Raw genomic sequence first — 56,432 nt, 5'->3', positions numbered from 1 at the left:
CGCGCTACCTGGTGGAGAAGGGGTCGATCACCGTGGACGGAGTGAGCCTCACCGTCGTCGAGGCCGCCCTCGACTCGTTCACCGTCTCGCTGATCCCCGCCACCCTCGAACTGACCACGCTCGGCGCCAAGCAGGTCGGCGAGCCGGTCAACCTCGAGGTGGACGTGCTCGCCAAGTACGTGGAGCGGCTGCTCGACACCCGCGCCCTGCCCGACACCCTGGGGGGAAACAAGTGAGCTCCTTCGGAGAACTGACGTTCCAGGCCTTCGGCGAGACCGTCAAGGTCGCCGACATGACCGGCAACCTGATCGGCCTGACCGCGCTCGCCCTCGGCTGGCGCCGCTCGGTCCTCACCTGGCCCGCCCAGCTGCTGGCCGGCGCCGTCCTGATCACCGCCTTCCTCGGCGGCCACGTACCCGGCCTGATCGGCAAGCAGGTCGTCGTGGTGGTCACCGCCCTCTGGGGCTGGGCGCAGTGGAGCCGCGGCCGCCGCGACACCGGCGGCGTCGAGGTCCGCTTCGCCACCGCCCGCGAGCGGGCGGTGCTGATCGGCGCCACCGCGGCCGGCACCGCCGCCGTCGCCGCCCTGTTCAACGCCTTCCCGAACCTCTCCTGGGCCCCGCTGTTCGACGCCTACATCTTCGTCGGCACGCTCGCCGCGATGTACGCGCAGGCCCGCGGCTGGGTCGAGTTCTGGTTCGCCTGGCTGGCCGTCGACCTGGTCGGCGTCCCCTACGCCTACCAGCACGGCTACACCTTCACCGCGCTCACCTTCACCGTCTACTTCTTCCTCGTGCTGGCCGGCCTGGCCAGCTGGTGGACGAAGGCCCGCACCGTCCGCACCGGAACACTCGCCAAGGGAGTCGCAGCATGAGCAGCATCACGGTCGAACCGCTCGCCCTCGACCCGGTCGAGCGGGCCGTCGCGGACATCGCCCTCGGCCGCGCCGTCATCGTGGTCGACGACGAGGACCGGGAGAACGAGGGCGACATCGTCTTCGCCGCCTCCGCCGCCACCCCCGAGCTGATGGCCTTCACCGTCCGGTACTCCTCCGGCGTGATCTGCGCCCCGATGACCGGCGAGGAACTCGACCGGCTCCAGCTCCCCCCGATGACCCGGGTCAACGAGGACCGCAAGGGCACCGCCTACGCCGTCTCCGTCGACGCCCGCGACGGCGTCTCCACCGGCATCTCGGCCGCCGACCGGGCCCGCACCGTCCGGCTGCTCGCCTCGGCCGGCACCGCGCCCGCCGACCTGACCCGCCCCGGCCACGTCTTCCCGCTGCGCGCCGTCGACGGCGGCGTGCTGGTCCGCCCCGGCCACACCGAGGCCGCCGTCGACCTGGCCCGCCTCGCCGGCCTGCCGTCGGCCGGCGCGATCGCCGAGGTGGTCAACGACGACGGCACCATGGCCCGGCTGCCCGAACTGCACGCCTTCGCCCGCGAACACGGCCTGGCGATCATCTCGATCGAGGACCTGATCGCCTACCGGCGCCGCACCGAACTGCACGTCGACCGCGCCGCCGTCACGCGACTGCCCACCGAGCACGGCGAGTTCACCGCCGTCGGCTACCGCGGCACGATCGACGGCACCGAGCACCTGGCCCTGGTGGCCGGCGGCCTGGACGCCGACGGCCGGCTCCCCGACGGCGAGGACGTCCTGGTCCGGCTGCACTCCGAGTGCCTGACCGGCGACGTGTTCGGCTCGCTGCGCTGCGACTGCGGCCCGCAGCTGCAGGCCTCGCTGGCCGCCGTCGCCGAGGCCGGCCGCGGCGTGGTGCTGTACCTGCGCGGCCACGAGGGCCGCGGCATCGGCCTGGCCCACAAGCTGCGCGCCTACCAGCTCCAGGAGCAGGGCCGCGACACCGTCGACGCCAACCTCGACCAGGGCCTGCCCGCCGACGCCCGCGACTACTCCATCGGCGCGCAGATGCTCACCGACCTCGGCGTCCGCTCGCTCACCCTGCTCAGCAACAACCCGGCCAAGCAGACCGCGCTCACCGAGCACGGCCTCAAGGTCGCCGCCCGCCGCCCGCTGCCCACCGCCGCCGGCGAGCACAACCTGCACTACCTGCGCACCAAGCGCGACCGGATGGGCCACGACCTGCCGTGGCTCGACGGCGAGAACGACTGACCGTCCCGCACCGCGCCCCGAAGCACCCCGAAGCACCCCGACGCACCCCGAAGCACCCCGACGCAGCCCGAGCAGCACCACCGGAAAGAGGAAGCAGCCATGGCCGGCCACGGAGCCCCCGTCCTGTCCCCGCAGAACTGCGCCGACCTGAAGGTCGCGGTGATCGCCGCGCAGTGGCACCAGCAGGTGATGGACGGCCTGCTGGACGGCGCGCACCGCGCCCTGAAGGAGCTCGGCATCGACGGGGCGACCGTGGTCCGCGTCCCCGGCACCTTCGAACTCCCGGTCGCCGCCAAGCGGTTGGCCGCGCAGGGCTACGACGCCGTGGTCGCCCTCGGCGTGGTGGTCCGCGGCGGCACCCCGCACTTCGACTACGTCTGCCAGGGCGCCACCCTCGGCCTGACCCAGGTGTCGGTGGACACCGGCGTCCCGGTCGGCTTCGGCGTGCTGACCTGCGACACCGAGCAGCAGGCGCTGGACCGGGCCGGTCTGCCGGACTCCGCCGAGGACAAGGGCCACGAGGCGGTCACCGCCGCCGTCGCCACCGCCGCCGCGCTGCGCGAGGCCGCCGCCCCGCAGGGCTGACCGCACCGCCGGGCCGACCGGTCCGGGCCGGGTTCGCACCGTGGCTGTCCACCGGACCGTCCACGGTGCGAAACCGTTTACCGTCCGTCAGCCCGCACCCCGTAAGGTGAGCACCATCATGGCTTCCAAGACATTCGAGGAGCTCTTCGCCGAGCTCCAGCAGAAGGCCGCCACCGGCGACCCCGCGACCTCCCGCACCGCCCAGCTGGTCGAGCAGGGCGTCCACGCGATCGGCAAGAAGGTCGTCGAGGAGGCCGCCGAGGTCTGGATGGCCGCCGAGTACCAGTCCCCGGCCGAGGCCGCCGAGGAGATCTCCCAGCTCCTGTACCACGTCCAGGTGATGATGATCGCCCGCGGGCTGACGCTCGAAGACGTCTACAAGTACCTCTAGTCCCACCTCCATTGATCGCCAACGCGAAGGGTCCGCCTCTCATGCTCCGCATCGCCGTCCCCAACAAGGGTTCGCTCTCGGGTCCCGCGGCGGAGATGCTCCATGAGGCCGGCTACCGGCAGCGCAAGGAGGCCAAGGAACTCGTCCTGGTCGACCCCGACAACCAGGTCGAGTTCTTCTTCCTGCGCCCGCGCGACATCGCCGTCTACGTCGGCTCCGGCCGGCTCGACGTCGGCATCACCGGCCGCGACCTGCTGCTGGACTCCGCCTCGGAGGCCGAGGAGGTGCTCGCGCTCGGCTTCGCCGGCTCGACCTTCCGGTTCGCCAAGCCGGTCGGCGTGCAGCTCACCGACGTCCGCGACCTGGAGGGCCTGCGGATCGCCACCTCCTACACCGGGCTGGTCGAGCAGCACCTCGCCGAGCACGGCGTGAAGGCCACCGTCACCAAGCTCGACGGCGCCGTCGAGACCGCCGTCCACCTCGGCGTCGCCGACGCGATCGCCGACGTGGTGGAGACCGGCACCAGCCTGCGCAACGCGGGCCTGGAGGTGTTCGGCGACCCGATCATGGTCTCGGACGCCGTGGTGATCCGCCCCAAGGGCGCCGGCGAGGACGCCGCCGTCGACCAGTTCATGCGCCGCCTGCAGGGCGTCCTGGTGGCCCGCCGCTACGTGCTGATGGACTACGACATCCGGGCCGAGAAGGTCTCCGACGCCGTCGCCCTCACCCCCGGACTGGAGTCCCCGACCGTCTCCCCGCTGCACACCGAGGGCTGGGTCGCGGTCCGCTCGATGGTGCTCCGCAAGGAGGCGCAGCGGATCATGGACGACCTGTGGGCGATCGGCGCCCGGGCCATCCTGGTCACCAACATCCACGCCTGCCGCCTCTGACCGGTTTCCGATCAGCCCTGATCGACCCCTGATCGACCCCCGGGCGGGGGCCGCGCGGCCCCCGCCCCGTTCTGGAGCCACCCGTGTCCGTGCCCGCACCCGCCGCCGCACTCCCCGTCACCTGGGCGCCGCGCCGCAACCGCGCCGTCCTGTACGCGCTGTGCGCCGTGCTGCTGGTGCTGTTCACCGGGCTCGCCGTCGCGCTGCCGGAGAACTGGCAGTTCAACGACCGGGTGATGATGGTCTGCTCCGGCGTGCTGTTCGCCGCGGTCGGCGCGATGCTGGCCCGCCCCAAGGTGGTCGCCGACGACGCGGGCCTGACCGTGGTCAACTTCGTCCGCAGCCGCCGGCTGTCCTGGGCCGAGGTGGTCCGGGTCAACTTCAAGGCCGGCGACCCCTGGGTGATGCTCGACCTCGCCGACGGGACGGCGCTCGCCGCCGTCGGCATCCAGCCCGGCGGCGGCCGCGAACAGGCCGTCCGGGCCGCCCGCACCCTGCGCGACCTGGTCGAGGAGCGCGGCGGCACCGCCCGCGACTGACCCCCGCGCACCGGACACGCCACCGAACGGGCGGGTCGAACAAGATCCGGGAACCGTTCGGGTATCGTCTACGCTGGTAAAACCGCGGCAAAGCCCACTCGTCTGTCCGGCCCGCCGCGTCCACCCGCGACCAGAGGAGTGACACCTCCCCTCGATGGACGATCCGTCCGGTAGTACCCGCGCCGCCACGCACGTTTCCAGCCGGGGAAGGCGGGCGGCCCGATGACCACCGCCTGGCTCCTGCTGCTCGCGGCCCTCCTGCTCATCCTCGCCAACGGCCTGTTCGTGGCCGCCGAGTTCGCCTTCGTGACCGCCGACCGCGGCACCGTCGAACGCGCCGCGGCCGACGGCGACCGCCGCGCCAAGGGCCTCTCCAAGGCCCTGCACCAGCTGTCCTTCCAGCTCTCCGGCGCCCAACTCGGCATCACCATCACCTCGCTGGTGGTCGGCATGCTCGCCGAACCGGCGCTCTCCACCCTGCTCGGCCCGCTCTTCACCGGCCTCGGCCTGCCCGAGTCCGCCGCCCGCGGCACCGCGGTCGCCGTCGGCCTGGTGCTGGCCACCGTCGTCCAGATGGTGATCGGCGAACTCGTCCCGAAGAACTGGGCGATCTCCCGCCCGGTCCAGGTCGCCTACGCCGTGGTCGGCCCGCAGCGCGCGTTCTCCGCCGTCTGCCGGCCGCTGATCTCCTTCCTCAACGGCTCCGCCGACCGGATCGTCCGGGCCTTCGGCGTCGAACCGCAGGAGGAGCTCGACCACGCCCGCACCGCCGACGAACTCCTCGCCCTGGCCCGGCACTCCTACCGGGCCGGCGCCATGGACGAGCAGTCCGCGACGCTGTTCGTCCGCACCCTCGGCCTCGGCGAACTCACCGCGGAGTCCGTGATGACCCCGCGGATCGACGTCGCCGCGCTCCAGGAGGACGCCACCGCCGCCGACGTGGTCAACCTGACCCGGGCCACCGGCTTCAGCCGCTTCCCGGTGTACGCCGACAACCTCGACGAGGTCACCGGCACCGTCACCCTCAAGGACGCCCTCGCCGTCCCCGCCGAGCGCCGCGACCACACCAAGGTCCGGCACCTCGCCGCCCCGCCGCTGCTGGTCCCCGAGACCATGCCCGCCGAACGCCTCCTCGACCTGCTGCGCGGCCGCGAACCGATGGCCGTCGTCGTCGACGAGTACGGCGGCACCGCCGGCGTCGCCACCATCGAGGACATCGTCGAGGAGGTCGTCGGCGAGGTCCAGGACGAGCACGACCCCGCCGACACCCCCGACCTGCGCCCGCTCGCCCCCCGCGACGGCCTGCCGGTCTGGGACGCCGAGGGCCGGGCCCGGCTCGACCAGCTCGCCAAGATCGGCCTGCACGCCCCCGACGGCCCCTACGAGACCCTCGGCGGCCTGCTCGCCGACCTGCTCGGCAAGCTCCCCGCCGTCGGCGAGCAGGCCCACCTGCCCGGCTGGGAGCTGACCGTCACCGCCGTCGACCGGCACCGCACCAGCCGGGTCGAGGTCCGCCGGGTGCCCGAGGACGAGTACGAGAACGAGGACCGGGACACCCACCGATGAGCGCCCTGAACCTTGGCTTCTCCCTGCTCCTGCTGCTCGGCAACGCCTTCTTCGTCGGCGCCGAGTTCGCCGTCATCTCGGTCCGCCGCAGCCAGATCGAACCGCTCGCCGAGGCCGGCGACAAGCGCGCCCGCACCGTGCTGCACGCGCTGTCCAACGTCTCCGCGATGCTGGCCGCCGCCCAACTCGGCATCACCGTCTGCTCGCTGCTGCTCGGCGCGCTCGCCGAACCCACCATCGCGCACCTGCTGGAACCCGCCTTCCACGCGATCGGCGTCCCCGACTCGGCGATGCACCCGCTCAGCTACGCCATCGCGCTCGCCATCGTGGTGTTCCTGCACATGGTGATCGGCGAGATGGTGCCGAAGAACCTGGCCCTGGCCGGACCGGAGAAGGCCGCGCTCTGGCTCGGCCCGCCGCTGGACCGCCTCGCCCGCTGGCTCGCCCCGTTCATCTCCTTCCTGAACGCCTTCGCCAACGGCGTGCTGCGCCTGTTCGGCGTCGAACCGAAGGACGAGGTCGACTCGGTCGCCACCAGCGAGCAGCTGCTGCTGATGCTCTCCGACTCCGGCGAGGCCGGCCTGCTCGACGACAGCCGCCGCGAACGCCTGGAGGACGCCCTGGAGATGGGCAGCCGCCCCGTCACCGAGGTGCTGCTCGACCCCGAGCAACTCGTCACCGTGGGCCGCGAGGTCACCGGCGAGGAGATCCAGCGCCTCGCGGTCCGCACCGGCTTCTCGCGCTTCCCGATCGCCGACGAGCACGGCGCCGTCCTCGGCTACCTGCACGTCAAGGACTCGCTGGAGGCCGACGACCTCGCCGCGCCGGTCCCGGCCCGGCTGTGGCGGCCGATCACCGTGCTGCGGGCCGGACTGCCGCTGGACGACGCGCTCGCCGCGATGCGCCGCGCCGCCGCCCACCTGGCCGCCGTCGTCGACGCCGACGGCCGCCAGCTCGGCCTGGTCGCCCTGGAGGACGTCCTGGAGGAACTGGTCGGCGAGGTCCACGACCCCGACCACCGACCGCCCGCGGCCGCCGCGCGCTGATCCCCGCCACCCGGTGGGGGTGTGGCCTGCCACACCCCCACCGGGTGGCGCACCGCAGTGACCGGCCGCCCGGCGCGCGGCATCGTCGTCCGCATGACGACCACCGCCCGCCCGACCCGGCTCCCCGCCGCGCTCGCGGCCCTGTTCCTGACCGCCTTCGTCCTGCTGCCCGGGGCGTTCACCGACCCCGCCGGCCTGCGCCGCGCGCTGCCCGCCGCCTTCGTCGGCTTCTGGCGGGCCGGGCGGCCCGACCTCCCGCCCGCCCTGCGCGAGCTGGTCGACGCCTGGGCCCGCTACCACCTGGTGAAGGCCGCCTGCGCGGCCGGGCTGCTCGCCGCGCTCACCGTCCTCGCCGCCCGGCTCCGCACCGCCTACCTGGCGTCCGGCCGCCGCCGCACCGCCGCCGCCGGACTGCTCGCCGCCGCCCCGGCGCTGGGCGCGCTGGCCGCGCTGCTGGCCAACGTGCAGGGCGCGATCGCCCCGCTTTCCTCGCTGCTGTCCGCGCTGCCCGCCGACCGGAGCGGCGAACTCGCCACCGCCGTCGGCCAGTTGGAGCAGGAACTGGCCGACGGCCGGGGGCCGGCCGCCGGGGCGCTGACCGCCGACTTCGCCCGCTACCACCTGGTGATCGCCCTCGCCGCGGCCCTGCTGACCCTGCTCCTCCTGCTCGCGGGCGCCCGCACCTGGCGCTCCCGCCGCACCGCCCCCGACCGCCGGGCCCGCCGCCTCGCCACCGCCACGACCGCGGCCTGCGCCCTGCTCGCCGCCGCCTGCGCGGTCCTCGCCGCCGCCAACACCGGCGTCGCCGCCGACCCGGCCCCCGCCCTGCTGGCCTTCTTCCGGGGCGGCTGGTGACGGGCCGTCACAGCCCCAGGTGGGCCAGGACGGCGCGGACCCGGCGGTGCTGGGAGTCGTCCGGGGGGAGGCCGAGCTTGGCGAAGACGTTGCCGACGTGCTTCTCGACGGCGCTGGCGGACAGCACCAGGCGGCGGGCGATCTCCGCGTTGGAGTGGCCCTCGGCCATCAGGCCGAGCAGTTCGCGCTCCCGGGGCGTCAGCGCGGCCAGCGGGTCGGCGCGCCGGCCGGTCAGCAGCCCCGCCACCACCTGGGGGTCGAAGGCCGTGCCGCCCGCGGCGACCCGGGCCAGCGCGTCCAGGAACTCGCCGACCCGGGCGACCCGGTCCTTCAGCAGGTAGCCGACCGCGCCCGCGCCGTCCGCGAGCAGCTCCGCCGCGTACGCGGGCTCGACGTACTGACTGAGCACCAGGACGGGCGTGCCGGGCCGCTCCCGGCGCAGCGCGACCGCCGCCCGCAGGCCCTCGTCGCGGTGGGTGGGCGGCATCCGGACGTCGACCACCGACACGTCGGGCCGGTGCTCCCGCACCGCCGCGACCAGCGCCGGCCCGTCGCCGACGGCCGCCACCACCCGGTGGCCGTCCTCGACGAGCAGCCGCACCAGGCCCTCGCGGAGCAGCACCGCGTCGTCGGCGACGACCACCCGCAGGCCGGCGGGGGCGGGGGAACCGGGGTCGGGCACGGGGGCCTCCGGGGTCAGGGGCACGGGAGTTCGGCGGTCAGCACGGTCGGGCCGCCGGGCGGGCTGTCGACGTCCAGCCGGCCGCCGGCGGAGCGGACCCGGTCGGCCAGGCCGCGCAGGCCGTGCCCCTTGGCGAGGGCCGCGCCGCCGACACCGTCGTCGCTGACCCGGACCAGCAGCACGCCGCCCCGGCGGCGCAGCACGACCGCGCACCGCCGGGCGCCGCTGTGCTTGGCCGTGTTGGTCAGCGCCTCGGCGACCACGAAGTAGGCGGCGACCTCCACCGCGTCGCCGAGCGGCCGCGGGCCGGGCGGGTCGGCGTCCAGGACGGTGGGGACGGCGTTGCGGGCGGCGAGCGCGGCCAGCGCGGGGACCAGCCCCCGGTCGGCCAGGATCGGCGGCGCGATGCCCCGGGACAGCGCGCGCAGCTCCTCCAGGGTCTCGCCGACCCGCACCGCCGCGTCGGCGAGCGCGGCCCGGACCAGCTCGGGCCGCCGGTCGAAGTGGTGCTGGGCCCGGCCGAGTTCGAGGGCGAGCCGGACCAGCTGCTGCTGCGGGCCGTCGTGCAGGTCGCGTTCCAGCCGGCGCAGCGCGCTGGTCCGCGTACCCTCGGGGTCGGTGCGTTCGCCGGGTCCGGCGGGGTCGCCGTGTCGGGCGGGTCCGGCGAGCAGGGCCCGGCCGAGGCCGGCCCGTGCGGCGGCGCACCAGCGGGTGAGCAGCGGCAGGGTGGCGAAGGCGGTGACGGCGAGCGCGGCGGCGACGGCGAGCCGGGCGCCGGGGGTGGTGGCGCCGAGGCTGAGCGCGACGTGCGAGCGCTCGTCGCCCGCGTACAGCGTCATCGGGCGCAGTTCCCCCGCCGTCCCCGGCGCGCGCAGCGGGTAGCTGGCGGTGGCGAGGCCGACGAACCACCACAGCGCGGTCAGCCCGGCCGAGACGAGCGCGAGCGGAAGGACCGTCAGGGCGTGCGCGGCGTCCCGCCACAGGGCGCCCGCGGCCCGGTCGGGGACGGTGCGGCCGGGCAGGGCGCGCAGCCGCCGCCACTCCAGGTCGCCGGGCCGACGGGCGGCGGCCCGGGCGCGGGCCCGCAGCGCCGGGGCGCGGGAGCCGGCCGCCGCGGCGAGCAGCAGCGCACCGGCCAGCAGCACGGGGGAGAGGACGGCCAGCGGCGGCGCCGTCAGCAGGTACCAGGACTCGGCGAGCGTCCGCCGCGCCGTCCGGGCCGTCCGGACCGGGAGGCCGCGGCCCGCCCGGAGCCGGCCCGGGACCGGGGCGGACGACGGCGGGACCATGGGCCCAGCATACTGTCGTCCGCCCCGGCCGGAGGCGCCGCTCAGGCCACGCCGACGGTGACCGAGGTGAAGCCGAGCGAGCCGAGCAGGCCGGTCAGCATCGCCTTGGTGTTGTTCTCCGCGGTCACCGTCAACTCGGTGTCCTTGGCGGCCTTCTGGATCTTGTCGACGGCGAGCAGTTCGACCTTGTGCTGGTCGTCGGCGTTGCCGTCGGAGAAGAAGTCCCCGAACCGGTCGAACAGGCCGCGCTCCTGCGAGTACATGTAGGACTTCTTGACGTCCAGCGCGGCGTCGGCGAGCTGGGCGTGCGGGATGACGATGGTCGCGGTCCGCCGGTCCTCGGAGACCTTGACCGAGTCCGGGCCGAGCTTGCCGAGGTCCACGTACGCGCCGACGGTGCCCGCGCCGACGTACAGGCTGCGGGTGCCGAGCAGGGCGGACGGCAGGAACTTGGCCTCGTCGGCGAGGTCGACGATGACCTGGAAGTTGCCGGTGGCCGCGGTGTAACGGCTCATGTTCTGCACCGACTTGAGGACCACCGGCTGGCTCCGGTCGACGGTCTTCTCCTCGAACGGGCTGGGGAGGCCCGGCAGCCAACCGAGGTTCGCGGCGCCGAGGAACAGCGCCGCGATCACCGCCAGGGTGATCGGCAGGGATATGTACCAGGGCACACGACGACGCACGGTCGCTCCTTCTCGCGGGGCCGGGTCCTGCGCCCGACCCTCGTGCGGAACGCTATCGTCCGTCACTGACGGCCGTCGATCAGTTCGCCGTACGCCTGGAGGAGATCCGGCAGCCGCAGGGTGGCCAGGTCCTCCCGGGAGGGCACGCCGCGCTGCCCGGAGAGCCGCAAGTCCCGGTAGGCGCACGACTTCTCGTACAGGGTGCGGACGAAGCGGCCGTTGCCGAGGCGGTCGATCCAGCCCTCGGCGACCACGTGCCCGCAGATCGAGGACAGCTCCTCGGCCGCGTCCACGTCCCACTCGTCGCCGTCGACCCGCGCCAACTTCAGGCCGATCTCCGCGAGTTCGGCCGGCCGGTAGGAGGGGAAGTCGACCCGGGTGGTGAAACGGGAGTTCAGGCCCGGGTTCGTTGCCAGTAGTCGGTTCATGCCCTCCGGGTACCCCGCGAGGATGACGACAAGCCGGTCCCGGTTGTCCTCGGCCCGCTTCAGCAGCACCTGCAGCGCCTCGTCGCCGTACGCGTCGCCCTTGCTGTAGCCGGAGTTGGCCAGCGAGTACGCCTCGTCTATGAACAGCACGCCGTCCAGCGCCGAGTCGATCAGCTCGTTCGCCTTCACCGCCGTCTGGCCCAGGAACTCGCCCACCAGGTCCGCCCGTTGGGCCTCCACCAGGTGGTCGCCGGAGAGCAGGCCGAGCGCGTGGAACACCCGGCCCAGGATGCGTGCCACCGTGGTCTTGCCGGTGCCGGACGGGCCGGAGAACACGAAGTGCCGCTTCGGCGGCTGCACCGGCAGCCCGCGGTCCGCGCGCAGCCGGGCCATCCGCAACTGCGCGGACAGCGCCCGCACCTGGCGCTTCACCGGGTCCAGGCCGACCATCGCCTCCAGCTCCGCCAGCGCCTGGTCCAGCTCCAGCCGGGCGGCCGGCGCCGGGTTCGGCCCCGCCGCCGGGATCGCCGCCGCCCCCGGCCAGTTGCCCAGCCGCAGCGGCAACGGCGAAGCGCCCGGGGCCCGTTCGGGCCGGCCGCCGCGCGGCTCCGCGCCGAACGGCTCGCCCCCGTACGCCTCGCCGGCCTCCTGCACCCGCTCCGGTTCCGGGCCGGTCCCGCCCGGCTCCGGCTCCAGGTCGAACGGCGCGCCCTCGAACGGCACGCCCTCGAACGCGACGCCCTCGAACGGCGTCCCGTCGAGCGGCAGTTCCTCGAACGGTGCCCCGGCGTCCGGCCCGGTGCCCCGGTACTCGCCGTACGCCGCGCCGTCCAGCAGCCCGTCCTCGGAGATCGCCGCCAGCCGCTGCGCGGTGTCCATGAACGCCGGATCGGCCCGGTGCACCGCCCGGTACAGCGGCAGCGCCGCCGCGCTGCGGCCCGCGCCCTCGTACGCCCGGCCCAGCCAGTACCGCAGCTCCTTGCGCTGCGGCTGCTCGGAGCGGCAGCGCGCCAGCGAGGCGGCCAGCGGGCGCTGCGCCTGCGCGCACATGTCGAGCCGGACCCGGGCCATCCCGGCGAACAGGCCGGCCTCGATGCCGAGCACCGGGTCGTCCAGCAGGCGGTCGGTGTCCCGGATCAGCTGCTCCCAGTCCTTCATCAGGTAGGACCGGCAGGCGTGCAGGAAACGCACCGCGGGCTCCCGCTCCGGCGGCGGACACTCCGTCAGGGCCTGCTCCAGCTCGGCCAGGTGACGGCCGTCCAGCCAGTGCGAGGCGTGCGCGAGCGCGAGGTCCTGCGGGGTCTCCAGCACCGGCTGCACCCACCAGCCCAGCCAGTACCAGGAACTGAGCGGCCGCCGGTGCCGCTCGCGCTGCTCGCCGAACCTGGCCCGGTGCCGCTGCATCGCCAGCAGCGCGCCCGCGGTGTCGCTGCGCAGCGCGTGCAGGCCCAGCCAGGCGTCCGCCATGCCCGGGTCGGTGAAGACCGCGGCCCGGAACTCCTCCTCCGCCCGCGCGTACGAGCCGGCCGTGTACGCGTCCATGGCGCGCGTCCAGGCCCGGTCGGCCTCCGGATGCGGACCCGCGGCGGCGGACCCCTTGCCGCCGCCGGAACTCTCCACCGTCACTGACGCCCCCCGCCAGAACCTCGCGGACGCACATGCGCGCCTGCGTGGCATGGTACCGGCGCGGGGCTGATCCGTAAGGGTGCCGCGCCGCCCAAATGGCGCGAGACGGTCGGGTGTTGGCGCGCGCGGCGGCGCGATCCGGACCGTCGGGGAAAGGAGAACGGCGCCTCCGGCTCACGGGGGAACAAACCGGAGACGCCGTGTCTGTGGTTGCGGATTCAACTGATTTCCGCGACACGCAGAACTTAGATCCTGGCGACGTCGCAGGTCAAGACCACCTGAAACGGTTCACTGAGGGTGCTCCCGGCGATCCGCCCGGTGATCCCGTCGACCCGCGCCCCGGCGTACGGACGGCTCGGATCGGCCGCGAAGTGCGCCTGCTCGGCGCGCGCCCAACCCGCCCAGAAGTCGGCCAGTTCCGGACCGTCCCGCTCCTCCCCGCGGGCCCGCGCGGCCGCCGGGTCCAGCTCCATCCACAGCAGCGCGGCGAGCACCGGGCGCACCGCGCGCCGGCCCGCGCCCACCCCCTCCAGCAGCACCACCGGCGCGGGCGGCAGCTCGGCGCGGGCCCCGAACGCGCCCGCGACCCAGTCGTACACCTCGTAGCGGGCCCGCTCGCCGCGGGCCAGCGGCGCCAGCACCTGCGCGCGCAGCCGCTCCACCCAGCCGAACGGCTCCCGGTGGGTCGCCAGGTCGTCCAGGTGCAGCACGGGCGCGCCGCCGAGCGCCGCGGCCAGCCGGCCCGCGAACGTGGTCTTGCCCGACCCGGCGTGGCCGTCCACGGCGACCAGCCGCACCGGGCCCAGCGAGGGCGGCAGCGCGCGCAGCGCCGCGGCGAGCGCGGCCAGGTCGGCCAGGTCGGGGGAGGGGTCGGTCATCCGGCCAGCGTACGCGGGCCGGGCCGGGGGCCCGGGCGTCGTCCTCCAGGCGTGCTTCAGGTGTGCTTCAGGCGTGGTCCGTCGGGCGCGGTCCTCCGGCGGGGGTCAGGCCGCGCGGCGGTCGCGCTGGGCCGGCACCAGGACGCGCACCGCGCGGTGGGCGCCGGCGTGCGAGAACGGCTGGGTGCGCCAGTCCAGCTTGCCGGGCAGCGCCACCAGGTTGTCCGGGCCGTCCTGCTCCGCGTGCTCCTCGCACTCCGGCAGCTCGGCCGTGGGGGCGCCGGTGCCCGGGCAGATGGCGGGCTGGAAGGGGTTCCACGCGGAGGTCAGCACCGCGTGCTGGGGCAGTCGCTCCTCGTCCCCGATCAGGGCGATCGGGCGGTCGCACGCCGGGCAGTGCACCCGGACGCTCTCCCAGCTGTCGGCCGCGCCCGGGTCCGCCCCGAAGGACAGCTCGGACGCGCCGGGTTCCTCGACGTCGGAACGCTGGTCGGTGGAAGGCATTGATCCCCCTCGGATCGGGCCGGAGTCTCTCGTTGTCCGGGCCACCAGCAGCACTTCCCCCTGACGGGGCCTCATAACCCTGCGCTCCGGCGCACGGTGATGCACGACCTGTGTTCCTCGCCACATTCCGTTGGCATGTGCCCCCCGGATGCGCCCCCACGGGCCGCCTGCGCGGCCCCGCCGCGATCGAGTAGGTTGACGCCTTGTGGAGGAACTCGACCAGCGCATCGTCCAGCTGCTGCTCCAGGACGGACGGATGAGCTACACCGACCTGGGCAAGGCCACCGGCCTGTCCACCTCGGCCGTGCACCAGCGGGTGCGCCGCCTCGAACAGCGCGGCGTCGTCCGCGGCTACACCGCCATCGTCGACCCCGAGGCCGTCAACCTCGCGCTGACGGCGTTCATCTCCGTCAAGCCCTTCGACCCCAGCGCGCCCGACGACACCCCCGAGCGGCTGGAGGGCCTCCCCGAGATCGAGGCCTGCCACAGCGTCGCCGGCGACGAGAACTACATCCTCAAGGTCCGGGTCCCCGGCCCCGGCGACCTGGAGGACCTGCTGGCCCGCATCCGCACCGCCGCCGGCGTCTCCACCCGCACCACCGTGGTCCTCTCCACCCCCTACGAGGCCCGCCCCCCGAAGCTCTGAGGCCGCCGTCCGGAGTGCGAGACTGGACGCCATGACCGAACGCACCTCCCGGACCGTCCTGCTGCGCGGCGGCAACGTCTACAGCCCCGCCGACCCCTTCGCCACCGCCATGCTGGTCGAGGGCGGGCACGTCGCCTGGGTCGGCAGCGACGGGGCCGCCGGGGCGTACGCCGACGCCGCCGACGAGATCGTCGAACTGGACGGCGCCCTGGTCACCCCCGCGTTCGTCGACGCCCACGTGCACGCCACCGCCACCGGGCTCTCCCTCACCGGCCTCGACCTCACCGACTGCGCCTCGCTCCCCGAGGCCCTGGCCCGGATCGCCGCGTTCTGCGCCGAGACCGGTGAAGGCGGCGGAGTGCTGATCGGCCACGGCTGGGACGAGACCAACTGGCCCGAGGGCCGCGCCCCCTCGCTCGCCGAACTCGACGCCGCCGCCGGCGGCGCCCCGCTCTACCTGTCCCGCACCGACGTCCACTCCGGCCTCGCCACCGGCGCGCTGCGCGCCCTCGTCCCCGGCCTCGCCGACACCGCCGGACACCACCCCGAGCAGCCGCTCACCCAGGACGCCCACCACGCCGTCCGGGCCGCCGCCCTCGCCCACCTCACCCCCGGCCGGCGCCGCGCCGCCCAGCTCGCCACCCTGCGCCGCGCCGCCGAACTCGGCATCGGCACGCTGCACGAGTGCGCCGGACCGCAGATCTCCTCCGCCGAGGACCTCGCCGCACTGCTCGCCCTCGCCGCCGAGACCCCCGGCCCCGAGGTGCACGGCTACTGGGGCGAACTCGGCCCCGAAGGCGTCCGGACGGCGAAGACGCTCGGCGCGGTCGGCGCCGGCGGCGACCTGTTCGCCGACGGCGCCCTCGGCTCCCGCACCGCCTGCCTGCACGACCCCTACGCCGACGCCCCGCACACCGGCATCGCCTACCTGACGGCCGACCAGGTCGCCGAGCACGTCACCGCCTGCACCGAGGCCGACCTGCAGGCCGGGTTCCACGCCATCGGCGACGCCGCCATCACCGCCGTCGTCGACGGCGTCCGGGCCGCCGCCGACAAGCTCGGCACCGACCGGGTCCGGGCCCTGCGCCACCGCGTCGAACACGCCGAGGCCCTCACCCCCGAGACCCTGGCCGCCTTCGCCGAACTCGGCCTCACCGCCTCCGTCCAGCCCGCCTTCGACGCCGCCTGGGGCGGCCCCGACGGCATGTACGCGGCCCGGCTCGGCGCCGAACGCGCCGCCGCCCTCAACCCGTTCGCCGCGATGCTGCGCACCGGCGTCCCGCTCGCCTTCGGCTCCGACGCCCCCGTCACCCCGCTCGACCCGTGGGGCACCGTGCGGGCCGCCGCCTTCCACCGCACCCCCGAGCACCGGATCTCGGTCCGGGCCGCGTTCACCGCCCACACCCGCGGCGGCCACCGCGCCCTCGGCCACGACCAGGACGGCGTCCTCGTCCCCGGCGCGACCGCCTCCTACGCGATCTGGGCCACCACCGACCTGGTCGTCCAGGCCCCCGACTCCCGGGTCGCCGGCTGGTCCACCGACCCCCGCTCCGGCACCCCCGGCCTCCCCGACCTCACCCCCGGCACCCCGCTCCCCACCTGCCTGCGCACCGTCGTCCGCGGCCGCACCGTGTACGAGCGGTAGCGCCCGGCGGCCCGGGAACACCAGCTCGGGAGTGCTGTACCTTTCGGAGGACGTCGAACGAGTCCGATCCCCGCCCGCGCGGGGATGATCCCCAGAGAGGTGGTGCGCAGGTGGCACTGCCCGTTTCGCAGGAGCAGCCGGTGGCGGAGGAGAAGTCCGAGCCGCCGGCGCGGGCACGGGGCGGCCGCCGGGCCTGGTGGGGCCGGACCGGGCTGGCCGCGCTCGGCGGAACGGCCCTGGCCCTCGCGTTCCCCCCGTTCGACGTCTGGCCGCTGTCGGTCCTCGCGGTGACCGCGCTGACCCTGCTCACCCGCGGCCGCACCCCCCGGCACGGCGCCTGGCTCGGCTTCGCCTTCGGCGTCCCGTTCTTCGTGGTGCTGCTGGCCTGGCTGCGCCCGGTCGGCTGGGACGCCACCGTCGGCCTGTCGCTGATCGAGGCGCTGTTCCTCGCCGCGATGGGCGCCTGCCTCGCGCCGACCTCCCGGCTGCGCGGCTGGCCGCTGTGGGCGGCGATGCTCTGGGTCACCCAGGAGTGGGCCCGCGACCGGCTGCCGTTCGGCGGCTTCCCGTGGGGCCGGCTGGCGTTCGCCAACGCCGCCAGCCCCTACACGCCGCTCGCGGCGCTCGGCGGCGCCCCGTTGGTGACCTTCGCGGTGGCCGCCAGCGGCACCCTGCTCGCCTGGGCCGTGCTGGCCCTGCTGCGGGCCCGGAAGGCCGAGACCGACCTGCCCTGGCGCGCGCCCGTCGGCGCGGTCGGCGCGGTCGCGCTCGCCCTGGTCGGCTACGCCGTGCCGGTCCGCACCGGCGCCGCCGACACCGTGAAGGTCGCCCTGGTCCAGGGCAACGTGGACCGCCCCGGCATGGACTTCCTGGGCCGGCCCATGGAGGTGCTGAACAACCACGCCGGCGCCACCGAGCAGCTCGCCGCCGACGTCGCCGCCGGGAAGACCGCCAAGCCGGACGTGGTGATCTGGCCGGAGAACGCCTCCGACCTGGACCCGTTCAGCGACCCGGCGGCGTACGCCCGGATCGACCAGGCCGTCAAGGCCGTCGGCGTCCCCACCCTGGTCGGCGCGCTGGTCGACGGCCCCGACACCCAGCACGTCCGCAACGAGGGCATCGTCTGGGACCCGTCGTCCGGCCCCGGCGAGTCCTACACCAAGCAGCACCCGGTGCCGTTCGGCGAGTACGTGCCGTTCCGCGACGAGCTGTCCAAGGTGATCAGCCGCCTGCAGCGGGTCGCCCGGGACTTCTACCCCGGCACCGGCAGCGGTGTGATGCAGCTCGGCCCGGCCCGGATCGGCGACGTCATCTGCTTCGAGGTCGCCTACGACGAGATCGTCCGCGACACCGTCAACCAGGGCGGCCGGGTGCTGGTCGTGCAGACCAACAACGCCACCTACAACCGGACCGGGCAGACCGAGCAGCAGCTCGCGATGTCCCGGCTGCGGGCCGTCGAGCACGGCCGCGCGGTGCTGATCGCGGCGACCAGCGGCGTCTCCGCGGTGATCGCCCCCGACGGCACGGTCGAGCAGCGCACCGGGGAGATGACCCAGCAGGTGCTGAACGCCGTGGTGCCGCTGCGCGACAGCCAGACCGTCGCCGACAAGGTCGGCGCCGGCCCCGAGTGGGCGCTCGCCCTGGGCGGCCTGCTGGCCTGCGCGTTCGCGGCGACCGGCGCGGTGCGCCGCCGCCGGGCCGACCGGGCGGCCTGAGCCCCCCGGGGAGTTCCGGGGGAGCGCGCGGGGAACGGCGGGGGTGGTGGCGGGGTCGCGGAACACGGCGGCCCCGCGGCCCGTTGTGCCAGGTGGTGCCGTGGAACGCGGCCGGAGTCGCCGGCCGCCGCGGAGAGCACCACGACGGAGTGGATCCCTACCGTGTCCCAGCAAGAAACCCCGGCCCGTCCGGCCCGCCGCGGGCGGCTCGCCCGCAGTGTCCCGCTGCTGATCGCCGCCTGGCTGGTGCTGGAGATCTGGCTGCTCACGGTGGTGGCCGGCTGGATCGGCTGGTTCCTCACCCTGCTCCTGCTGGTCGCGGGCGCCGTCCTCGGCGGCACCGTGATCAAGCGCGCCGGGGCCCGGGCGTTCCAGGCCGCCGTCCAGCTGTCGAAGGACCCGCAGTCCGCGCAGCCGCAGACCGGCACCTCGATGACCGTGCTGGCCGGCGTGCTGCTGATCATCCCCGGCTTCCTGTCCGACCTGCTCGCGGTGACGTTCCTGCTGCCGCCGAGCCGCGCCCTGTGGCGGGCCCTCGGCCGCCGGATCACCGGCTCGGTGCTGCGCTCCACCGCCCCGGTCGGCGCGGACCGGTTCGCCGACGCGATGCGCCTGCAGGAGCAGCTGCGCATCCACCGCCCCGACGGCAAGGTCGTCCAGGGCGAGGTCGTCGACCCGCCAGCGGGCCCGCAGGGGCCGGACACCGGGTACCGGCCGCCGCTCACCCCCTGACCGCACCTCCTGACCGCACCCCTCCCGGGGTGATCATCCGACGATCCGTCAGGTATGGATCGTGCGGGTGCGCACGGTCGACGGCCGAGCGAATGAAATACCAGCGCTTTACCTGATCGAACCGGGATTTCCGCCCGATGGACAGGTGGGCGGCGCCGCAGGGCGCCGCCGCCGACCCCTCATCGAAAGGCGGAGACCTCCACCATGGGTGCTCCTTCCAGCGGCGCGGCGCGCGGTGCGCCGCCGCCACCCCCGCGCAGCCGGCTCGCCGCGGGCGCGACCGTCCTGGCCCTGTGCGCCGGCTACCTGGGCGCGCTGACCCCGTCCGCCGACGCGCAGGCCGGCGACGGCGCGGTGACGGTCCGGGTGGTGCGCAAAGTCACCGCCGACGGCGTCTGGCAAGGGTCCGCGCTGGAACCCGGCATGGGCGGGGTCACCGTCACCCTCACCGACGACGCCGGGACCAGCATCAACGGCACCACCGCCGCCGACGGCACCGTCACCCTGAACGCCGGCACCAGCGGCCTGACCGGCGGCAAGTACCGCGTCCAGGTGCTCAACCCGAAACCCGGCGTGCTGTTCTCCGCCTTCGCCGACCGGCAGGGCCTCGACGGCGCGCCCAACCGGCTGAGCAGCACCGAGGAGTTCGTCGACCTCTCCGGCGGCAAGAAGGTCTCCTACACCACCGGCCTGTGGAACCCCGGCGACTACTGCCAGAAGAACGCCCCGCTGGTCACCGCCTGCATCCGCTCCGAGGTCCCCCCGGCCGACCCGGCCACCCGCACCCTGGTGACCTTCCCCTACGACGCGCGCGGCGACAACAACCGGACCACCGACCTGGCGACCAAGACCCAGACCGGCGCCGTCTACGGCATCGGCTGGAACAAGCAGCAGAAGCGGATCTTCAGCGGCGCGCACGCCCACCGCGGCTCCGCGTACGGCCCCGGCGGCTCCGGCGGCATCTACCTCACCGACCGCGCCACCGGCGCCACCACCCTGTACACCACCGTCCCCGGCACCGGCAGCACCGCGCACGCCTACACCACCGACATGGACCTGGCGTTCACGCCCGCCGTCGGCAAGGAGGCGCTCGGCGACGTCGAGGTCTCCGAGGACGGCAAGGACCTGTACGTCGTCAACCTGAAGGACCGTCAGCTCTACCGCTACGACGCGACGGTCACCACCGCCACCGCCCCCAAGGCCGTCTACCCGATCCCCGGACCGAGCACCCCCTGCCCGGCCGACGGCGACTGGCGGCCCTACGGCCTCGGCGTCCAGGACGGCGTCGTGTACGTCGGCGGCGTCTGCTCCGGCGAATCCACCAAGAAGACCGCCGACCTGCGGGCCGTGGTCCGCACCTTCGACCCGGCCGCCGGCACGTTCGGCCCGGTGATCCTCGACCAGAAGCTCGACTACCCGCGCCCCGTGACGTACAGCGTCGCCCCGTGCGCCGGCGCCGGCTGGTTCCCCTGGTCGGACACCATCCCGACCACCCAGAACGGCACCGCCTGCGGCACCGGCTACTACGCCAACCCGGAGCCGATGCTCGCCGACATCGTCGTCGACACCGACGGCGCGCTGATCCTGAGCTTCCGCGACCGCCTCGCCGACCAGCTCGGCCACCTCCAGCCGATCACCCCCGGCGGGCCCGCCACCGTGGTCCCGTCCGCGGGCGGCGCGCTCAGCCGGGCCTGCGCCGCGGGCGACGGCACCTTCGTGATGGCGGAGAACCTCGGCTGCGGGAAGACCGGCGCCCGCGGCCAGGGCTACTACGGCCAACAGCGCACCCCCTACCACCAGAACGCGCTGTTCTCCGGCATCGCGCTGTCCAAGGTCGAGACCACCATCGCCTCCTCCGCCCTGGACCCCGACGACGTCACCACCTACACCGGCGGCACCGCGTTCACCAACCGCGACGGCACCCGCCCCGCCGCCGGACAGATGGGCAACCGCCTGACCAGCACCTTCGGCAAGGGCGGCTCGATGGCCGACCTCGAAGTGCTGTGCGACGAAGCCCCGCTGCAGATCGGCAACCGGGTCTGGTACGACGTGAACCGCAACGGCGTCCAGGACCCCGGCGAGAAGCCCGTGCCCGGTGCGACCGTCCGGCTCTACGACGCCAGCGGCGCCGTGGTCGGGACGACGAGGACCACCGCCCGCGGCGAGTACTACTTCGACGACACCAACGTGACGGGCGGCCTCAAGCCGCGCACCGCCTACACCGTGAAGGTCGACCTGCCCGCCGACTACGCCCCCGGCGGCCCGCTCTACCAGTGGACCGTCACCAAGGCCGACGCGGGGAGCAACGACTTCGTTGACAACGACGGCAAGGTTCCGCCCGGCGGCACCTACCCGGAGATCTCCCTGGTCACCGGCGGCCCCGGCGAGAACAACCACACCTACGACTTCGGCTACGTGCAGCCCGAGGGCGCGGTGACGGTCACCAAGACCGACCCGCAGGGCAACCCGCTGGCCGGGGCGAAGTTCCAGCTCTGGAAGGACACCGACGGCACCGCGGGCATCAACACCGGCACCGACACCAGAGTCGGCGCCGAGTGCACCACCGGCGCCGACGGCAAGTGCACCGCCACCGTCCCGCTCGGTACCTACTACTGGCAGGAGACCGCCGCCCCCGACGGCTACCTGATGCCCGATCAGGTGTTCTTCGGCCCGCTCGTCCTCACCATGGACACCTACCGGGCCGGCGTCACCACCACCGCCGTCGACCGGCCGATGACCGGCCGGGTGTCGGTGCTGAAGACCGACCCCGACGGGAAAGCGCTTCCCGGCGCGGTCTTCCAGCTCTGGAAGGAGAGCAACGGCACCCCCGGCCTCCAGTCGACCGGCGCCACCCCCGACACCATGGTCAACCCGGCCTGCACCACCGGCGCGGACGGTCTCTGCGCCGCCACAGTGGGGCTGGGCACCTACTACTGGCAGGAGGTGTCGGCCCCGGCCGGGTACCTGCTGCCCGACCCCGCCGTCTTCGGCCCGCTGACCCTGACCGCCGCCAACTTCCGCGCGGGCGTCTCCGTCACCGTCACCGACCGGCCGATGACCGGCCGGGTGCAGGTACTGAAGACCGACCCCGACGGGAAAGCGCTTCCCGGCGCGAAGTTCCAGCTCTGGAAGGACACTGACGGTGTGTCCGGTCTGCAGCCCGCGACCGACACCAAGGTGAGCGCGGAGTGCACCACCGGCGCGGACGGCACCTGTGCCGCCACGGTGGGGCTGGGCACCTACTACTGGCAGGAGACGGCGGCCCCCGAGGGCTTCCTGCTCCCCGAACAGGACGTGTTCGGGCCGCTGGTGCTCACCGCCGACAACTTCCGCGCGGGCGTCTCCACCACCGCCGTCGACCGGCCGATGACCGGCCGGGTGCAGGTGCTGAAGACCGACCCCGACGGGAAGGCGCTTTCCGGCGCGAAGTTCCAGCTGTGGAAGGACACTGACGGTGTGTCCGGTCTGCAGCCCGCGACCGACACCAAGGTGGGTGCGGAGTGCACCACGGGCGCGGACGGTCTCTGCGCCGCCACAGTGGGGCTGGGCACCTACTACTGGCAGGAGACGGCCACCCCGGCCGGGTACCTGCTGCCCGACCCGGCGGTCTTCGGCCCGCTGACCCTCGCGGCGGCCAACGCCACCGAGGGCGTCACCGCGACGGCGGTCAACCGCCCCGCGCCCGGCAGCGTCACCGTCCACAAGACCGACCCCGAGGGCCAGTCCCTGGCGGGCGCGAAGTTCCAGCTCTGGCGGGACTCCGACGGTACGGCGGGCCTCCAGCCCGCGACCGACACCAAGGTGGGTGCCGAGTGCACCACGGGCGCGGACGGCCTCTGCACCGCCACCGTCGACCCCGGCACCTACTACTGGCAGGAGACCGCCGCCCCCGACGGCTTCCTGCTCCCCGACAACCCGGTCTTCGGCCCGCTGGTCCTGACCGTCGACAACTCCCGGCAGGGCGTCACCACCACCGCCGTCGACCGGCCGATGACCGGCCGGGTCTCGGTGCTGAAGACGGACCCCGACGGGAAGGCGCTTTCCGGCGCGGTCTTCCAGCTGTGGAAGGACTCCGACGGTACGGCGGGTCTCCAGCCCGCGACCGACACCAAGGTGGGTGCGGAGTGCACCACGGGTGCGGACGGCATCTGCACCGCCACCGTCGGCTTGGGCACGTACTACTGGCAGGAGGTGTCGGCCCCGGCCGGGTACCTGCTGCCCGACCCGGCGGTCTTCGGGCCGCTGACCCTGACCTCCGCCAACTTCCGCGCGGGCGTCACTACCACCGTGGTGGACCGTCCGATGACCGGCGCGGTCTCCGTCACCAAGGTCGACCCGCAGGGCAAGCCGCTGGCGGGTGCCAAGTTCCAGCTCTGGCGGGACTCCGACGGTACGGCGGGCCTCCAGCCCGCGACCGACAGCAAGGTGGGTACGGAGTGCACCACGGGCGCGGACGGCGGCTGTGCGGCCACCGTCGGCCTGGGCACCTACTACTGGCAGGAGACCGCCGCCCCCAGCGGCTACCTGCTGCCCGACCCGGCGGTCTTCGGCCCGCTGACCCTGACCGCCGACAACTTCCGCCAGGGCGTCACCGCCACCGTCACCGACCAGCCGATCACCGGCCGGGTGTCGGTGCGGAAGACCGATCCGGACGGGAAGGCGCTTTCCGGCGCGAAGTTCCAGCTCTGGCAGGACGCTGACGGCGTGTCTGGCCTCCAGCCCGCGACCGACGCCAAGGTGGGTGCGGAGTGCACCACGGGTGCGGACGGCGGCTGTGCGGCCACCGTGGGGCTGGGCACGTACTACTGGCAGGAGACGGCGGCCCCCGACGGCTACCTGCTGCCCGACCCGGCCGTGTTCGGGCCGCTCACGCTGACGGCCGAGAACGCGGAGGCCGGAGTCTCCACCACCGTGGTCGACCGGCCCGCGCCGGGCGAGGTCTCGGTGCTGAAGACCGACCCGCAGGGCAAGCCCCTGGACGGCGCGGTGTTCCAGCTGTGGCGCAAGACCGGCCCCGGCGAGGGCCTGCAGAAGGGCACCGACGCCAAGTCCGGCGCCCCCTGCACCGCCGCCGGCGGCGGCCGCTGCGCCGCCACCGTCGAACTCGGCAGCTACTACTGGGAGGAGGTCCAGGCCCCGGCCGGGTACCGCCTGCCGGACAACCCGGTCTTCGGCCCGCTGGTGCTCACCCTCGCCAACGCGCGGCAGGGCGTCACCGTCACCGTGGTGGACCAGCCGATCACCGGCCGGGTGTCGGTGCGGAAGACCGATCCGGACGGGAAGGCGCTTTCCGGCGCGAAGTTCCAGCTCTGGAAGGACACTGACGGCGTGTCTGGCCTGCAGCCGGCCACCGACGCCAAGGTGGGTGCGGAGTGCACCACGGGTGCGGACGGCGGCTGTGCGGCCACCGTGGGGCTGGGCAGCTACTACTGGCAGGAGACGGCGGCCCCCGACGGCTACCTGCTGCCCGACCCGGCCGTGTTCGGGCCGCTCGCCCTGACGGCCGAGAACGCGGAGGCCGGAGTCTCCGCCACCGTGGTCGACCGGCCCGCGCCGGGCGAGGTCTCGGTGCTGAAGACCGACCCCGACGGGAAGGCGCTTTCCGGCGCGGTCTTCCAGCTGTGGCGGGACTCCGACGGTACGGCGGGCCTCCAGCCCGCGACCGACACCAAGGTGGGTGCGGAGTGCCGGACGCCCGCGGACGGGCGCTGCACCGCGGGGGTCGAACTCGGCAGCTACTACTGGCAGGAGGTGTCGGCCCCGGTCGGCTACCTGCTGCCGGACCCGGCGGTGTTCGGGCCGTTGACGCTCACCGTGGAGAACGCCCGCGCCGAGCACGCCGTCACCGTGGTCGACCGGCCGCTGCCCGGATACCTGCACCTGCTCAAGCGCGACGCAGACACCCGCGCGGCGCTGGCCGGCGCCGAGTTCCGGCTCTGGCGGGAGAGCAACGGCACGGACGGCCTCCAGTCGGACGGCGACACCGAGGTGGGTGCGCCCTGCACCACCGACCAGGACGGCGGCTGCCACGCCGGGCCGCTGCCCGCGGGCCGGTACTACTGGCAGGAGACCAAGGCCCCGGCCGGGTACCTGCTGCCGGAGCAGGCCGTCACCCCGGTCACCCTGGCCGAGGGCGTCGCCGACCCGGTGGCCTCCGTCACCGTCGACAACCGGCGCGGGCCCACCCCGCCCCCGCCGGTCCCGCCGACGCCCCCCGTCCCGCCGCGGCCGCCGGTTCCGCCGCTGCCGGACACCGGCACCTCCGCCGAGCTGGTCGGCGGGCTGAGCGCGCTGCTGCTGGCCACGGGCGGGGCGCTGCTCGGAGTGCGCAGCCGCCGCCGACGGGGCGGGAAGTGACCGCCCGGCGGCAGTGACCGGTCGACGGTCGAGGCCATCGGCCCGGAGGGGCGGCACCGGACTCCCGGTGCCGCCCCTCCGGCGTCCGTGCGGTGGCGGTGGCGGCGGGGGAGAAGGGGCGGGGGAGGCGGGTACGCCGAAGGGCCCCGGATTCCGGGGCCCTTCGGCAGTGGTGCGGAGCGCTCGCCGCTAGGCGGACTTGCGGGAGTCGCGCGGGTGCACCGCAAGGTTCATGCCGCCGGAGCGCAGGACGGCCAGGCGCTCGGCCAGGACCTCCTCCAACTCCTCGCGCGTCCGACGCTCCATCAGCATGTCCCAGTGGGTGCGGGTGGGCTTGGTCTTCTTCTCCTCGGGCTCCTCGCCGTCGAGGAGCGCTGCCTCCTGGCCGCAGAAACGGCATTCCCACACCACGGGAATCTCCGCCTCGACCGAGAACGGCACCTCGAAGCGGTGTCCGTTCTGGCATGCGTACTCGACGGTCTGGCGCGGGGCCAGGTCAATGCCGCGGTCGGTCTCGTAGCTGGTCGCCCCGAGTCGCGTGCCGCGGAGAGCTCGCTCGCTCATGAATCGTGCCTCCCGGGCTTCTTGCCCACAGGACTAGTGGTCGCTGTCTTCGTCGCTGGGTCCAACGCTCGGCCTTCGACGAAGATTCCCGTCCCGGGGACATACGTCGCCTGTCGTGCCGCCCCTGTTTGTACCCATGGTCGCCCGTTTTGTCACATCTGAACGGTGTTATCACCCGGCGTGTCACATTTTGTGCACTTATGGTCCGCAGAAATGTGCCCGGTCGGCCGGGCACCGTCCTACCAGATCGGCTGCGACCGGGTCGGCGCGGGGTCCTTCACCAGATCGGCGACCGGCGCCGCCCCCGCCGCCGCCTCCACCCCGACGGTCGGCGGCTCGGCCGGCACCGCGGGCACCACCGCCACCGCCGGCGCGGCCGCCTCGGTGCGGGTGTCGCGGTGCGGCAGCAGGGAGATCACCGCGTCCCGCAGCGCGGCCGGGGCCTCGTCGTCCAGCGGGTCGACCGTCACGGGCACCTGGAGCCGGACCGGGGCCGCGGTGCCGATCCGGGCGTAGCCGCGGCCGGGCGGGGTGTGCGCGGCGGGCGCGATGTCCAGCGGGACGCCGAGCGCGGCGCCGCCCGAGTCGGGGGTGACGGGGCCGAGCACCACCCGGGCGCGGGTGCAGGTGCGGACCGTCGCGGAGATCCGGTCGCGCGCCTCCAGGTCGTCGACGAACACCACCGTCACGCGCGCCGCCCGGCCGTGCCGCAGCGGCACCTCCAGCAGGTCCTGCGGGTCGGTGCGGCCCTCGGCGTGGGCCAGCTCGGACAGCTCGGTCAGGTGGTCGAGCAGCAGCCACAGCGGCCGGGTGGCGTCGGCGGGCGCGGCCAGGCCGTGCTGCCGGGCGGCGTTCAGAGCGACCAGGCGGCGCTCGGTCTCCTGCGCGACCCACTCCAGCGCGGCGAGCGCCCCGTGCAGGCTGGTCTCCACGGTGTGCACGCCCGGACGGTTCACCAGGCAGGCGTGCTCGCCGGTGCCCGCGCCGTCGACCACCACCAGGTCGCCGTGCGGCAGCGCCTGCAGCGCGACCGAGCGCAGCAGCGTCGAGGTGCCGAACCCGGCGGTGCCCAGCGCCAGCAGGTGCGGCTCGGCCGAGCGCGCCCCGACCCGCCACACCACGGGCGGCTGCTGCGCCTCCACGCCGCCCTGGTGCACCGGGATGGTGCGCCGGCTGCCCGCGCCGTCGGTGAAGCCGAGCACGATCTCGCCCGGCGCGGTGACGAAGCGCTGCGCGACCACGTCGGCGGGCAGCGGGGCCAGCGCGGTCACCCGCAGCCGGTTGGACTCCTCGTCCCAGTCGAAGCGGTACTCGCGGGTGCGGCCCGCCTTGCCCTGCACCACCTGCTCGATCCGGGCCCGGGCGGCGGGCTCGGTGTCGGTGAAGTACGCCGGGTAGGCGATCTCCAGCGCGGCCAGCCGGCCCTCCGGGTCGAACTCCCAGCCGCCGAACGCCGACTTCCACTCGCCGTCCGGCCGGTACAGCGCGCCCGGGTCGTCCAGGCCGCCCAGGTAGGGGGTGAGCGCCGCGTACAGGGCGGTCAGCTTGACGTCGGCGACGTCCGGTTCCGGGGCGGCGACCGCCTTGGGGCCGCGGCCGACCCAGGCGGCGGAGGCCACCAGCGCGACGATCGCCAGCAGCGGGCCGTGCGGCAGCAGGAAGACGCCGAGCACCGCGGCCGCGACGACCAGCAGCGTCGGGCCGCGCCGCTCCTTCGGGGTGGCCGCCCAGCGGCCCTTGGCCCAGTCGGCGTGCCGCCGCAGGCCGCGGCCGATCAGGGTCAGCGGCGAGAACACGTCGGCGGCGTGGTCGCCGGCGGTCCGGGCGAAACCGCCGGCGCTGCGGGCGAAGCCGCTCGCGTTGCGGGCGAGGTCGCGGCCCCGGGTGAGGTGGCGGGTGAAGGACATGCGGGCTCCGGAGGCGGGGAAGGGACGGGAGCTGACGGGGGGCTGACGGTTGGCTGACGGGGACTGACGGGAAATCAGCCGGGGGTGCAGCAGGGGGGCACGGGCGGTGCGGTGCGGTGCGGTGCGGTTGGCAGAAGGCCCGGGGCGGTGGGGAGCCGCGCCCGGGCCGGTGAAGCGGTATGGAGCGGGGACCGCTCAGAACTTCAGGCCGCCGATCAGGCTGGCCAGGCTCGCGCCGCCCGCCGTGATGCTCGGGGCGATCGAAGAACCCGCGACGTAGAACCCGAACAGTGCGCACACCAGGGCATGCGAGATCTTCAGCCCGTCCCGGCGGAAGAAGAGAAAGGCGATGACGCCGAACAGGACGATGCCGGAGATGGAGAGAATCACGGGATGCTCCTCACGAGGGGCGGGGACAGTGTTACAGAAAGTGCCTCAATGGTGACAAAAAGTAATAGATGATGTGGCGTGGCAAACGGGTGGATCTCACCCGGTCGACCGGATCGGCGGTATACGTCCGGGGGCACGGCCGGTCGCCGACCGCGTCGGCACCGGCGGGTCGCACCGGCGCTCTCAGGCGTCCCCGCGCGGGGCGCGCCCGCGCTCCGCGCACCCGGAATTCGCCCGAACGGCGGCCCCGTACCGCACCCGGGTGGCGTCCGCTAGCGTTCGCGGTGGCAGCAGCAGGACGTCCCGCGGCCCGACCCGGCCGCGCACCGGAAGGCGGAACCACTCCATGACCGACTCCACCGCGCAGCCCGGCACCGGCGTCGAGGACGGCACCGGCGCCGGGGGCGGGCCGGACGCCGAGGCCCTCACCCTGACGGACCGGCTCTTCGACGCCGCGCGCACCGGCGACGCCGGACTGCTGGCCGCCCACGTCGATGCCGGCACCCCCGCGAACCTCACCAACGACCGCGGCGACAGCCTGCTGATGCTCGCCGCGTACCACGGCCACGTCGCCGCCGTCACCGCCCTGCTGGAGCGCGGCGCCGCGCCCGACGGCGCCAACGACCGCGGCCAGACCCCGCTGGCGGGCGCGGTCTTCAAGGGCGCCACCGAGGTCGTCGACGTCCTGCTCGCCCACGGCGCCGACCCGCGGGCCGGGATGCCCTCCGCCCTCGACGCCGCCCGGATGTTCGGCAAGGACGACCTGGTCGGCCGCCTCACCGCGCGCTGACCCCGGGGCACGGCGCCCCCGCCCGGGCACCGTGCCGCCCCGCCCCGGACCGCCGTCGGTCCGGGGCGGGCCCGTACCCTTGGGCGCCATGGAGATCCGCACCACCGGCTTCGGGCACCCCGACGCCCAGTCGCTCGCCGAAGAGGTCCAGCAGGAGTACGTCCGCCGCTACGGCGACGGCGACCAGACCGCCATCCACCCCGACCACTTCGACCCGCCCGCCGGGCTGTTCGTGATCGGCTACCAGGACGGCCGCCCGGTGGCCTGTGGCGGATGGCGCGCCAAGGAGCGCGACGCGGACGGCCTGCGCGACCAGGACGCCGAACTCAAGCGGATGTTCGTCGTCCCCACCGCCCGCGGCAAGGGCTACGCCCGGACCCTGCTGCGCCACCTCGAAGCGACCGCGATCGCCGCCGGGCGCACCCGACTGGTGCTGGAGACCGGCACCCTGCAGCCCGAGGCGATCGCGCTCTACGCCTCCGAGGGGTACGCCGAGATCCGGAAGTTCGGCTACTACAAGGACCACGAGCTGAGCGTCTGCATGGGCAAGGAACTCGTCGCGGAGACCGCTGACGTGCTGTAACTTTCTTCCCCCACCGGCCTGTCGGAGCGGCCGCGGACCCGTTCGACCGGGCCCGCGGCCGCTCCGCCGTTTTCCGGCCCCGCCGCAGGTCGGGGCGCGCCGGGTCGAATCACGGTCGAACTCCCGTCGAAACATTCGGAGTCGGGCGGGCGGGGAACGGTTCCGGGCGGTCCGTTGCCCGGCCCGCCCGGACCGCCGTACGGTCCGGGCACCCCACCCCGCCCCCGGAAGGACCAGCCATGGCCGCACAGTTGCGCGCAGCCCGCCGCAGGGCCAGGACCCTCGCGGCGCTCGCCCTCGCCGCCACCGGCGGACTGCTCGCCGCCGCCACCGTCGGCAGCGGCCCCGCCGGAGCCGCCGGCCCCGCCCTGCGCGACCTCGCCGAGGCCAAGGGCAGTTACTTCGGCACCGCCCTGACCCAGTCCGACCTCAACAACTCCACCCTCACCGCCGTCGCCGGCGCCCAGTTCGACGTGGTCACCCCCGGCAACGAGATGAAGTGGGACACCACCGAACCCTCCGCCGGGAACTTCAACTTCGGCCCCGGCGACCGGATCGTCTCCTTCGCCAAGGCCCACAGCATGCGGGTGCGCGGCCACACCCTGGTCTGGCACAGCCAACTCCCGTCCTGGGTGAGCAGCCTGCCCACCGCGCAGGTCAAGGCGGCGATGGAGAACCACATCACCACCGAGGCCACCCACTACAAGGGCCAGCTCTACTCCTGGGACGTCGTCAACGAGCCCTTCAACGAGGACGGCACGCTGCGCGCCGACGCCTTCTCCAACGCGATGGGCTCCGGCTACATCGCCGACGCGCTGCGCACCGCCCGGGCCGCCGACCCGGCCGCCAAGCTCTACCTGAACGACTACAACATCGAGGGCCTCGGCGCGAAGAGCGACGCCATGTACCAACTGGTCTCCTCGCTCAAGTCGCAGGGCGTGCCGATCGACGGCGTCGGCTTCGAGAGCCACTTCATCGTCGGCCAGGTGCCCGGCAGCCTGAAGGCCAACATCCAGCGCTTCACCGCGCTCGGGGTGAACGTCGCGATCACCGAACTGGACGACCGGATGCCGGTGCCGGCCAGTGCCGCGAACCTCGCCCAGCAGGCCACCGACTACGCGAACGTGGTCAACTCCTGCCTGGCGATCACGGGTTGCGTCGGTGTCTCGCAGTGGGGCGTCGGCGACCCGGACTCGTGGATCCCGGGCGCGTTCTCCGGCTACGGCGCGGCCACCATGTACGACGACAACTACCAGCCCAAGTCGGCCTACCACGCGGCGGTGACCGCCCTCGGCGGCAACTCCTCGCCGTCCCCCTCCCCGTCGCCGACCGGCTCCTCCTCGCCCTCGCCGTCGCCCTCACCGTCCCCGTCGGGCTCCTCCGGTGCCGCGGCGTGCCGGGTGAGCACCCAGGTCAGCGCCTGGAACACCGGGCTGACCGAGAACGTGACCGTCACCAACACCGGTGCGGCGGCGGTGAACGGCTGGAAGCTGACCTTCACGCTCCCCGCCGGGCAGACCGTCTCCAACGCCTGGAACGCCACCGTCGGCCCGGCGAGCGGCACCGTCGGCGCGACCAACCTGGCCTACAACGCGAACATCCCGGCGGGCGGCTCCACCAGCTTCGGCTTCCAGGCCACCCACACCGGCAACGCGGCCGCCGCGACCGGTTTCGCCCTCAACGGCACCGCCTGCAGCGTCTCCTGACGCTGCGTCAATTCCTTGCCCCATCCCACCCCGGACAGGCCCGGGGCGGTCCCCCTCCCCACGGGCGGGACCGCCCCGGCGCCACACCCCGGACGCCGTGCGGGCGGCGTCCGGCCGGCGCGGCAGAGCCTGAGCGGAGCCTCTGCCGCGCCACCCCGCGTCCGCCCGCCGCGTCCGCCGTCGTCCACCGCCGTCCGCCGAGTGGTCGAAATTGCCTTGCGGGCGGGGCCCCGGCGGGGCACTGTGGCGGCGATGAACGAGACGAGCGGACGCGGTGCCGACCCCGGTGAGCTGGGTGAAGGCGAGCTGGAACGGATCGCGGGGCGGCTGGCCGAGGTGCCCGGCGTCCTCGGCGTCTGCCTCGGCGGGAGCCGGGCCCGGGGCGCCCACGCGGCCGGTTCCGACTACGACCTCGGCCTGTACTACCGTCCCGGGCGGCTCGACACCGCCGCGCTGCGCCGACTCGCCGCCGACCTCTGCGGCCGCCCCGTCGAGGTCGCCGAACCCGGCGACTGGGGCCCCTGGGTGGACGGCGGCGCCTGGCTCGACCTCGACGGCGCCCCGGTCGACTGGCTGTACCGGGACGTCGAACGCGTCCGCCGGTACGCCGCCGAGGCCCGCGCGGGCCGCTACGAGACCGGCCGCCAGGCGGGCCACCCGTACGGCGTGCCGTCCTACGCCTACCTCGGGGAACTCGCGGTCGGCCGCGTACTCGCCGACCCGGCCGGCGAGTTGACCGCCCTGCAGGGCGAAGTCGCGTCCTTCCCCGCCGCGTTGGCGCGGACGGTGACGGCGGACGCCGCCTGGGAGGCGCCGTTCCTGCTGGCCGCCGCCCGCAAGGGCGCGAAGCGCGGCGACGCCGGGTACGTGGCGGGCTGCCTGTTCCGGGCCGTCGGACTGCTGGCGCACGCGCTGCACGCCCGGGCCGGGCAGTGGCTGACCAACGAGAAGGGCGCGATCGCCTCCGCCGCCCGGCTCCCTTGCGCCCCGGCGGAGTTCGAGCGACGGGCGCAGGCCCTGTTCGCCCCTGCCGGAACCGGCCCGGCGCAGCTCGCGGCCGTCCTGGACGCGGCGGACGCCCTGGCCGCCGAAGCGCTGGCCGCCTGCCGGCCGGAAGGGGAGTAGCCGCGATGGGTGTCGAGATCCTGCTGTACACCGAGCGGCCGAACCGCCGCTCCCGGCCGCTGCGCGGCTCCTACGGGCACGGCGCCGGACTGGCCGCCGTCCTGTCGAAACTCCCTTGCGGCCAGGGGAGGCTGGGGCGGATCGACCTCTACCGGGACACCGCCTTCAACGAGCAGGACGCGGACGCGGCCCGGGCCGAAGTGCCCGCCCTGGCGGTGCTCGCCACCACCCGCGGCGAGCAGGACGCCGTCCGGGACCTCGACCTGATGCTCGCCGACTGCGCCGCCACGGCGGGCAGTTGGCTGCTGTTCGTCGGCGACTGACAGCCCGTCACCTCCTTCGCCACCCTCGTAGAACGGAGCCGCACTCTCATGAGCGAGCACGAACTCTCCACCCCCCGGCTGCTGTTGCGCCAGTGGCGGGACGCCGACCTGGACCGCTGGGCCGAGCTGAACGCGGACCCGGAGGTGCGCCGCCACTTCGGCAGTGTGCTGGACCGGGAGCAGGCGGCCGGTTCGCTGGCGGCCTTCCGGGAGGAGCTGGCGGAGCGCGGCTGGGGCTGGTGGGCGGTCGAACTCCGCTCCGACGGAAGGTTCCTGGGCTTCGCCGGGCTCGACCCGGTGGACGAGGAGATGCCGTTCGGCGGAGTCGAGGCGGGCTGGCGGCTGCACCGCGACGCCTGGGGCCACGGCTACGCCACCGAGGCGGGCGAGGCCGTCCTCCGGTACGGCTTCGAGGAGTTGGGCCTGCCCGAGATCCTCGCGGTGATCGCCGCCGCCAACACCCCCTCCCGGGCGGTCGCGTCCCGCCTGGGCATGGCCCACGACCCGGCGATGGACTTCCTCGACCCGAGCGTCCCGCCCGGCCCCTCGCAGGCGGCCGTGGTCTACCGGATCGCCCGGAACGGTGCTCCCGCGCAGGGATAGCCGGGCCCTCGGAGCCGTCCGGCCACCCCTGCGCGGGAGCGATGAGTTCCGGCCCGCCGACCCGTCCGTACCGGTATGAGACGAAATCTCGAAGCGGGAGCGGCCGAGTACGGGCCGGTCCCCGACCGTGAAGGGGTGGTCCGGTGAGCACCGGTGGAGTCGTCGAGGTCAACGGGGTCGCGCTCGGCGTGGAGTCGTTCGGGCCGGAGGACAGGCCGCCGGTGCTGCTCGCGGGCGGGCCGACGATGCTGTCCTGGCCCGACGAACTGTGCGAGCGCCTGGCCGCCGAGGGGCGGCGGGTGGTGCGCTACGACCTGCGGGACAGCGGGCGGTCGACGACCGCCGACCCGCAGGCCCCCGGCTACACCCTGCGGGACCTGGCCGCGGACGCGGCGGCGCTGGCCGGGGCCCTCGGCGGCCCCGTGCACCTGGCGGGGATCGGCGTCGGCGGAATGGTTGCCCAGGTCGCGGCGCTCGACCGTCCCGACGCGTTCTCGGCGCTCACCCTGGTCGGCACCCGGCCGGTCGCGCCCGGGCCGGCCGACCCCGACCTCCCCGACCACGACCCGGCGGTGATGGGCCGGCTCTTCGGCCGCCCGCTGCCGGACTGGTCCGACCGCGCCGCGGTCGTGGAGTCCGCCGCCGTCGGCGCGGAGATCCTCGGCGACGACCCGGCCGTCGCCCGCGCCCTCGCCGGCCGGATCTGGGACCGCACCCCCGGCGCCGCACCCCCGGTCCGCGCGGCCAACCACCTGGGCACGGTCTTCGCCCGCCTCGACTGCGCCCCCCGCTGGCGCGAACGCCTCCCGGACCTCGCCACCCCCACTCTCGTCGTGCACGGCGCCCGCAACCGCTTCTTCCCCGTCGGCAACGCCGAGGCCCTGGCCCGCGAAATCCCGGACGCCCGCCTCCTCGTCCTCCCCGACGCCGCCACCACCCTCCTGCCCACCTCCGCCGACCTGGTCGCCGCCGCCATGCTCACCCGCTGACACCCGGAAGGGCTCCACCCCGGCGTCCGGTGGTCGGCGCCGGGGGGAGCCCTCGGGGTGGTGGGGCGGGGTCAGAGGAGGGTCGACCAGTAGTACCAGAAGCGGTTGAGGATGAGGAGGGCGATGACCAGGTAGGCGGCGGTGGGGACGAGCCACTGGTGGGGGAGGGCGGCGAGGCGGCGGAGGGGGGCGGGGGCGGGGAGGGCTCCGGTGCGGAGGTTGTGGACGGTGGTGGACCAGAAGGCGGTGAGGACCACGGCCCAGACGACCATGCAGTACGGGCAGAGGGCGCCGATCTCGTACAGGGCCTGGTCGATCAGCCAGGCGACGAAGCCCAGGCCGAGCAGGGTGCCGGCCTGCAGGGAGAGCCAGAACCAGCGGCGGTAGGAGGCGCCCGCGAGCAGGCCCGCGCCGACCGCGGTGAGGGCGGCGAACGCGGCCAGGCCGATCAGCGGGTTCGGGAAGCCGAAGGCCTCGGCCTGTGCGGTGCGCATGATCGACCCGCAGCTGATGATCGGGTTGATGTTGCAGCTCGGGCTGTACGAGGGGTCCTTGAGCAGCTTGATCTTGTCGAGCGTCAGCACGGCCGAGGCGGCCAGGCCGAGCAGTCCGGTGATCAGCAGCAGCCAGGAGTAGCCGCGCCCGGCGCCGATCGGTGACCGGCGGTCCGCGGTGGTGGTGGGGGCCGTGGTCATCGGGTCACCCGCCGATGCTCTGCTTGACCAGCGCGGTGAACTGCTCGCCGGTGACCGGCTTGCCGTCCTGCCCGATCACCGGGAGGGCCTTGCCGTCGAGCTTCATCGTCGGGGTGCCCGAGACGCCGCTCTTGTCGAAGGCGCGGGAGACCTTGGCCGCCCAGCCCTTGTAGGTGCCCTCGGTGACGGCCTTGGTGAACGCCTCGGTCTTCAGGCCGGGCACCTTCTCGGCCAGGTCCAGCAGGTGGTTGACGTCGCCGAAGGCGTCCTCGCGCTCGGAGGGCTGGTTGGCGTACAGCACGTCGTGGAACTGCTTGAACTTGTCGACGCCCTGGTCGAGCGCGGCCCCGGCGGCGGCCAGCGCCGTCTTCGAGCCCTTCCCGCCGAGGTTGTTGTCGAGGAAGGTCGCCAGGTGGTACTCGATCTTGTACTCGTCCTGGTCGGCGAGCTGCTGGACGGTCGCCCCGGCCGAGGTCTCGACGGCCTCGCAGATCGGGCAGCGGAAGTCCTCGTACACGGCGAGGGTGTGCGGGGCGTCGGCCCGGCCGTACGTGATGACGGTGTTGTCGGGGCCGCCGGTGTTGGCGGGGACGGCGACGGCCGCGCCGGAGCCGCCGTCGTCGGAGCTCTTCGCGCCGGACACGGCGATCGCGGTGCCGCCCGCGACCACGGCGACGGCGGCGGCGATCGAGACGCCGACGGTGATCCGGCGGCGGCGCCGGCCCGCCCGGGCCTCGGCCTGCTGGGCCTGCTTCAGACGCTCGCGGGCGGTCGGGCCGGCGGCGGTGTGCACGGTGTTCTTGGCGTTCTTGGCGTTCTTCGGGGTGCTGGTCATGGTGATCCGTCGTCTCCTCTGCACCCGGCGGCGCAGCCGTACGCATGCCGACGACCCTTGATTGGCAAGGGTTAGGGCGCGGCGGGGCCGGGGTGCGGGTTCGAAAGGGTGGGCGAGCCTGGCGGGGCGCCCGGACGGAAGGCGTGCGGGGACGGTCCGTCAGCGGGCGAAGGCCGGCTGCGGGGGGCCGCGACGCGGAGCGGGGCAGTGGGCGGCGTCCTGCGGGCGGCGCGGTGCCGGTTCGCCGTCCGCGGCGGGCAGCAGCGCGGCCGGGCAGACGGCCCGGACGGCCAGCAGCAGGGTGCGCCACGGGCCGGGCAGCGTGCGCGCCAGGGCGTGCAGGGCCTCGGCGACGCCGCTGACGGCGGCGTCCGCGAGGCGCAACCAGGCCGCGGCGGCCAGCGCCAGCGCCAGGTGCACGCCCAGGACGAGCAGTTGCAGCAGGGCCGCCGAGTTGTGCGTCCACTGGGCGAACAGGTCGGACCCGCTGAACGAGTCGCCGCCGCAGACCAGCAGGTCGACGCCGTGCACCGGCCGGGCACAGGCGTCCTGGCCCAGGTTGAACGCGGTGTTCAGCAGCAGTTCGACCGGCACCAGGACGGAGGCCAGCAGCAGGAAGCGGCGGCGCGCGCCGTCCAGCAGCACCGCGAGCAGGAACACCGCGACGCAGGCCGCGGCGACCAGGGTGAGCGGCAGGGCCCGGCCGGTGATCGCCACCTGGCCGAGCGCGGCCAGCGGCACGGCGAGCGCGGTGAACACCGCGCCCCGCAGGGCCTTGGTCGCGTGAATGCCGGTCATGGATTCGGAGTATGCCACGCCGAAGGTCCCGCGGACGAGGGCCGGACGGGCCGCCCCACGAACGCCCTGCTCGCGTATAAGCCCAGCGTAAAGGGGGTGTCGGCACCCGCCCGGCCCCGACGGCGCGGGGCCGGGCGGCATCCGGGCCGCCACCCCGGGCGGTCGGCGGACCGCCCGGCGGGGTGGTGATCGTCACGCCCCGGACGTGGCCCCGGCCACACCGGTCGCGGCCCGCCGGGGCGGCGCGTTCACCACAGGTCGGCCGCGTGCTCGCGGACCCGGGCGGCGATCCGCTCCAGGGCGGCGTCCACCGGCAGCGGGTCGGGACGGCGGCCGTCGCGCAGCCGGAGCGCGAGGGTGCCGTCGGCGAGTTCGCGCGGGCCGAGCATCGCCAGGCCCGGAACCAGGCGGGCCGCCCGGACCCGGGCGGCAGGCGAGCCGCGTTCCGGGCCGAGCACCTCGGCCCGCAGGTCCAGCTCCCGGCAGCGGGCCGCCAGCGCGTGCGCCGCCGCCACCTGCCCGGGGCCGAGCGGGAGCACGGCCAGTTGTACGGGGGAGAGCCAGGCCGGGAACGCGCCCCCGTGCCGCTCGATCAGGTGCGCGACGGCCCGCTCCAGGCTGCCGACGATCGACCGGTGCACCATCACCGGGCGGTGCCGCGCCCCGTCCGGGCCGATGTAGGAGAGGTCGAACCGCTCGGGCTGGTGGAAGTCGACCTGCACGGTGGACAGGGTGGACTCCCGGCCCGCGCCGTCCACCACCTGCACGTCGATCTTCGGCCCGTAGAACGCGGCCTCGCCGACCCCCTCCTCGTACGGCACGCCCAGCTCCGCCAGCACCCCGGCCAGGATCTCGGTCGACCGCTCCCACAGCTCCGGCCGCGCCGCGTACTTGCCGCCCGGCCCCGGCAGGGACAGCCGGTGGCGGGACGGCACGATGCCCAGGCCCCGGTGCGCCACCGCGATCAGCTCCAGCGCGCCGCGCACCTCCGCCGCGACCTGCTCCGGGGCGCAGAACACGTGCGCGTCGTTCAGCCGGATCGCCCGGACCCGGCTCAGCCCGCCCAGCACCCCCGACCGCTCGGAGCGATACATGTCACCCAACTCGGCCATCCGGAAGGGGAGTTCGCGGTAGGAGCGGGTCCGGGAGCGGAACATCAGCGCATGGTGCGGGCACAGGCTCGGCCGCAGCACCAACTGCTCGGCCGCCGGGCCGCTGCCCAGCTCCAGCGGCGGGAACATGTCCTCCCGGTAGTGCGCCCAGTGCCCCGACACCTCGTACAGTTCGCGTTTGCCCAGCACCGGCGAGGACACGTGCCGGTACCCGGCCCGCCGCTCCAGGGTGCGGACGTAGTCCTCCAGGGACTGGCGCAGCGCGGCGCCGTCCGGCAGCCAGTACGGCAGGCCGGAACCGATCAGCGGGTCGGTGTCGAACAGGGCCAGCTCCCGGCCCAGTCGGCGGTGGTCGTGCACGGCGGTCTCCTCGGATCGGGGGACGGGCCGCCGGGACGAGCCACCGCAGGGGCGCGGACACGCGAAAGCCCCGGGCACTCGGCCCCGGGGCGTCGGTGGTGGACAGCAGTCAGCGCGCCGGGACGGTCTCCGGCGTCGTCGTACGGACGGCAGCGCGCTTCATGCCGGCCACCGTAGCGGCCCGCCGCCGCGCCCCGCACCCGGTTATCGCCCGTCGCCCGTCGGATGCCCGGGCCGGTCGCCCGGAGTGCCGTGTTCAGGCGTCCTGTGCGTAGCGGTGGTGCAGGGCGGCGGCCTGGGCGGCGACGGCCCGGCGCAGGGACGCGGGGCCGAGGACCTCGGCGTCCGCGCCCAGCCGGAGCAGGTCCGAGACCGCGACGGGTTCGGACTCGACGGGCAGCAGCAGGCGCACCCAGCCCTCGGCGTCCGGCGGGCCGGCCGCCTCGGCGGCCCGGGCCCCGGCCGCGCCGAACAGCGCGGGGATCAGCTGCCGTGCCCGCGGCGAGACCCGCAGCTCCGCCGTACCCCCCTGCAGCCGCGCCGCCAACTCCCGTTCCGCGGAAGCCCAGTGGGCCGCGAGGTCGAAGCCGGGCGGGCGGTCGAAGCGCGCGCCCGTCGGCTCGGCGGACCGCAGCCGCGACACCCGGTAACTGCGGACCGGCCCACCGGCGCTCGACCCGACCACGTACCAGAGGCCGCTCTTCAGGACCAGGCCCAGCGGGCACAGCTCGCGCCGGACCTCGCCCTGCCAGCGCCGGTAGTGGACGTCCAGCACCTGCTGCTCCCACACCGCCCGGGCCACCGCGGTGAGCAGCGGCACCGGATCGGCCTCGCGGAACCAGGAGGCCGGGTCGAGGTGGAAGCGCTCCTGCAGCCGCAGCGCGCTCTCGCCCAGGCCGGGCGGCAGCGCGGCCCGGACCTTCGACTCGGCGGTGGCCAGCAGCGCGCCGAGCCCCAACTCCTCGGCCGGGCCCGGGAGTCCGGCGAAGAACAGGGCCCCGGCCTCGGCCTCGGTGAGACCGGTCAGCCGGGTCCGGTACCCGTCGACCAGCCGGTAGCCCCCGGCCGGCCCGCGGTCGGCCACCACCGGTACGCCCGCCGCACCCAGGGCCTCGACGTCCCGGTGGACGGTACGCACCGAGACCTCCAGCTCGGCCGCCAGCACGGCGGCCGTGGTCCGGCCGCGGTTCTGCAGCAGGAGGAGCAGGGCGAGGAGACGGTCGGCGCGCATGCCGGAAATCCTCCCGCATACCTGACAGGAGATGTCAGGTATGCCCGCGAACCTGGTCGGAGCACGCACCCGAGGGCGTGCACCGACGACCGGAAGGACCCGCTCATGCCCGACACCGACACCGCTACCACCGCCACGGCCACCACCGCCACGGTCACCACCGGCGGCAGCATCGCGTTCGCGGACTGGAAGGAGGACGAGGCGGCGGCGGTCGAGGCCGGTCCGCGACTCGCCCGCGCCTCCGTCGCCAACACCTTCACCGGCGGCATCGAGGCCGCCCGCACCACCTGCGAGTACACCCTCGCCTACGCCCCCGGCGACACCGGCGTCTTCACCGGCCTGGAACTCGTCACCGGCGGCGTCGAGGGCCGCGAAGGCGCCTTCGTGCTCGAACACCACGGCAGCTTCCACCCCGACGGCACCATCCGCTGCACCTTCACCGTGCTGCCCGGCACCGCCACCGGCGCCCTCACCGGCCTGCACGGCAGCGGCGAGTACACCTGCCGGCCCGGCGAGCCCACCTTCGCGTACGCCTTCCGCTACGGGTACGGGGACGGGCGCGAGCAGGGCTGACACCTCGACGGGGACACGCGCGAGTACGGCGCGGCGACGATCGGAGCGGGAGAGGTGGGTGGGGCGGCGGCGGGTGTGCGGGGACGAGCAGGGCTGACGCCCCGTCGGACACGTACGGGTACGGGGAGGGGCGGAGGCAGGGCCGGCATGCCGTCGGGGGGTGCGTGCGAGCATGGCGCGGTGATGATCGACGAGGGGCGGGCGGTCGCGCTGGTGCGCGGGGTGGCGGCGAATCCGGGGGCCGGGGCGGGGGTGCTGGTCCGGCTGTTGCCGCCGGAGGCGCGGGAGGCCCGGGAGGTGCTGCAACGGCGGCCGCTGCCCGCCGAGTTCGTCGCGCTGGTGCTGCGGGACGGCGACCGGTCCGACCGGAGCGTGATCGCCCGCAATGTGCACCTGACCGGGGAGCAGGCCCGGCAGGTGGTGCGCGACCGGGACGACCTGGTGGCGGCCCGGCTGGTCTCCGCGCCCGGCGGCCGGGGGACGGTGCGGGCCGTCCAACTCCCCGACGACGTCGTGGACCTGGTGCTGCTCGGTACCGCCGAACGGGACCGGGCGATGCTGCTGCCGCAGGAGATCGTCGCCGAACTGGGGGCCGCCGGGCACCTGGAGGCGCACCTGCGCCGCCTGGTCGACCACCCCGAACCCGCCCTGCGGGCCTTCGTCTGCGGGTACTGGACCCGGCTCGGCACCGGGCAGCGCGCCGCCCTGCTGGCCGACCCCGACCCGGAGGTCCGCGCCGCCGCCCACCGCGAGGCCCACCCCGACCTGGCCGAACAGGGCAGGCGCTGGGCGGCGAACAGCTCGCGCGACCGGATCACCCAGCTCTGGGCGTCCCCGCTGCCCGACGACCTGCTCGACACCCTGATCACCACCCGCACCCACCCGGAGCTGCTCGCCGGAAACCCCCACCTCCCGCCGCCCGCCGTCCGCCGCCTGGCCGCCGACCCGGACCCGCTCGTCCGCCGCACCGTCGCCCAACGGCCCGACCTGGACGCCGAGTTGCTGGATGTCCTGGCCGCCGACCCGGACGAAGGGGTCCGTCGCCGGGCCGCCCTGCTGCCCGCCCCGCGCACCCGGGGCCGGGCCGAGGCCGTCTTCCGCGTCCTGGGCACCCCCGTCGCCCACCCGTCGGCGGTGCGGCCCGAACCCGTCGACGACCCCGGCCTCGACTGGTACCGGGCCTGCGCCGCCGCGCCCGACCCCGTGCTGCGCCGCACCGCCGCGACCTGCCCGCGCCTGGACCCGCCGACGGCCGCCCGGCTCGCCGCCGACCCCGACCGGGACGTCCGGCTGCTGCTCGCCCTGCACCATCCCGCCGCCCCGCCCGCCCTGTTGCTGGAGGCGTACGCCCAACTCCCCGAACAGCGCGACCGGTTGCGCCTCCACCCGGCCTTCCCGCGGCGCGGCCTGCCGGCGGCCCTCGCCCGCGACCCGGACCCGGCGGTGCGTGAACTCGCCGCCTCCGATCAGGATTTCGCCGGTGATCCGGAAGCCCTGCGGGCCGACCCCGACCCCCGGGTCCGGCGGGCCGCCGCCGCCAACCCCCGGCTGCCCGCCGGGCGGGCGGCGGACCTGCTCGCCGACCCGGGGGCCGGGCTCGAACAGGTCGAGGGGGCGGCCGCGCATCCGGGGCTGACGGCCGACCGGTTGCACGCACTGCTCGACGAGGCCGGTGTCCCGCGCGCCCGGACCCGTCCCTGACCCCCTGGCCCGCTGCCGAACGACCCGAACGGCCCGAACGGCCCGAACGGCCCATCGGCCCGAGGGGGTCGGGCGGGGGGCCACGGGGTGGGGTCGGGCCCGCACGCTCCGTTAGGGTGGCCGGTGTCCGCACGGTCGCAGTCGAGCACCCGCAGGAGAGCGTCTTGGCCACGGCAGCCCTTCGCCCCCTTCCCGAACTCGGAGCCGAATCGCTCGCCGCCTGGCGGGCCGGCGGCGGTCGGCTGGTCGATCTGCTGGCGGAGGCACGGGAGTTGGGGCCGGTGGCCGGGTTCCGGCTCGGCGAGCGCCGGATCGTGCTGGTCACCGGCGCCGAGGAGGTGCAGCAGGTGCTGGCCAAGGACCCCGACACCTACGTGAAGCACGGCCACCGCGCGAAGGCGCTGCTCGGCGACGGCCTGCTGTGCGCCTCCGGCGAGCCGTGGCGGCGTCAACGCAAGCTGCTGCAACCGCAGTTCACCGGGCGCGGCATCCGTACCTACGAGCCGCAGATCCGGGCCGCGGTGGCCGGGGCCGCCGCGCGCTGGCGGGCGGCGGCGCAGACCGGGGAGGTCCGCGAGATCGACGCCGACCTGCGGTACTTCTCGCTGGAGGTGATCTGGCGCTCGCTCACCGCCCACCCGCTCGACCCCGCCACCCACGAACGGCTGATCTCCGCCGGGGACAGCCTGGCCCGCATTCCCGCCTTCGCGCCCGCCACCGGCGAGGCCGCCGTCGACTTCGCCGAGGCCAACGAACGGGCCGACCTGGCCGCCGCGCACGCCATCGCACTCGCCGGGCAGGCCGAGGAACCCGCGCTGCTCCAGGTGCTGCTCCGGGCCGCCGCCGAACTCCCCGACTACACCGAGCGGTTGGTTCGCGACGAGCTGATGACCCTGGTCGTCGCCGGGTACGAGACCACCGCGACCACCCTCGGCTGGCTGTTCCTGCTGCTCGACGCCCATCCCGAACAGCGTGCCTGGGCACTGGCGGCCGGCCCGGCCGGATCGGCCGAACGGGCCGCCGCGATCAGGGCGTTGATCGACGAGACGCTGCGGCTGTACCCCGTCGCCTGGCTGATGCCCCGGCATGCCGCCGAGGCCGGGGTCCTCGCCGGGCACCCCGTCGAGGCCGGCACCACCCTGCTGGTCTGCCCCTACCTGACCCACCGGGACCCCGAACTCTGGCCCGACCCCGAGGAGTTCCGCCCGCAGCGGTTCACCGATGCCGGACGCCGCCCCGTCCAGGGCGCCTACTACCCGTTCGGGCTCGGCCCGCGAGCCTGCCTCGGCGCGCAGTTCGCCGTCCGCGAGATGGCGCTGCTGCTGGAGGAACTGCTGCCCGCCCACCGGGTCGAGATCCGGGACGCCCCGGCCGGGACCGGATACGCGATCACCGTCCACCCCGACGGCCCGGTCCGGGCCGTGCTGCACGCCGAGAACCCGTAGCGGCGGCGGGACCGCCGACGGCCGGAAACCGTTTGCCGGGCGCACTGACGAACTGTCAGGATCGGCCGGATGAACGCCACCGCACCCCGCCCCGTCGCCCTGGTCACCGGCGTCGGCCGGACGATCGGCATCGGCGCCGCCGTCGCCGAACGCCTCGCCGCCACCGGGTGGGACGTCGCCCACACCCACTGGACGCCCTACGACGCCCGGATGAGCTGGGGCGCCGAGGACGGCGCGCACGAGGCGATCGGCGCGGCGATCCGCGCGCACGGCGCCCGGCAGCTCGCCGTGCCCGCCGACCTCGCCGACCCCGACACCCCCGCCCGGCTGTTCGACCAGGTCACCGCCGGGCTCGGCCCCGTCGGCGCGCTGGTGCTGAACCACGCCGAGTCCGTCGACTCCGGCCTGTTCGACACCACGGTGGAGAGCTTCGACCGGCACTTCGCGGTGAACGCCCGGGCGGGCTGGCTGCTGATCCGCGAGTTCGGCCTGCGCTTCACCGGCGCGTTCGGCACCGGCCGGATCGTCGCCCTGACCAGCGACCACACCGTCGGCAACCTCCCCTACGGCGCCAGCAAGGGCGCCCTGGACCGGATCACCCGCGCCGCCGCCCGCGAACTCGCCCACCTCGGCATCACCGCCAACGCCGTCGACCCCGGCCCCACCGACACCGGCTGGATGGACGACTCGCTGCGCGCCGCGATGATCGGGCAGACCCCGCTGGCCCGCCTCGGCACCCCGCAGGACGCCGCCCGCCTGATCGCCTTCCTCTGCTCCCCGGAAGGACAGTGGATCAACGGCCAACTCCTGCACAGCAGCGGCGGGTTCAAGTAACCCGGGCGGACGGTCGGGGCAGGCGGGGCGGGCGGGCGCACGGTCAGGCGGGACGGTCGGCGAGCCGCCCCGGGTCCACCGTCCGCAGGCCGACCACCCGCGTACCGTCGCCCAACTTCCCGTCACGGTCCGGGAAGTAGCCGCCCAGCAGCCGAGTGGCCTCCCGCGCGGCGTCCGGCACCGGAACCCCCGTAGTGGAATGTGATCGTCCGAATGATGCGACGAGCAACCTGTCGGATCGTCGGGCCGGGCGGACAACCGTTTCGGAGCACCTCGCCCGGCCTTTGCACGTCCGGCCTTTGCGCGCCCGGTCACTCGGGCCAGGGCCAGGTGAAGCCCAGCTCCTCGGCGCGCTCCCGGCTTCCGGCGCAGATCCGGGCCCAGGAGGTGGGCCGCTCCGTCGCCAGGCGGTGCAGGGCGGCCGCCGCCTGGGCCTCGGGCGGGAAGCCGTCCTCGGGCAGCAGCCAGCGGAAGGCCAGGGGACGGTCGGGCCGGTCCGGGGTGCCCGAGTGCCGGCCCGGGACGTACCAGAAGGTCAGGTCGACGGTGTCGGGCTCGTCCGGGCAGGTCCCGACCCGGCCGAGGTCGGCGTCCCAGCGGTGCAGCAGCTCCGGCCGGGCCCGCAGGGCGCGGTTGAGCAACCGGGCGACTGTCCTGGCCCGCCAGTCCGCGGAGTCGTCCGCCTCGGCCCGGGCCAGCTCGGCGTCGTAGGCCCGGGCGTCGAAGCTCCGGGCCGGGACGTCCAGCAGCCCGGGCCGGTAGCAGCTGCGCCGCCAGCGCTCCCACACCACCCGGTCGCCGTCCCGCCGGACCGTGACGTACAGCGCGCCGCAGCACTCCTCGGCGCAGGACGCCGTGGCGAGCCGCACCTCGCGGGGTTCCGCCGAGGCCCGCAGCAGGCCCTCGTCCAGCAGCACGGCCGGGTCCTCGGCCGGGCCGAACCCGAACAGCTCCGGCACCACGGGCCGCCCGTCGAACAGGACGCGGGTCTCGACCCGGCCCCGCTCGGCGGGGTCGCCGTGCACCACCTCGATCCGGAACCCGTCCGGCCCGTCGGGCAGCCGGAAGGGCCTTCGGCCGACCCGGCCGATCCAGCGGGCGCGCCGCTCCTGCTCCTCGCCGCCCGCCCCGGCCAGGACCGCCCGCCCCATCGCGGCCGAGACCCGGTCGAGCCGGTCGAGCAGGACGGCGCGGCGGCCGGGCGGCCAGTCCGGCAGGGCCCCGGTTCCGCTGGACAGGTCCTGGGCGACGGAGAGCAGCAGCGCGGCGTGGTCGAGCGTCGGCGGCAGGACGGCGGCCCCGGCGGCCACCCGTTCGTACAGCTCGCGGGGGGCCGGGACGTCGTCCGGGCGGACCGGGCCGCGCGGCTCGGCGGCCGCGTGGAGCAACAGGGCGGCCCGGTACAGCAGTTCGGGATCGTCCGGGTGGGCGGCGAGCAGGGCGGGGAGACCGGTCGCCCCGATGATCTCGGATGCCACCGAGAGCTCCCGGGGGGAGACGGGCATCGACACCAACTCCCTGCGTACAGCGGCCCGTTCGCCCGAGCGCAGCGCGAGCAGGAGCGGGCGGAGCGGGGCCGCCCGCGGCCGGACCGCGAGCACGGCGAACGCCGCCGCCCGCCGGTCGAGTCCGCGCAGGGCCTGCACGGCGGGGCCGTTGAGGTCGCGCAGCAGGCCGAGCGCCGACAGGCACGGTACGTCCGCGGCGTCGCCGAACCGGCCGAGCAGGGCGATCCCGACGGTCACGGCGATCGGGTCGGTGCCCTCGCGCGCCAGCCGCCGGGCCATCGCCGGGGTCGGGCCGACGGGGCCGGGCGGCAGGGGCAGCTCGCGCACGGCGGTGGCGAGTTGGGCCGGACGGGCCGCGGCCAGCCGTTCGAGACGGGAGCCGGGGCCACCGGCCTCCGGGCCCGGGGCGAACACCTCGGCGACGATCCGCCGCAGCTCGTTCACCGGCAGCGGGCGGGGCGGGCGCGCCCGGTCGAGCCGGAAACCGCCCTCGGGCGGCAGCCCGTCCGGAGCTTCGTGCGCCAGGCGCAGAGCGAGGTCGTACAGCGCGGGCGCACCGCGCCCGGGAGCGGCGCTCACCGGAGGGGGAGGGACTCGATTCGTTCGGTCATGCGCGCAGTCTGGCGACCGGCCGGACCGAAGTCGAGAGGTTTTCGGCCCACCGAGCCGAGCCGGGGCGAGCCGGGGCGGGAGAGGGGAAGGGCCGGGCAGGGTGGTGCGGGAGGGGGAGGCGAACGGCTCGGGGAGGGACGGAGGAAGCAAGGCGGGGCGAGGGTGGGGCGCCGCTCCGCAGGGGTGGCCCGGGAGCGGGACGGGATGGGAACCGGTAGGGCGGAACAGGGGCCAAGCAGGGTGGGGTGCTGCTTCGCAGGGGTGGCCCGGGAGCAGGGCGGGCGAGGCGGGAACCGGTAGGGCGGAACAGAGGGGCCAACCAGGGTGGGGCGCCGCTCCGCAGGGGTGGCCCGGGAGTACGGGGAGGTCGCACCTGCCGGTGAGGGCAAGGCGCTGGGGCGGGGCGCTGCGCCGTCGGCGGGGGAACGGGGAGGCCGCACCTGCCGGCGGGGGCGGGTGCGGCCCGGGTGGGGCGGGGTGGTCAGCGGAGGGCCGGGAGGGCGGGGCGGGCCAGGGCGGCGGCGCCGACCAGGCCGGCGTCGGTGCCGAGGTGGGCGGGGACGAGGTGCAGGCCGCGGGTGAAGGAGAGGGTGGCGTAGGAGGAGAGGTGCCGGGCCAGCGGGTCGAAGAGGACGGCGCCGGCCTTGGCGACGCCGCCGCCGACGATCGCGGCGTCGAGTTCGACCAGGGTGGCGGTGGCGGCGATGCCGGCCGCGAGGGCGCGGGCGGCCTGGTCGAAGGCGGCCAGGGCGTGCGGGTCGCCGGCCCGGGCGGCGGTGGCGACGGCGCCGGCGGTGGTGTCGCCGTCGGGGCCGGGGCGCCAGCCGAGTTCGGCGGCGGTGCGGGCGATCGCGGTGCCGGAGGCGAGTCCTTCGACGCAGCCGCGCGAGCCGCACGGGCAGGGGCGGCCCCGGTAGTCGACGCTGATGTGGCCGAGGTGTCCGGCGTTGCCGGTGGGGCCGGTGTGCAGGGTGCCGTCGAGGACCAGGCCGGCGCCGACGCCGGTGGAGACCACCAGGCAGAGGGCGTTGCGGTAGGGGCGGGCGGCGCCGCGCCAGTGCTCGGCGGCGGCCATCGCGACGGCGTCGCCGCCGAGGACGACGGGCAGGTCGCGGACGGCGGGGTGCTCGGCGGTCTCCGCGCGCAGCGGGAAGTCGCGCCAGCCGGGGAGGTTGACCGGGCTGACGGTGCCGGCGGCGATGTCGACGGGCCCGGCGCTGCCGATGCCGAGGGCGCCGACCCGGGGCCACTCGGGGAGGCGGGCCAGGTCGTCGAGGACGTGGTCGACGGCGGACATCAGCTCGTGCCGGTCGCCGTCGGCGGGGGTGGGGACCTGGAGCTGGTGCAGCAGGGCGCCCTCGGTGTCGACCAGGCCGCCCGCGATCTTGGTGCCGCCGATGTCGAGGGCGGCGATCAGCGGGCCGGGGGCGGCCGTCCGAGGGGCGGCACCGCCGGGGGCGCGCTCGGCAGGGGTGCGCTCGGCGGGGGCAGGCCCGAGGGGTCCGGTGGTGCGGGCGATACCGGCCATGTCGTAACTCATTGTGACGTCTCCGCAGGTGTGGCAGGGGAGCGCCATGGTGCTGGGCAGGGCGCCGCCGGGTCGTACCCGGTGATTCTGACTCTCATTGACAACGTTGTCCAGCGCTCGCCGGTCGCGGTCCGATAACGAACCTGATCCACTTCTTCGTTAAGCAAAGGTTTAGTAAATCGAGCCTTGTTTGGCAACAAAACTCGTGGATATCAATGTTGACCGCTCTATGGACATGGCCGGGATGTGACGTCTACGTTAAGCGTCCAACAGCCAGGCCGGCCGATTGCGGCCCAGGGGCTGTCGCTTCCCCCGTGTCAGTCAGACGATCACAGACGATCAGTTCGAAGGATGAGCGAGATGCGCAGAGGATGGACGGCCGTCTCGGCCGCGACCCTTGTGGTGCTCACGGCCTGTAGCAGCAACGGTGGCGGGAACTCCTCCTCCGCCGTCCCCACGGTCAACGCGGACCCCGCCAAGGTGTCGGGCAGCATCACCGTGCTGACGAACCGTACGGACCAGCTGGGCAACGGCACGCTGGACAAGTACGTCGCCGAGTTCAACAAGACCTACCCGAACGTCAAGGTGAAGTTCGAGGGGATGAAGGACTACGAGGGCGAAGTCAAGATCCGCATGAACACCGAGAACTACGGTGACGTGCTGCCGATCCCCTCGGACCTGTCGGTCACCCAGTTCCCCAACTTCTTCTCCCCGCTGGGCGGTTCGGCCGAACTGTCGAAGCAGTACCAGTGGACCGACTACGCCACGGTCGCCGACAAGGTCTACGGCATCGCCAACTACGGCACCGTCACCGGCTTCGTCTACAACAAGAAGGTCTGGGCGGACGCCGGCGTCACCGGCTGGCCGAAGACCCCCGAGGAGTTCGTCACCGACCTGAAGGCCATCAAGGCCAAGGGCCAGGCGACCCCGTACTACACCAACTACCACGACAGTTGGCCGCTCACCCAGTGGACCAGCGCGATCGGCTCGCCCAGCTGCAACGAGGGCGCCAAGGACGCGATGGCCTCCGTCGCCACCCCGTGGACCGCGGGCAACGACGTCTTCACCGTCGACAGCCTGCTGTACTCGGCCGTCCACGAGAAGCTCACCGAGGACGACCCGACCACCACCAACTGGGACAACTCCAAGACCCTGCTGGCCACCGGCAAGGTCGGCTCGATGTACCTCGGCTCCTGGTCGATCTCGCAGATGCGCGACGCCGCCACCGCGGCCGGCGCCAACCCGGACGACATCGGCTACATGCCGTTCCCGTCCACCGGCGGCAAGCTCTGCACCGTGCTCCAGCCGGACTACAAGTACGGCATCAACAAGCACTCCAAGAACCAGGAGGCGGCCCGCGCCTGGCTGGACTGGTACATCAACAAGTCCGGCTCCGCCCAGGCCGAGCAGGGCATCTCCTCGGTCAAGGGCACCCCGATGCCGAGCGCGCTGAAGGACTTCGGCGACCAGGGCGTCCAGATGATCGGCCAGAAGCAGGAGAAGCTGGCGACGGTCAAGAAGATCGACAAGGGCGCGGAGATCAACCTGGACGCCCCGGACTACCGGCAGAAGCTCGTCGACATCGCCCGCGGGGCGGCCCCCGGCGACCGGAACAGCTACTTCGCCGAGCTGAACAAGAAGTGGTCCGAGTCGCAGAAGACGGTCGGCTGACCCACCGGACCGGGCGGCCCGGCCCGCGCCCCGCAGCCCCGACGCGTCAGGGGCCGGGCCGGGCCGCCCACCGGGTGTCAGGACCTACGAAGGAACGAAGATGACTGCACTGCAGAGGGACCGGGGCACCGGAAAGCCCCCCGCGCGGACCGCCGCGGCCACCGCGCCCCCGGCCGCCGCCCGCGGCCGCGCCCCCCGGCGCAAGGGAGTCCGCCGGCACTGGTGGTTCACCCCGTGGCTGTACCTGCTGGTACCGCTCGCGCTGCTGGTGACCTTCACCTACCTGCCGATCGGCGACATGATCGGCTACAGCTTCACCGACTGGGACGGCATCAGCCCGGAGCGGAACAACGTCGGGCTCAAGAACTACACCGACCTGTTCACCCGCCCCGAACTGTTCAAGGTGTTCCTGGTCAGCGGCGTCTACCTGATCGCCGCCGTGGTGCAGATCTGCCTGGCGCTGTACTTCGCCACCGTGCTCAGCTTCAACACGAAGTTCCGGAACCTCTTCAAAGGCATCCTGTTCTTCCCCTACCTGATCAACGGTGTGGCGATCGGCTTCGTCTTCCTGTACTTCTTCCAGCCGCACGGCACCCTCGACTCGCTGCTCCGACTCGTCGGCGTCGACGGCAAGTTCCTCTGGATGGGCGACCCCGACCTGGTCAACAAGTCGCTGGCCGGCGTCTCGGTGTGGCGCTACACCGGCCTCAACCTGGTGCTGTTCCTGGGCGCGATCCAGTCCATCCCGCCGCACCTGTACGAGGCCGCCGCGCTGGACGGCGCCAACCGCTGGCAGCAGTTCCGGCACATCATCGCGCCCAGCATCAAGCCGGTGATCAGCCTCAGCGCGATCCTCGCGGTCTCCGGCTCGCTGGCCGTCTTCGAGATCCCGTACATCATGACCGGCGGCGCCAACGGCTCGCAGACCTTCGTCATCCAGAGCATCAACATGGCCTTCAAGTTCGACAAGTTCGGCCTCGCCTCGGCCAGCGCCGTCGTGCTGATCGTCCTGATCCTGATCGTCACCTGGGTCCAGCGCCGCCTGGTGCCGGAGGAGAGGGTGGAACTGTCGTGACCACCGCCGTGCACCACCACCGCCGCCGTTTCCACGCCCGCGGCGCCGCCGCCTCCGGCGCCAAGTACCTGTCACTGGTGCTGGCCAGCGCCGTCGTGCTGGTCCCGCTGGTGGTCATCCTGTTCACCTCGCTCAAGACCCGCCGGGAGGCGCAGACCACCGGGCCGCTCGACCTGCCCGGCGACTGGCTCAACTTCGAGAACTTCCGGATCGCCTTCACCCAGGGCAGGATGCTGCCCGCGTTCCTGAACACCTCGATCATCCTGGTGGTCTCGGTGGCCGGCACCGTGGTGATCGGCTCGATGACCGCCTACGCCATCGACCGCTTCGACTTCCGGCTGAAGAAGCCGGTGATGGCGCTGTTCCTGCTGGCCAGCCTCGTCCCCAGCGTCACCACCCAGGTCGCCACCTTCCAGATCGTCAACAACCTGGGCGCGTTCAACACCCGGTGGGCGCCGATCCTGCTGTACCTCGGCACCGACATCATCTCGATCTACATCTTCCTGCAGTTCATCCGCTCCATCCCGATCTCGCTGGACGAGGCGGCCCGGCTCGACGGCGCCAACACCTTCACCATCTACTGGCGGATCATCCTGCCGATGCTGAAGCCGGCCATCGCCACCGTGGTGATCGTCAAGGGCGTCACCGTCTACAACGACTTCTTCATCCCGTTCCTCTACATGCCCTCCAGCGACCTGGGCACCATCTCCACCTCGCTGTTCCGCTTCCAGGGCCCGTTCGGCGTCAACTGGGAGATCATCTCGGCCGGCACCATCCTGGTCATCCTGCCCACCCTGGTCGTCTTCCTCGCCCTGCAGCGCCTGATCTACGCCGGCTTCGCCGCCGGTTCGAGCAAGTGACGCAGCCCGCCCGGTGGCGCCGCACCTGCGCCGCGACGCCACCGGGGCGGAGGGCCGGACGATGAGCGGCCGGACGACGAACGGGCGCGTCACCATCCGCGAGGTCGCCGCCCTCGCCGGGGTCTCCGCCGGGGCCGTCTCGCTGGCCCTCAACGACCGGCCCGGCGTCTCCGCCCCCACCCGGGAGCGGATCAGGGCCGCCGCCGAGGAACTCGGCTGGGTGCCCAGCCAGGCCGCCCGCAGCCTGGCCCGGCTCGCCCCCGGCAGCGAGACCGTCGGCCTGGTCATCACCCGCCCGGCCCGCCAACTCGGCCTGGAACCCTTCTACATGGAGTTCATCTCCGGCATCCAGAGCGTCCTGGAGGAACGCTCCGCCACCCTGCTGCTGCGCCTGGTCCACGACCGCGAGCAGGAGATCGCGGTGCACCGCACCTGGTGGCGCACCCGCCGGGTCAGCGGCTCCGTGCTGGTCGACCTCACCGAGGCCGACCCGCGCATCCCGGCCCTCGCCGCGCTCGGCATGCCCGCCGTCGCGGCCGGCCACCCCGGCCTGGCCGGCGGCGGCCTCGCCGCCGTCTGGACCGACGACTCGGCCGCCGTCGAGGACGCCGTCCGCTACCTGGCGATGCTCGGCCACCGCCGGATCGCCCGGGTCGGCGGCGACCCCGACCTCGGCCACACCGCGATCCGCACCCGGGCGCTGGCCGCCGTCGCCGGACAACTCGGCCTGGAACCGCCGCGGAGCGTCCCCACCGACTTCTCCGGCCAGGCCGGCGCCCGCGCCACCCGGATGCTGCTCGCCTCCGCGCACCGCCCCACCGCGATCATCTACGACAACGACATCATGGCCGTCGCCGGGATCTCGGTCGCCGCCGAGTTCGGCCTCCAGGTGCCCGCCGACCTGTCGCTGATCGCCTGGGACGACTCCCAGCTCTGCCGGCTCACCCACCCCGCGCTGTCCGCGATGAGCCACGACGTGCACGGCTACGGCGCGCTCGTCGCCCGCACCCTGTTCGACGTCGTCGAGCACCGCGGCACCCCCGTCGGACCGGCCCCGACGCCCGTGCTGATCCCGCGCGGCAGCAGCGCCCCGCCGACCCGCTGAACAGCGGGCCGCCACGGGCCGACGACCCGCGGCGCGCCACCCCAAGACTCCCGGCCCGTCCCCGACTCCTTCTGAGGGTAAGGAAGTTCGGGGCCGGGCCGGGCCACCCGCCACCGGAGCACCCGATGACCGCCGACCTGCTCGCCACCACCGTGCGCCCGTACGCCTGGGGCTCGACCACCGCCATCGCCCGCCTCACCGGCCGCCCGCCCACCGGCGCGCCCGAGGCCGAGCTCTGGATGGGCGCCCACCCCGGCGCCCCGTCCCGGATCGACCGCGGCCGCGGCGCCGAACCCCTCGACGCCGTCATCGCCCGCGACCCGGACCGCGAACTCGGCCCCCGGGTGGTGCGCCGCTTCGGCCCGCAACTGCCGTTCCTGCTCAAGGTGCTGGCCGCCGAGCACGCGCTCTCCGTGCAGGTCCACCCCACCGCCGCGCAGGCCGCGGCCGGGTACGCCGCCGAGGACGCCGCCGGCATCCCGCTCGACGCCCCGCACCGGATCTACCGCGACCGCAGCCACAAACCCGAACTCATCTGCGCCCTCGGCGAGTTCGACGCCCTGTGCGGCTTCCGCGACCCGCGCGCCAGCGCCGCGCTGTGGGCCCGCACCGGCCTCGCCGTGCTCGACCCCTGGATCGAGGTGCTGCGCACCGCCCCCGCCGGGACGGCCCTGCGCACCGTGCTGACCGCCGCGCTCGCCGACGACCGCCCGCGCGGCGAGCGGGCCGCCGCCGAACTCCCCGCCGCGCTCGCCGAACTGGCCGCCGGCGGCGACCCCGACGCGGCCACCTGGGCCGCCTACCGGGACGCCGCCCGCGACTACCCCGGCGACCCCGGACTGCTCGCCGCGATGCTGCTCAACCACGTCCGGCTGGGCGCCGGCCAGGCCCTCCACCTGGACGCCGGAGTCCCGCACGCCTACCTGCGCGGCCTCGGCGTCGAGATCATGGCCAACTCCGACAACGTGCTGCGCTGCGGGCTCACCCCCAAGCACGTCGACACCGCCGCGCTCGCCGGGGTGGTCGACTTCCGGCCCACCGCCCCGCAGCACGCGCCCGCCGTCCCCGTCGGCCCCGGCGAACTCGAATTCCTCACCTCCGCCGAGGAGTTCAGCCTCTCCCGGATCGACCTCGGCGCCCCCGGCTCCGGTGCCTCCGTCGAACTCGCCGACGACGGCCCGCAGCTCCTGCTGTGCGTGCGCGGCATCGCCCGCCTCGACGGCGGCCCGACCCTCGGCCCCGGCGAATCCGCCTACCTGCCCGCCGCGGGCGGACCGGTCCGGGTGTCCGGCGACGCCACCGTGTTCCGCGCGAAGGTCCCGCGGCCGCACTGAGCCCGCTCGCCCGGCCGAACTCCCTTGCCGGGACGTGGGCAGGGAACCAGCAGACTTCACGACCCCCCCAGGCACCACTCCACCCCACCGCATGTCCGGAGGACGCACGTGAACGACCAGCCCCGCACCACCAGCCGCCGCACCCTGCTCGGGGCCGCCGCCCTCGGCCTCACCGCCGCCCCGCTGCTCGGCGGCACCGCCTTCGCCGCGAACGACAACGCCGGCGCCCAGGACGCCCAGGACGCCCGGGACAGTCAGGGCGGGTCGGACCGGCAGGGCGGCGGCAAGCGCCCCTACGTCACCGCCAGAGGCGGCGAACTGCGGCTCGAAGGAAAGAAGTTCCGCTTCGGCGGCACCAACTGCTACTACCTGCACCAGCAGTCGCACTACATGATCGACGCGGTGCTGAACGACGCCGCCGCGATGGGCCTCACCGTGGTCCGCGCCTGGGCGTTCGCCGACGGCGACGGCCACTCCCACCGCGCCCTGCAGCCCAAGCCGTTCAGCTACGACGAGGCCGCCTTCGACAGCCTCGACTACGCCGTCCACAAGGCCGGACAGCTCGGCCTGCGCCTGGTCCTCCCGCTGGTCAACAACTGGCCCGACTACGGCGGCATGCAGCAGTACGTCTCCTGGTTCCTCGGCCTGTCCGACGACTCCTACGGCGACGGCGTCCACCACGACCGGTTCTACACCGACGCCAACTGCCGCAAGGCGTACCGGGCCTGGGCCAAGCACGTGATCCAGCGCCGCAACCGCTACACCGGCCTGCGCTACCACGAGGACCCCACCGTGATGGCCTGGGAGCTCGCCAACGAGCCGCGCTGCCGCAGCGACAAGTCCGGCGCCACCCTGCTCGGCTGGGCCCGCGAGATGAGCGCCCACGTCAAGTCGCTGGCCCCCCGCCAGCTGCTCGCCGTCGGCGACGAGGGCTTCTACGGCCGCCCGAACGAGGCCGACTACCCGTACTCGAACTACGAGGGCAACGACTGGCTGAAGCTCACCGCGCTGCCCGCCGTCGACTACGGCACCGTCCACGTCTACCCGCAGAACTGGGGCGAGACCAGCGGCGGCAAGCCCGGCATCAACGCCACCGACTGGGGTACCCGGTGGATCGAGGACCACGTCGCGGACGGCCGCACCCTCGGCAAGCCCGTCGTCGTCGAGGAGTTCGGCCTGCAGATCGACGCCGGCCGGGACATCCCCGACACCGCCGCCCGGGACGCCGCCTACCTGGCCTGGACGGCCGCCGCGCTCGCCGCCGGGGCCGCCGGCGACCAGTTCTGGCTGCTCACCTCCCGGGTCGACGACGGCTCCTTCTACCCCGACTACGACGGACACCGCATCATGTGGAACAACGACCCGGCCAACCCGACCCGCAGCACCGCCCACCTGTTCGCCGCCCACGCCAAGGCGATGGCCGCGGCGGGCTGATCCCCCCGTCCCCCGTCCCCCGTCCCCCCGCCGCCCGGAGACCGTCGTCCCGGGCGGCGGGCCCGCGCCAGAGGAGCCCCGCATGTCCGCCACCGTCCTCTTCCAGGGCGACAGCATCACCGACGCCGCCCGCGACCGGGACCGCCCCGACGACCTCGGCCACGGCTACGCCGCCTTCGCCGCCCCCGGACTCGCCGACGGCCTCACCGTCCTCAACCGCGGCGTCTCCGGCAACCGGGTCGCCGACCTGCGCGCCCGCTGGGACGCCGACACCCTCGCCCACCGCCCCGCCCTGGTCTCGGTGCTGATCGGCGTCAACGACACCTGGCGCCTCCACGACAGCGGCCTGCCCAGCCCCGCCGACACCTGGGAGAAGGAGTACGACGACCTGCTCGTCCGCCTGCGCGCCCACGGCGCGCCCCGGCTGGTCCTGATCGAACCCTTCCTGCTCCCCGTCACCGCCGAGCAGTGGACCTGGCGCGCCGACCTCGACCCCCGCATCCACGCCGTCCGCCGCCTCGCCGCCGCCCACGGCGCCCTCCTGCTCGCCGCCGACGGCCTGCTCAACCAGGCCGCCCGCACCGCCGGCGACCCCGCCCTGATCGCCGCCGACGGCGTCCACCCCACCGCGCTCGGCCACCGCCTGCTCGCCGACGCCTGGCTCCGGCTGGTCCGCGAGGCCGCCGACCCCGGCACCGCCGCCTTCGTCCGCCCCGGCAGCCCTGCCGACGGCCCCGCGGACGGTTCTGCGGGAGGCCCGCCCGGCCGGGCCGCATCCTGACCGGGTGGCCGGTGGCGGACGGGCCGGGCCCCGCCCGTGCCGTCCGCGGCCGTACCCGCACTATCCTCCCTGACATGACCAGCAGCCCCGCCAGCAGCTCGCGCACCGGTGCCCGCCCGACCATGAAGGACGTCGCGGCGGCCGCCGGCGTCGGGCTGAAGACCGTCTCCCGGGTGGTCAACGGCGAGAGCGGCGTCACCCCCGAGATGGCCGCCCGGGTCCGGGCCGCGATCGAGACGCTCGGGTTCCGCCGCAACGACAGCGCGCGACTGCTCCGCACCGGCCGGACCGCCAGCGTCGCCCTGCTGCTGGAGGACATCAGCGACCCGTTCTCCTCCGCGCTGTCCCGGGCCGTCGAACAGGTCGCCGCCGCCGAGGGCTGCCTGCTGTTCACCGGCTCCAGCGGCGAGGACCCCGCCCGCGAACGGGAGTTGGCGCTCGCGTTCTGCGCCCGCCGGGTCGACGGCCTGGTCGTCGTCCCGGCCGGCGACGACCACCGCTACCTGCTGCCCGAGATCGAGTCCGGGACGCCCGTGGTCTTCCTCGACCGCCCCGGCACCGGCATCGCCGCCGACGCCGTGCTCAGCGACAACGCCGGCGGCGCCCGGGCCGGCACCGCCCACCTGATCGCGCACGGCCACCGCCGGATCGGCTACATCGGCGACCTGCCCGCCATCCACACCGCCGCCGAACGCGCCCGCGGCCACCGCGAGGCACTGGCCGCCGCCGGCCTCCCCGTCGACGAACGCCTGATCGACTGCGGCCCCACC

General features: G+C 74.7%; 51 protein-coding genes (2 of these 51 running past the window's edge). 34 read left to right on the top strand and 17 right to left on the bottom strand.

Annotated features, from left to right (window positions below):
- The 10 genes from ACIQBJ_RS04590 to ACIQBJ_RS04545 form a co-directional block, all read left to right on the top strand.
- Positions 1-236 carry the 3' end of a riboflavin synthase gene (locus ACIQBJ_RS04590; protein WP_400703304.1) on the top strand. Its footprint begins 424 nt before the window's first position, so 236 of the gene's 660 nt are visible here — the last part of the coding sequence; the start codon falls outside the window, past its left edge; its stop codon occupies positions 234-236.
- Positions 237-292: 56 nt separating this feature from the next.
- Positions 293-874 (top strand): nicotinamide riboside transporter PnuC, encoded by a 582-nt coding sequence (locus ACIQBJ_RS04585; protein WP_400703525.1) that lies wholly within the window; start codon positions 293-295, stop codon positions 872-874.
- A complete protein-coding gene (locus ACIQBJ_RS04580) occupies positions 871-2,133 on the top strand; it encodes a bifunctional 3,4-dihydroxy-2-butanone-4-phosphate synthase/GTP cyclohydrolase II (RefSeq protein ID WP_400703301.1) in 1,263 nt (420 codons plus the stop codon). The genes ACIQBJ_RS04585 and ACIQBJ_RS04580 overlap by 4 nt, the downstream gene beginning before the upstream one ends.
- 99 nt (positions 2,134-2,232) lie before the next feature.
- Positions 2,233-2,718, top strand: a complete 486-nt coding sequence (gene ribH, locus ACIQBJ_RS04575; RefSeq protein WP_400703298.1) for a 6,7-dimethyl-8-ribityllumazine synthase — start codon at positions 2,233-2,235, stop codon at positions 2,716-2,718.
- A gap of 118 nt (positions 2,719-2,836) precedes the next feature.
- Positions 2,837-3,109 carry a phosphoribosyl-ATP diphosphatase gene (locus tag ACIQBJ_RS04570; protein WP_400703295.1) on the top strand — a complete coding sequence of 91 codons (273 nt, stop codon included), beginning with the start codon at positions 2,837-2,839 and terminating at the stop codon, positions 3,107-3,109.
- Between the two features lie 41 nt (positions 3,110-3,150).
- Positions 3,151-3,999: an ATP phosphoribosyltransferase gene (hisG, locus tag ACIQBJ_RS04565; protein ID WP_400703292.1), complete on the top strand. Its 849-nt coding sequence runs from the start codon at positions 3,151-3,153 to the stop codon at positions 3,997-3,999.
- Positions 4,000-4,088: 89 nt separating this feature from the next.
- Positions 4,089-4,538 carry a PH domain-containing protein gene (locus ACIQBJ_RS04560; protein ID WP_400703522.1) on the top strand — a complete coding sequence of 150 codons (450 nt, stop codon included), beginning with the start codon at positions 4,089-4,091 and terminating at the stop codon, positions 4,536-4,538.
- Between the two features lie 222 nt (positions 4,539-4,760).
- Positions 4,761-6,104: a hemolysin family protein gene (locus ACIQBJ_RS04555; RefSeq protein WP_400703289.1), complete on the top strand. Its 1,344-nt coding sequence runs from the start codon at positions 4,761-4,763 to the stop codon at positions 6,102-6,104.
- Positions 6,101-7,150 (top strand): hemolysin family protein, encoded by a 1,050-nt coding sequence (locus ACIQBJ_RS04550; protein ID WP_400703286.1) that lies wholly within the window; start codon positions 6,101-6,103, stop codon positions 7,148-7,150. Before ACIQBJ_RS04555 ends, ACIQBJ_RS04550 begins: the two co-directional genes overlap by 4 nt.
- Positions 7,151-7,243: 93 nt before the next feature.
- The gene (locus tag ACIQBJ_RS04545; RefSeq protein WP_400703283.1) at positions 7,244-8,005 is read left to right on the top strand and encodes a hypothetical protein; all 762 of its coding nucleotides are present in this window, start codon (positions 7,244-7,246) and stop codon (positions 8,003-8,005) included.
- Between the two features lie 7 nt (positions 8,006-8,012).
- On the opposite strand, the gene ACIQBJ_RS04540 is transcribed toward ACIQBJ_RS04545, so the two are convergent.
- The 6 genes from ACIQBJ_RS04540 to ACIQBJ_RS04515 all read right to left on the bottom strand — a co-directional run bounded on the left by ACIQBJ_RS04540 (position 8,013) and on the right by ACIQBJ_RS04515 (position 14,095).
- A complete protein-coding gene (locus ACIQBJ_RS04540) occupies positions 8,013-8,654 on the bottom strand; it encodes a response regulator (protein WP_400703519.1) in 642 nt (213 codons plus the stop codon).
- A gap of 47 nt (positions 8,655-8,701) precedes the next feature.
- The gene (locus ACIQBJ_RS04535; protein WP_400703280.1) at positions 8,702-9,976 is read right to left on the bottom strand and encodes a sensor histidine kinase; all 1,275 of its coding nucleotides are present in this window, start codon (positions 9,974-9,976) and stop codon (positions 8,702-8,704) included.
- Positions 9,977-10,017: 41 nt separating this feature from the next.
- Complete coding sequence (locus ACIQBJ_RS04530; protein WP_400703277.1) at positions 10,018-10,659, bottom strand: DUF4230 domain-containing protein; 642 nt, start codon at positions 10,657-10,659, stop codon at positions 10,018-10,020.
- A 62-nt stretch (positions 10,660-10,721) separates the two neighbouring features.
- Complete coding sequence (locus ACIQBJ_RS04525; protein WP_400703516.1) at positions 10,722-12,629, bottom strand: AAA family ATPase; 1,908 nt, start codon at positions 12,627-12,629, stop codon at positions 10,722-10,724.
- Between the two features lie 329 nt (positions 12,630-12,958).
- The gene (locus ACIQBJ_RS04520; protein WP_400703274.1) at positions 12,959-13,591 is read right to left on the bottom strand and encodes a uridine kinase; all 633 of its coding nucleotides are present in this window, start codon (positions 13,589-13,591) and stop codon (positions 12,959-12,961) included.
- Between the two features lie 105 nt (positions 13,592-13,696).
- Entirely contained in the window at positions 13,697-14,095 is a 399-nt protein-coding gene (locus ACIQBJ_RS04515; RefSeq protein WP_400703271.1) for a hypothetical protein, read from the bottom strand.
- Between the two features lie 205 nt (positions 14,096-14,300).
- Here ACIQBJ_RS04515 and ACIQBJ_RS04510 point away from each other — a divergent pair, with 205 nt between their 5' ends.
- The 5 genes from ACIQBJ_RS04510 to ACIQBJ_RS04490 all read left to right on the top strand — a co-directional run bounded on the left by ACIQBJ_RS04510 (position 14,301) and on the right by ACIQBJ_RS04490 (position 25,190).
- Positions 14,301-14,741: an Lrp/AsnC family transcriptional regulator gene (locus ACIQBJ_RS04510; protein WP_400703269.1), complete on the top strand. Its 441-nt coding sequence runs from the start codon at positions 14,301-14,303 to the stop codon at positions 14,739-14,741.
- Positions 14,742-14,772: 31 nt separating this feature from the next.
- A complete protein-coding gene (locus ACIQBJ_RS04505; RefSeq protein ID WP_400703266.1) occupies positions 14,773-16,386 on the top strand; it encodes an amidohydrolase in 1,614 nt (537 codons plus the stop codon).
- A 110-nt stretch (positions 16,387-16,496) separates the two neighbouring features.
- Positions 16,497-18,101 (top strand): apolipoprotein N-acyltransferase, encoded by a 1,605-nt coding sequence (gene lnt, locus ACIQBJ_RS04500; RefSeq protein WP_400703263.1) that lies wholly within the window; start codon positions 16,497-16,499, stop codon positions 18,099-18,101.
- A 162-nt stretch (positions 18,102-18,263) separates the two neighbouring features.
- Positions 18,264-18,833 (top strand): FxsA family membrane protein, encoded by a 570-nt coding sequence (gene fxsA, locus ACIQBJ_RS04495; protein WP_400703260.1) that lies wholly within the window; start codon positions 18,264-18,266, stop codon positions 18,831-18,833.
- Positions 18,834-19,037: 204 nt separating this feature from the next.
- Positions 19,038-25,190: a SpaA isopeptide-forming pilin-related protein gene (locus tag ACIQBJ_RS04490; RefSeq protein ID WP_400703257.1), complete on the top strand. Its 6,153-nt coding sequence runs from the start codon at positions 19,038-19,040 to the stop codon at positions 25,188-25,190.
- Between the two features lie 189 nt (positions 25,191-25,379).
- Here the strand turns inward: ACIQBJ_RS04490 and ACIQBJ_RS04485 are convergent, their stop codons facing one another.
- From ACIQBJ_RS04485 to ACIQBJ_RS04475, 3 genes are all read right to left on the bottom strand, one after another.
- Positions 25,380-25,754 (bottom strand): RNA polymerase-binding protein RbpA, encoded by a 375-nt coding sequence (locus tag ACIQBJ_RS04485; RefSeq protein WP_073816413.1) that lies wholly within the window; start codon positions 25,752-25,754, stop codon positions 25,380-25,382.
- Positions 25,755-25,993: 239 nt separating this feature from the next.
- Positions 25,994-27,661, bottom strand: a complete 1,668-nt coding sequence (locus tag ACIQBJ_RS04480; protein WP_400703254.1) for a hypothetical protein — start codon at positions 27,659-27,661, stop codon at positions 25,994-25,996.
- 195 nt (positions 27,662-27,856) lie between these two features.
- Positions 27,857-28,051: a hypothetical protein gene (locus ACIQBJ_RS04475; RefSeq protein WP_400703251.1), complete on the bottom strand. Its 195-nt coding sequence runs from the start codon at positions 28,049-28,051 to the stop codon at positions 27,857-27,859.
- Positions 28,052-28,397: 346 nt separating this feature from the next.
- On the opposite strand from ACIQBJ_RS04475, the gene ACIQBJ_RS04470 reads away from it, so the two are divergent.
- The 7 genes from ACIQBJ_RS04470 to ACIQBJ_RS04440 all read left to right on the top strand — a co-directional run bounded on the left by ACIQBJ_RS04470 (position 28,398) and on the right by ACIQBJ_RS04440 (position 34,170).
- Positions 28,398-28,841: an ankyrin repeat domain-containing protein gene (locus tag ACIQBJ_RS04470; protein ID WP_400703248.1), complete on the top strand. Its 444-nt coding sequence runs from the start codon at positions 28,398-28,400 to the stop codon at positions 28,839-28,841.
- Between the two features lie 88 nt (positions 28,842-28,929).
- Positions 28,930-29,424 (top strand): GNAT family N-acetyltransferase, encoded by a 495-nt coding sequence (locus ACIQBJ_RS04465; RefSeq protein ID WP_400703245.1) that lies wholly within the window; start codon positions 28,930-28,932, stop codon positions 29,422-29,424.
- A gap of 239 nt (positions 29,425-29,663) precedes the next feature.
- Positions 29,664-31,130: an endo-1,4-beta-xylanase gene (locus tag ACIQBJ_RS04460; RefSeq protein ID WP_400703242.1), complete on the top strand. Its 1,467-nt coding sequence runs from the start codon at positions 29,664-29,666 to the stop codon at positions 31,128-31,130.
- A 252-nt stretch (positions 31,131-31,382) separates the two neighbouring features.
- On the top strand, positions 31,383-32,255 hold the full coding sequence (locus tag ACIQBJ_RS04455) for a nucleotidyltransferase domain-containing protein (protein WP_400703239.1): 873 nt from the start codon (positions 31,383-31,385) through the stop codon (positions 32,253-32,255).
- Positions 32,256-32,260: 5 nt separating this feature from the next.
- A complete protein-coding gene (locus ACIQBJ_RS04450) occupies positions 32,261-32,578 on the top strand; it encodes a hypothetical protein (protein ID WP_400703236.1) in 318 nt (105 codons plus the stop codon).
- Between the two features lie 48 nt (positions 32,579-32,626).
- Positions 32,627-33,181 (top strand): GNAT family N-acetyltransferase, encoded by a 555-nt coding sequence (locus ACIQBJ_RS04445; protein WP_400703233.1) that lies wholly within the window; start codon positions 32,627-32,629, stop codon positions 33,179-33,181.
- A gap of 143 nt (positions 33,182-33,324) precedes the next feature.
- A complete protein-coding gene (locus ACIQBJ_RS04440; RefSeq protein ID WP_400703230.1) occupies positions 33,325-34,170 on the top strand; it encodes an alpha/beta fold hydrolase in 846 nt (281 codons plus the stop codon).
- A 71-nt stretch (positions 34,171-34,241) separates the two neighbouring features.
- Here ACIQBJ_RS04440 and ACIQBJ_RS04435 read toward each other — a convergent pair whose 3' ends face one another.
- The 5 genes from ACIQBJ_RS04435 to ACIQBJ_RS04415 all read right to left on the bottom strand — a co-directional run bounded on the left by ACIQBJ_RS04435 (position 34,242) and on the right by ACIQBJ_RS04415 (position 39,201).
- Positions 34,242-34,865 carry a vitamin K epoxide reductase family protein gene (locus ACIQBJ_RS04435; RefSeq protein ID WP_400703227.1) on the bottom strand — a complete coding sequence of 208 codons (624 nt, stop codon included), beginning with the start codon at positions 34,863-34,865 and terminating at the stop codon, positions 34,242-34,244.
- Between the two features lie 4 nt (positions 34,866-34,869).
- A complete protein-coding gene (locus ACIQBJ_RS04430) occupies positions 34,870-35,700 on the bottom strand; it encodes a DsbA family protein (protein WP_400703224.1) in 831 nt (276 codons plus the stop codon).
- A gap of 159 nt (positions 35,701-35,859) precedes the next feature.
- Entirely contained in the window at positions 35,860-36,498 is a 639-nt protein-coding gene (locus ACIQBJ_RS04425) for a hypothetical protein (RefSeq protein WP_400703221.1), read from the bottom strand.
- A 248-nt stretch (positions 36,499-36,746) separates the two neighbouring features.
- Positions 36,747-38,048 carry a threonine--tRNA ligase gene (gene thrS, locus ACIQBJ_RS04420; protein WP_400703218.1) on the bottom strand — a complete coding sequence of 434 codons (1,302 nt, stop codon included), beginning with the start codon at positions 38,046-38,048 and terminating at the stop codon, positions 36,747-36,749.
- A 178-nt stretch (positions 38,049-38,226) separates the two neighbouring features.
- Positions 38,227-39,201: a helix-turn-helix transcriptional regulator gene (locus tag ACIQBJ_RS04415; protein WP_400703215.1), complete on the bottom strand. Its 975-nt coding sequence runs from the start codon at positions 39,199-39,201 to the stop codon at positions 38,227-38,229.
- A 105-nt stretch (positions 39,202-39,306) separates the two neighbouring features.
- Here ACIQBJ_RS04415 and ACIQBJ_RS04410 point away from each other — a divergent pair, with 105 nt between their 5' ends.
- The 4 genes from ACIQBJ_RS04410 (at position 39,307) to ACIQBJ_RS04395 (ending at position 43,754) form a co-directional block, all read left to right on the top strand.
- Positions 39,307-39,774: a DUF3224 domain-containing protein gene (locus ACIQBJ_RS04410; RefSeq protein ID WP_400703212.1), complete on the top strand. Its 468-nt coding sequence runs from the start codon at positions 39,307-39,309 to the stop codon at positions 39,772-39,774.
- Positions 39,775-39,957: 183 nt separating this feature from the next.
- Positions 39,958-41,475, top strand: coding sequence for a hypothetical protein (locus ACIQBJ_RS04405; protein ID WP_400703513.1), 1,518 nt, complete (start codon positions 39,958-39,960; stop codon positions 41,473-41,475).
- Between the two features lie 164 nt (positions 41,476-41,639).
- Positions 41,640-42,920, top strand: coding sequence for a cytochrome P450 (locus tag ACIQBJ_RS04400; protein WP_400703209.1), 1,281 nt, complete (start codon positions 41,640-41,642; stop codon positions 42,918-42,920).
- A 69-nt stretch (positions 42,921-42,989) separates the two neighbouring features.
- Positions 42,990-43,754 carry an SDR family oxidoreductase gene (locus ACIQBJ_RS04395; RefSeq protein WP_400703206.1) on the top strand — a complete coding sequence of 255 codons (765 nt, stop codon included), beginning with the start codon at positions 42,990-42,992 and terminating at the stop codon, positions 43,752-43,754.
- A 43-nt stretch (positions 43,755-43,797) separates the two neighbouring features.
- On the opposite strand, the gene ACIQBJ_RS04390 is transcribed toward ACIQBJ_RS04395, so the two are convergent.
- The 3 genes from ACIQBJ_RS04390 to ACIQBJ_RS04380 all read right to left on the bottom strand — a co-directional run bounded on the left by ACIQBJ_RS04390 (position 43,798) and on the right by ACIQBJ_RS04380 (position 47,402).
- Positions 43,798-43,935, bottom strand: a complete 138-nt coding sequence (locus ACIQBJ_RS04390; protein WP_400703203.1) for a hypothetical protein — start codon at positions 43,933-43,935, stop codon at positions 43,798-43,800.
- 130 nt (positions 43,936-44,065) lie between these two features.
- Positions 44,066-45,841 carry a hypothetical protein gene (locus ACIQBJ_RS04385; RefSeq protein ID WP_400703200.1) on the bottom strand — a complete coding sequence of 592 codons (1,776 nt, stop codon included), beginning with the start codon at positions 45,839-45,841 and terminating at the stop codon, positions 44,066-44,068.
- A gap of 514 nt (positions 45,842-46,355) precedes the next feature.
- Positions 46,356-47,402 (bottom strand): ROK family protein, encoded by a 1,047-nt coding sequence (locus ACIQBJ_RS04380; RefSeq protein ID WP_400703197.1) that lies wholly within the window; start codon positions 47,400-47,402, stop codon positions 46,356-46,358.
- A 360-nt stretch (positions 47,403-47,762) separates the two neighbouring features.
- Between ACIQBJ_RS04380 and ACIQBJ_RS04375 the strand changes: the two genes are divergently transcribed.
- The 8 genes from ACIQBJ_RS04375 to ACIQBJ_RS04340 all read left to right on the top strand — a co-directional run.
- A complete protein-coding gene (locus ACIQBJ_RS04375; RefSeq protein WP_400703194.1) occupies positions 47,763-49,073 on the top strand; it encodes an ABC transporter substrate-binding protein in 1,311 nt (436 codons plus the stop codon).
- Positions 49,074-49,173: 100 nt separating this feature from the next.
- Positions 49,174-50,148, top strand: a complete 975-nt coding sequence (locus ACIQBJ_RS04370; protein WP_400703191.1) for a carbohydrate ABC transporter permease — start codon at positions 49,174-49,176, stop codon at positions 50,146-50,148.
- Positions 50,149-50,156: 8 nt separating this feature from the next.
- Complete coding sequence (locus tag ACIQBJ_RS04365; protein ID WP_400703510.1) at positions 50,157-51,008, top strand: carbohydrate ABC transporter permease; 852 nt, start codon at positions 50,157-50,159, stop codon at positions 51,006-51,008.
- Between the two features lie 61 nt (positions 51,009-51,069).
- On the top strand, positions 51,070-52,113 hold the full coding sequence (locus ACIQBJ_RS04360) for a LacI family DNA-binding transcriptional regulator (protein WP_400703507.1): 1,044 nt from the start codon (positions 51,070-51,072) through the stop codon (positions 52,111-52,113).
- Positions 52,114-52,238: 125 nt separating this feature from the next.
- The gene (gene manA / locus ACIQBJ_RS04355) at positions 52,239-53,447 is read left to right on the top strand and encodes a mannose-6-phosphate isomerase, class I (protein WP_400703188.1); all 1,209 of its coding nucleotides are present in this window, start codon (positions 52,239-52,241) and stop codon (positions 53,445-53,447) included.
- Positions 53,448-53,555: 108 nt separating this feature from the next.
- Positions 53,556-54,881: a cellulase family glycosylhydrolase gene (locus tag ACIQBJ_RS04350; RefSeq protein WP_400703185.1), complete on the top strand. Its 1,326-nt coding sequence runs from the start codon at positions 53,556-53,558 to the stop codon at positions 54,879-54,881.
- 82 nt (positions 54,882-54,963) lie between these two features.
- Positions 54,964-55,662: a GDSL-type esterase/lipase family protein gene (locus ACIQBJ_RS04345; protein WP_400703182.1), complete on the top strand. Its 699-nt coding sequence runs from the start codon at positions 54,964-54,966 to the stop codon at positions 55,660-55,662.
- 74 nt (positions 55,663-55,736) lie between these two features.
- Positions 55,737-56,432, top strand: the 5' portion of a protein-coding gene (locus tag ACIQBJ_RS04340; protein ID WP_400703179.1) for a LacI family DNA-binding transcriptional regulator. It continues 342 nt past the right edge of the window; the window shows 696 of its 1,038 coding nt (coding positions 1-696); the start codon lies at positions 55,737-55,739; its stop codon lies beyond the right edge, outside the window.

Source organism: Kitasatospora sp. NPDC088391, assembly GCF_044753345.1.
In the GTDB taxonomy this organism is placed as follows: Bacteria; Actinomycetota; Actinomycetes; order Streptomycetales; family Streptomycetaceae; genus Kitasatospora.
The sequence above is the reverse complement of the archived record's forward strand: the minus strand, read 5'-3'. Positions and strand labels throughout refer to the sequence as shown.

Excerpts from the sequence above, each read along its gene's own strand:
- ACIQBJ_RS04585 (WP_400703525.1), top strand. The coding sequence starts at position 293 with ATGACCGGCAACCTGATCGGCCTGACCGCGCTCGCCCTCGGCTGGCGC.
- ACIQBJ_RS04580 (WP_400703301.1), top strand. The coding sequence starts at position 871 with ATGAGCAGCATCACGGTCGAACCGCTCGCCCTCGACCCGGTCGAGCGG.
- ribH (WP_400703298.1), top strand. The coding sequence starts at position 2,233 with ATGGCCGGCCACGGAGCCCCCGTCCTGTCCCCGCAGAACTGCGCCGAC.
- ACIQBJ_RS04570 (WP_400703295.1), top strand. The coding sequence starts at position 2,837 with ATGGCTTCCAAGACATTCGAGGAGCTCTTCGCCGAGCTCCAGCAGAAG.
- hisG (WP_400703292.1), top strand. The coding sequence starts at position 3,151 with ATGCTCCGCATCGCCGTCCCCAACAAGGGTTCGCTCTCGGGTCCCGCG.
- ACIQBJ_RS04555 (WP_400703289.1), top strand. The coding sequence starts at position 4,761 with ATGACCACCGCCTGGCTCCTGCTGCTCGCGGCCCTCCTGCTCATCCTC.
- ACIQBJ_RS04550 (WP_400703286.1), top strand. The coding sequence starts at position 6,101 with ATGAGCGCCCTGAACCTTGGCTTCTCCCTGCTCCTGCTGCTCGGCAAC.
- ACIQBJ_RS04545 (WP_400703283.1), top strand. The coding sequence starts at position 7,244 with ATGACGACCACCGCCCGCCCGACCCGGCTCCCCGCCGCGCTCGCGGCC.
- ACIQBJ_RS04535 (WP_400703280.1), bottom strand. The coding sequence starts at position 9,976 with ATGGTCCCGCCGTCGTCCGCCCCGGTCCCGGGCCGGCTCCGGGCGGGC.
- ACIQBJ_RS04525 (WP_400703516.1), bottom strand. The coding sequence starts at position 12,629 with ATGGACGCGTACACGGCCGGCTCGTACGCGCGGGCGGAGGAGGAGTTC.
- ACIQBJ_RS04520 (WP_400703274.1), bottom strand. The coding sequence starts at position 13,591 with ATGACCGACCCCTCCCCCGACCTGGCCGACCTGGCCGCGCTCGCCGCG.
- ACIQBJ_RS04515 (WP_400703271.1), bottom strand. The coding sequence starts at position 14,095 with ATGCCTTCCACCGACCAGCGTTCCGACGTCGAGGAACCCGGCGCGTCC.
- ACIQBJ_RS04505 (WP_400703266.1), top strand. The coding sequence starts at position 14,773 with ATGACCGAACGCACCTCCCGGACCGTCCTGCTGCGCGGCGGCAACGTC.
- ACIQBJ_RS04490 (WP_400703257.1), top strand. The coding sequence starts at position 19,038 with ATGGGTGCTCCTTCCAGCGGCGCGGCGCGCGGTGCGCCGCCGCCACCC.
- ACIQBJ_RS04485 (WP_073816413.1), bottom strand. The coding sequence starts at position 25,754 with ATGAGCGAGCGAGCTCTCCGCGGCACGCGACTCGGGGCGACCAGCTAC.
- ACIQBJ_RS04480 (WP_400703254.1), bottom strand. The coding sequence starts at position 27,661 with ATGTCCTTCACCCGCCACCTCACCCGGGGCCGCGACCTCGCCCGCAAC.
- ACIQBJ_RS04470 (WP_400703248.1), top strand. The coding sequence starts at position 28,398 with ATGACCGACTCCACCGCGCAGCCCGGCACCGGCGTCGAGGACGGCACC.
- ACIQBJ_RS04465 (WP_400703245.1), top strand. The coding sequence starts at position 28,930 with ATGGAGATCCGCACCACCGGCTTCGGGCACCCCGACGCCCAGTCGCTC.
- ACIQBJ_RS04460 (WP_400703242.1), top strand. The coding sequence starts at position 29,664 with ATGGCCGCACAGTTGCGCGCAGCCCGCCGCAGGGCCAGGACCCTCGCG.
- ACIQBJ_RS04455 (WP_400703239.1), top strand. The coding sequence starts at position 31,383 with ATGAACGAGACGAGCGGACGCGGTGCCGACCCCGGTGAGCTGGGTGAA.
- ACIQBJ_RS04450 (WP_400703236.1), top strand. The coding sequence starts at position 32,261 with ATGGGTGTCGAGATCCTGCTGTACACCGAGCGGCCGAACCGCCGCTCC.
- ACIQBJ_RS04445 (WP_400703233.1), top strand. The coding sequence starts at position 32,627 with ATGAGCGAGCACGAACTCTCCACCCCCCGGCTGCTGTTGCGCCAGTGG.
- ACIQBJ_RS04435 (WP_400703227.1), bottom strand. The coding sequence starts at position 34,865 with ATGACCACGGCCCCCACCACCACCGCGGACCGCCGGTCACCGATCGGC.
- ACIQBJ_RS04430 (WP_400703224.1), bottom strand. The coding sequence starts at position 35,700 with ATGACCAGCACCCCGAAGAACGCCAAGAACGCCAAGAACACCGTGCAC.
- ACIQBJ_RS04425 (WP_400703221.1), bottom strand. The coding sequence starts at position 36,498 with ATGACCGGCATTCACGCGACCAAGGCCCTGCGGGGCGCGGTGTTCACC.
- ACIQBJ_RS04415 (WP_400703215.1), bottom strand. The coding sequence starts at position 39,201 with ATGCGCGCCGACCGTCTCCTCGCCCTGCTCCTCCTGCTGCAGAACCGC.
- ACIQBJ_RS04410 (WP_400703212.1), top strand. The coding sequence starts at position 39,307 with ATGCCCGACACCGACACCGCTACCACCGCCACGGCCACCACCGCCACG.
- ACIQBJ_RS04405 (WP_400703513.1), top strand. The coding sequence starts at position 39,958 with ATGATCGACGAGGGGCGGGCGGTCGCGCTGGTGCGCGGGGTGGCGGCG.
- ACIQBJ_RS04395 (WP_400703206.1), top strand. The coding sequence starts at position 42,990 with ATGAACGCCACCGCACCCCGCCCCGTCGCCCTGGTCACCGGCGTCGGC.
- ACIQBJ_RS04380 (WP_400703197.1), bottom strand. The coding sequence starts at position 47,402 with ATGGCCGGTATCGCCCGCACCACCGGACCCCTCGGGCCTGCCCCCGCC.
- ACIQBJ_RS04375 (WP_400703194.1), top strand. The coding sequence starts at position 47,763 with ATGCGCAGAGGATGGACGGCCGTCTCGGCCGCGACCCTTGTGGTGCTC.
- ACIQBJ_RS04370 (WP_400703191.1), top strand. The coding sequence starts at position 49,174 with ATGACTGCACTGCAGAGGGACCGGGGCACCGGAAAGCCCCCCGCGCGG.
- ACIQBJ_RS04360 (WP_400703507.1), top strand. The coding sequence starts at position 51,070 with ATGAGCGGCCGGACGACGAACGGGCGCGTCACCATCCGCGAGGTCGCC.
- manA (WP_400703188.1), top strand. The coding sequence starts at position 52,239 with ATGACCGCCGACCTGCTCGCCACCACCGTGCGCCCGTACGCCTGGGGC.
- ACIQBJ_RS04345 (WP_400703182.1), top strand. The coding sequence starts at position 54,964 with ATGTCCGCCACCGTCCTCTTCCAGGGCGACAGCATCACCGACGCCGCC.